Below are 56,469 nucleotides of genomic sequence, written 5' to 3'. Positions count from 1 at the left end.
GTGGCATCGTAGGGAGGTGTTTAGAGAATAAGCGCGAAGGCCGGACTCGAACATCGCAACTATCCTTATGATTTTAAGGCATTAAATTTACAAAAACAGGCATGATACCATCATTCCCGACTGGTGATAATCGAACAAAGAGTATATTAATCTTGTTTACTTACACTAACTTCGACTTTATCTATATCATAAATACTTACATTTCCTCCAGTCGCATTTAACGGATCAAAAAGAGCAAGATTGATTCCTTCACTTACAGAACTACTATAAAGTACTCCATGAAAGCCAGTTTTCTTAATAAATTCGCATATATATTGACTTGGAATATAATCAAGGGCTGCACTTTTAGGTAATACAGGTCTTGTTAGTTCATAACCAAGTCGTTCAAGAAAAGGTATATCTGCAAGCATTTTACCCATTTCACCTGGGTCAGTTAATAAAAACGGTGAAACGGTTTCACGAGGGTTTCTTAGGTCTATTAGAGTCATGTTATCTTTTAGAGTAAACTCTGCGACACAAGCTCTGTCACCTGTATGAGGTCGAATTTCAGACAAAGCTATATCTGGTTTAGATCCAAGATATAAATACGGTATACCTGTAGGATTTGCTCTCCCATGACTAACTAATCTCTTGGGGGGAGCCCCCATTTGGTCTATCGTAAAAGCAGCATCATCTGCATAAATACGGGCTCGATACCAAGTTTTAAAAACATCATCTAAAGCAAGGAAACTTAATAACTCGCCAAGCCTATCTGTATCAAGTGATTTATTGAGAAAATATCTATTTTCATACATGAGCTCCTGACAAAGATGATCCCATAATGCGAGAGATTCACTCTTATAATCATCAGAAAGCACGAAGGTTTTTCTAACAATATTCCCATCATCAAGTATATCACCTAATAACTCTTTGGCATGAGCCTCATCTAAAAGAGGATGTGAAAATAGCTTCCAATCCTCTTTCAAATGTGCGACTAGACTCTTACCATCCGGATGATTTTCGTAGATGTTTATCAATGAACTAAAATGATCAAATAAAGCATGAGGCTCAATAATCTCAATACCTTTGGTACCACAATACGAACAATCGCCAAAATCTGGGGAAAGTGAAGGTATGATATTTTTCTTTAAACCATTATCCCCAAAACAGCTCGCACAGCAGTACTTGATCATATTATTTACCATCCAAGAAATCGGCTAAGGTTTCTATATGGTGAATCATAGACAATTTTTTGACTGTGCCTAAACCGGGGAAGTGACTCGGATTATGTAATCGTCTAAATTCTTTGATAGCCGACGTTTCAAGCAACATGGATTTGCCTGAATTTAAAGCAGCCATTAATTTTTCAAGGGACTGTGCGAACTTACCTGCTGGGTCTGTCGGTGTATCACGTGTTGTCGAAACAAAATGATAGATGTACATTTCATCTTCATGCTTCGTATTAATGTAAGTGAGATGAATAGCAACAGCATATGCAGGGCCACCTGACTCACTAAACTCATCTCCAACAATTAGGAAATCACCAAAACCATTCATACCCTCTTCTTCATAATTAAGATGAAGATCTGAAAAGAATTCAGAATCGGGATGGTCAGCATTTCGTCTTTTTTCAAAACCATCTTTGATTAAAACTCTTTCTGAACCCGCAAAATGTTTTCGATAAGCTTTAGAACAATAGTTAGAAATAAATACATGTTTGTATCCATCCCCAAATCTTTCATGTAAAGCTTTTGGCTCATCAAACCCGGCATGAATAAAGGTGACTTCATGAACGAGATCTGAATGAAGGAAATTATCAACCTTAGCAATAGTCATACTCTTATCAAGAAGTATTCCTACAGAAATATTTTCATACTTACTAAATTCTTTTTTTAATAATTGAGCTATACTTTGTCCATCGGTAGAGTGATCTCCACATGCCGGATTAATGATGACAATAGCCTTACCATCATTTTCTTTTATTGTTTTCAGTGTTCGCTCAAGACCATTAAGAGCCTCTCTCACAGGCTCTATTATTGGAGTAAAACCTGCCTCAGCCATTACATTAGCAGTTTCTCTAATAGCCAACAGTTCAAATTGTTTCCCACGAAAATAAGGATAATACATAGTTTGTCACTCCCATAACAATGCCTCATTAAGAGGAATCTGCATAGTATTAATTAATCGCTCATGATCCTTAGAGCGAAGCTGAATAGAAAGTGCCGCTGGTTGTAAAGACTTTGGTAAGTTGAGAATTAACTCTCTTAAAGAAAGTAAACTTCTGCTTTTCTTTAGAGTTTTTAGCATTAAATTATATACAGAAACAGGTGGTAGGCCACTAAATTTTTCTTTCAAGAAACCATGCATTTGAGTATTCGGTAAGTTGGGGATTTTTATACCTAACTCGGAAGCAATAATTTTCGCCTCATTAACTCTTAATGACTCAAAGATTGTTACAGGGCATATAAAGTCTAAGACTTCTTCAGCTTCTCTTATGGTAGATATTCTATTCCATCGGGTTAAACTCAATACGCCAATCGTAGATTCAGTTGTTTTCAGCACATCATCTATATGCTCTGAACCTGCTATCACATAGATTTTCCCAAATGCTTTACGGTAGTTTGTTATTTGGTTTTGTAGACGGCTTAAGGAGTCCCTTTCGGATTTTATTTCGTAAACCGTTCCTGTCCCGTTCAGTATGATAAGATCAGCTTTGCAAGAGCCGATTCTGAATTCATTAAGCATACAGGCTGTTCTTAATGAATGCTTCCCAAGCAAAAGATTATGTGTGAGTGCAGAACGATAAACATACTCATTCCGCAAGCCTGTTTGTCTAAGTAAGGCAAATGCCTCATTGAATGCTTCACCAACGGTAATCCCAAGAGTATCTGCATGGTCAAAAATCTCGGTCTCTCGGAGAGAACGAGCAAACATAGGAGACTGCCCTTTTTTCGCTATCTCGCTGAAGACGGAAGCGGAAAAAAGTCTACTTAAAGCAGTCAATTGAAAAGAGTTAAGTTCGTTACTTCTCATCATGGTGAATCACATAGTCCATCGTTCAGGATCTTGCTTGGTTACCATCAAAATCCTTAGCACAACCCACATAAAAGTCGTTCTTCAGTGTAGGAAAGCTATGAAAAATCTTTGCCCTAGGTTATCAAACCAGCAGTGCTCTGCAAAGAAATCTGTAAGCAATTGGAATGTTGTCCTTCATTCAAATTCATTATAGGTATCTACAAACTTTGAAGTTGTGAGATATAGCACAAACTATTGAAGTTACGGGAGTTTAAATGAATTTATCACCATATTGGAAACATTAATAAACTATACATTAGAAAGATAATAATCAATTTTGCAATTAATTTAACTATATGATTTAACTAAAAAAACTGTAAAATAACTTTAAAGAAATAAAAAACCAATCCTAAGTAATTTTTCATTTGCAAATTTAGTTTTCATGATGTACTAAACATGATGGAGAATACTTAACTTTGTTACTTGTATGGAGAAGAGGAATAACTATGTCTTATTTAATCAACAACGAAATCTACAAAAAGAAGTCTGATATCATAACTAAAGCCCAAAATATAATTTCGCTCACAAATGACGGTGATGAAATTAATGGTGAAAATTATGATTTTATCTTAGACCTGCTTCAAAACCATGACGAATGGAAACATAAAACTTCAAATGGTTTCCTAGGAATTACAATTGGTAAATCAATACACGGTACAACGTGCTTCTATATTAAAACAAATGATGGGCTTGAAGATATATCTTTTCATTATGCAGTTAAATGCTTAAAGAAGACCAAATAATCTCTTCTATATAGGCTCAAAAATCCAAGCTAAACTTTTATTTTAGGTCGTGCACAATATTATTAATGTAGTTTCCTTCTATCTTAAAAAGTTGATGTCTAATTTTCAAGCATTCATACTGGACAACAGTAATACTTAGGAGCCATAATAATCGGTAACAAGATTACAAAAAAACAATTAAAATCAACAGGATAAAATAGGGAAAAGATGGAAATTCAAGAATTTATTGCAAACTACCGGAACCATCCAGTGCTCTTCATTGGAACTGGGTTTAGCTTGAGATACCTTTCAAACTCCTTTGATTGGAATGGGTTACTTTCACATATTTGTTTTGAACTCACTAGTGATAAAGAAACATACCTTGATATTAAATCAAAATGTCAATTCAATGGTGAATATAAATATGATAAAATCGCCAGCGAAATAGAGAAAATTTTTAATGCTACTTTATCTAAAGATAGAAATGGAAAATTCAAAGAAATAAATGATATTTTTTATCGCGAAATGGATAAAGGAATCAATTTAAGTAGGTTCAAGATATACATTACACACTTATTATCTAATGTGACCATCAGAGAAGATAAGGATGATGAAATAGCTGAACTTATTAAAATGCGAAAAAACATCGGCTCTATCATTACAACTAATTATGATACTTTGATTGAGCATTTTTTTGAATTTGAACCTTTGATCGGTAATAGTATATTGCTAAGTAATCCTTATGGCTCTGTTTATAAAATACATGGTTGTGTATCTGCCCCTTCTGAACTAACGATTACAGAAGAGGACTATAACCATTTTGATAGCAAATATGAATTAATAAGAGCACAGTTGCTTTCATTATTTATACATAACCCAGTTATTTTTATAGGTTACAGTATTAGCGACAGAAACATTCAACAAATTTTAAAAACTATATTTTCTTATGTTCCTACAAATTCTGATTTAGCTAACAAGATTCGTAACAACTTTCTTTTGGTTGAATATGAATCAGGTTCAACTTCAACTACTATATCTGAGCATGACATATATATTGGGTCAGGCACAACCATACGTATAAATAAAATAAAAACAGATAACTACCGATCTATTTTTTCGAACTTATCTAACCTTATTCTCCCAGTTTCAGCGATGGATATAAGAAAAGTTCAAAAGGTTTGGAATGAGATCAAGAGTGGTGGTGACATAGAGGTAAAAATAACTGAAGATTTAGATCAGTTAAAAAATGGGCAAATGGTTCTAGCAGTTGGCTCGCATAAAAGAGTCAAATATGAATTTCAAACGAAACCTGAAATGATGCAGGATTATTTCAAAATTGTAGAAGAAGCGAATAAACAGCTAATTATATTATTAAATAAACAAAAGATACAAAGCTCTCAATTCTTTCCAATCTTTGCATTTAGCGAAATTTGCCCTGAATTAGAAAATATCGATATTTATAAAGAACAACAGAGGAGAAAACTTGCAGATCATTTTGAAAGAACCTCCGCTAACAATTGTAGCAATAATCACAATGCTATTTCAGAAATAATTTCAAATCAGACAATCCCTTTATCAAAGAAAGATGATTGTATTTTTCATAGTTATTATGAAAACCGATTAACGTCTGGTGAAGTAAAATCGTTTCTTTTAGATTGTATAGATAAAAATAGCACATCCTACAGAAGATTACTTTGTCTATATGATTACAAGAACTACCAACATTTATAGTTGTAATAATTTTTCATCAATGGAACTTATATGCAATCAGCTACAACCACGAACAACAAAACTGACTTTCTGAAAATAGTTTTGTTATTATTTTTCCCCAGTTAGCTCTACAATTATACTATTTATGATATACATTACCGCTGCAAAACCTTGCCTGTTTATTGCCTATTCATTGTTCGTATTGTTATGGGGATAGTACTATTCTTATTTTCACTTTCTACTTCATTAAGAATGAATGGAATATTGGAGTACAGACCTAAGTTTAGCACTATCAGAAGCAGTGGTATCCGTGATTTGATTAATAACTTCTCACACAATAGAATAAGTCTACTGTGTTTTATTTTTTCAGAGGGTGTTTTATGGGGCTACTAGATTCCGTTATTAAAGAAATAAAAGAGAATCAACATATTAAACCATTAGTGATTTATTTCTCTATTTTTGTGGGTGGCGGGGCTATTGTTTATCTAGCAATGCAATTTTTCATAGTTCAAGGACTTACCTACACAATTGATAATTTAACCAAGGACCGTGATTTTTATCATCAACAAAATAGGGAGTTGAGGGAACAGTTAGCTAAAGATGCAAGTGAAAATGAACATAAAAATTCAATTCAAATTGATAAAATAATCAGTCTTTATCAGAAACAATTGAATGAATACGAAATTAAAAACAAACAGCTTTCACAAACAGTAGAATCTCAAAAAAATCAGTTGGCAGAATTTTCGTACAATGCCAAGTTGACTTCAAATAATAATCTGGAAAAGAATATTTCCGTCCTAAAAAATGACCTTGCAGCACTCGATAATGATATTAAACAATTATATAGCAAACAATCCTTACTTGGTGCTGATTATGGTTACTCCCAGAAAGAATGTGATAAAGAAAATCCTGTAGGTTATAGCAATACATGTGAACAAGCATCGAAAACAAAGTATCTCTTAGAATCAGTAAATGAACAAATTAAATCTCAATTAGATAAGAGAAAATTTATGCAAGAAGAATTATTGTCCATACAAAAAAACAATATTAATTAATGGTATTTCTGGCGATTGATGATCCAGTCGCCTAAATTCTACACGACATTCTTAGATGATGAAGCTACTTCATCTTGACTTTCAAATAATTTACTATAAGACATATTGTTATTCTATATAATATGAAAAGAGGTTCATATGAATGATGCAATTTTTGATAAAGATTCTTTTAAAAGCAACAGAGGAAAATTCGGCGTAAAGTTATTACCAAAACAGTTAAAAAGGACACATAATGTAAGTGTAAGATTTAATTACGAAGAATTATTAATCTTAGACGATAAAAGATACGGATATAATCGCGCTGAATGGCTCCGTATGGCTTTACATCAAAATCTTCCTTCTGCTATTACTTAAATTAATTTAGAAGCATGGCAATTATTTTCCAATATATCCAAAAAGTTAAACAAGCTGATAAATCATCCCGACACTAAAAATAGTAATAGTGAGTTAACGAAAATAGAGATCTTCGCTATAAAAAAATTAAAGAGCTTCGATCATCTCTTACAGCTTTTGAGCCCTTTTTCAGATAGTTTTTTCTTATGAAGGGAATGCAGAGGATCAAAAGGGGAAAAAGCTTCTTTGGTGTTGTTCAATATGCATTGAAGCCAGGTTCACATCATAAAAGCGATGCAATCGTAAGTAGACGTGAACAGCCTAAGTCGAGTCAGAAACTCACTTAACTTACTGTTTTTATAAACTAAAGTAGACGTTGGTAGACTTAAAAAAGCTTTGTATGGTGCCGAAGGCCGGACTCGAACCGGCACGTATTTCTACGGTTGATTTTGAATCAACTGCGTCTACCGATTTCGCCACTTCGGCACTGAAGGGGATGCGGAAACGTTGTGGATTATACCGGTCGCGCGCCGCCATGCAAGCGACGACGCGCTAAACCCGCGCTAAGTGCCCAAAAAACCAGCGCCCTTTGTCACTCCAGCTCAGACACCGCCAGTCGAATCACCCTCGCCGCCTTCTGCTCCGGCAGCGCCAGCACCTTCGCCCACATCTCCTGCACCATATCGCAGGAGAGCTTCTCTTTGCCCACCGCCTTCTCCGGCATCTGCAGCAGCTGGATATCCTCGCCGTACTTTTCGGCAAGTTGCTTCATAATAGGTCGGACATCCTCGACGGCAGCCTCGCGTTCGGCGGGGGTCACGGTGTGGCGGTTTTTGCCGTAGGCCGCGCGCATCATGTCGGCGTCGGCCTGCATGCGCCGCGTCATCAGGTCTTTATCCAGCATGCGCATCGGGTTCACGCCGCCCTTCACCGTCGGGTAAAGGAAGCGGAAGCAGGCGTCGTCGCTCACCTTCTGGATGGCGGCGGTCTGTTCCATGTTGATGGTCATGTAGTTCACCACGTTGGCGTCCGGGGCGTTTTGCAGGCGCGACATCTGCAGATGCAGGATCTGCGGCTGAATGGTGTCGATAATCTGCTGCTCCGGCTCGCCCGCTTTTTGCAGGGCGGCCATCTGGTCGAGGATGCGCTGATGCAGCGCGGGCTCCTGCTCCTTAATCACCTGCCAGGCGGGCATCGCGTTGAGGGTGGTATCAATCTGGTGTTCGGGGGCACGCTGCTTATCGAAGAATACCCAGAACGCCACGGCGGCGGCCGCGACGACGACAATCACAATACGGGTCCACGTTTTATTCATCTCGCATCCTTATCCTTTCGCTATGCCGGTTTACACCGGCACGCCGCTGTGGAAGCGAAACTCGTGGTCCGGTGTCGAGATAAGTGTGGCTTCAATTTCGCCAAAAAGCTTTATGCGCGGTGAGATATCGTCGTCGCTCACCTGCTGGGCCAGCGTCAGGTAGTCCTGATAGTGGCGCGCTTCCGAGCGCAGCAGCGAGAGATAGAACTTCTGCAGGTCGTCGTCGAGGAACGGGGCCAGCGCGGCGAAGCGTTCGCATGAGCGGGCTTCGATGTAGGCGCCGCAGATGAGCTTGTCGATCAGCGTCAGCGGTTCGTGGGTGCGCACTTCCTTCAGCATCCCTTTGGCGTAGCGGCTGGCGGTAATTTTGACGTACGGAATGTCGCGGGCCAGCATCGCCTCGCGCACCTGCCAGAAGTGGTGCAGCTCCTCTTTAATCAGCAGCACCATGCTGTCGATGAGCGCCTGGCCCCACGGGTCGTCGGTTTTGGGCATCACGCTTTTGCCAATCTGCCTGTGCAGGGCGATGAAGTCCGGCTCCGGGCCGTCGCGGAAGGTGAACTGTTCGTAGGGTTTGAGCCAGTCGAGCAGCGCGTCGGCACCGCTTTCGTCGGCGACGTATTTACGCACCAGCAGCAGCGCGGTCTGGGCGGCCTTGAGCTCGCACACCATGTGGTCGGTGAGCAGCAGCGGCAGGTTCGCCGGGTCGCGGGCTTTATCAATCCATGCTTGCGGGGTCGGGCACTGGAGGAAGTTGAGTACGGGGGCGAGTATCTGCGGGTAATCCATGGTTCTGCCTTGAAAAAGCGGTGGCGCGTGCCACCGCCTGAATCACTTAGTGACGCACGCCGTCGTCGTCTTCGTCGATGTAATCTTCGTCGTCACCTTCTTCGCCGTCTTCACCGTTCGGATCTTCGAAGTAGGTTCCCCAGCCGTCGTATTCCACGTCAAACTTCTCGGCCAGGTTCATCAGTTGTTCGACCTGCGCGTCGATCAGCTCCGCCTTCAGCGCGCCTTCGCTCAGGATGTCGCAGCAGATGACGGTGTCGCCCTCTTCCACTTCCAGCTCTTCCGGCTCGGTCACTTCGTAACCCAGCTTGAAGGCTTCCACGGCCATTTTTTCCAGCGCGTCGAAATCATCCGCAGAGAAATGGTGCTCGATGGTGTACAGCGCGTCCGGATCGCTACCGTCTTCCAGCAGCTCTTCAATAATCAGACGCGTTTCTTCGCGTTGCTCTTCCAGTAATTCCGGGTTTGCCATGGCTCAATCCTCTTTAAAGTGCGGCAGATACTTCTATTTTCACACACGGACGGGTTTGCCTCCACCTTTGTTGGAAAGATTTGTGAAACGGGGTTGCAAATGAATAATTACACATATAAAGTGAATTTTAATTCAATAAGTGGCGTTCGCCATGTGAGGATAAAATGTCTGATCTGTACAAGAAACACTTTCTGAAATTGCTCGACTTTACCCCTGCACAGTTCACTTCTCTGCTGACCCTTGCCGCACAGCTCAAAGCCGATAAAAAAAATGGCAAGGAAGTACAGAAACTTACCGGTAAAAACATCGCGCTCATCTTCGAAAAAGACTCGACCCGTACCCGTTGCTCTTTCGAAGTTGCCGCATTTGACCAGGGCGCACGCGTCACCTATTTAGGGCCGAGCGGCAGCCAGATTGGGCATAAAGAGTCAATTAAGGACACCGCGCGCGTGCTCGGGCGGATGTACGACGGCATTCAGTATCGCGGGCACGGCCAGGAAGTCGTCGAAACGCTGGCGCAGTACGCGGGCGTGCCGGTGTGGAACGGGCTGACCAACGAGTTCCACCCGACGCAGCTGCTGGCGGACCTGCTGACCATGCAGGAGCACCTGCCGGGCAAGGCGTTTAACGAGATGACGCTGGTGTACGCGGGTGACGCGCGCAACAACATGGGCAACTCAATGCTGGAAGCAGCGGCGCTGACCGGGCTGGATCTGCGCCTGGTGGCCCCGAAGGCCTGCTGGCCGGAAGAGAGCCTGGTGGCGGAGTGCAGCGCGCTGGCGGAGAAGCACGGCGGGAAAATCACGCTGACGGAAGACGTGGCGGCGGGCGTGAAGGGCGCAGACTTTATCTATACCGACGTGTGGGTGTCGATGGGCGAAGCCAAAGAGAAGTGGGCGGAGCGTATCGCGCTGCTGCGCGGGTATCAGGTGAATGCGCAGATGATGGCGCTGACCGGCAACCCGGACGTGAAGTTCCTGCACTGTCTGCCGGCGTTCCATGACGACCAGACCACGCTCGGGAAGCAGATGGCGAAGGAGTTCGACCTGCACGGCGGGATGGAGGTGACGGACGAGGTGTTTGAGTCGGCGGCGAGCATCGTGTTCGACCAGGCGGAAAACCGGATGCATACGATTAAGGCGGTGATGGTGGCGACGCTTGGGGAGTGATTGGGTCCTCTGCGTTCTGATGCCCTCACCCCGGCCCTCTCCCACAGGGAGAGGGAGCAAACACTAAAAAACGACAACAGGGTTGTCGTCAGGAAGAAGAATTCATTTTACTGACGCTTTCTCAGATAGACATTAACCATAATAAGAATTTATGTTTTTATTAACCATTATTTATTGAGTAGATAATGGTTAATATCAGGTCATTATCATTTACAAAACACCGTATATTATCGGCGTAATATTTCCTTATTGCTGCATTTCGTTAATAAGGATTATTTATGTCATGGAATAAGCATGAAGCTGTGTCATACGCCCGTAGCCACGCACTAACCCATACTGGACACTATTGCGCTCGCGCAATCGCCGCCGCCATTCGAGCCGGAGGGCTTAAAATCGAAGGGGCAAACGCTAAGGACTTCTGGCGTTCTCTTGAAAAAGCAGGGTTCTCAAAAGTCTATGGCACCCCCATAGAGGGGGATATCGCGGTGATTGATGCCTTGCCCGGCCCGAATCAGTACGGTCATGTCTGTATTTACGATGGCGCTGGAACCTGGTATTCAGATTTTAAACAGAGAACAATGTACCCGGGGCCAACGTATCGCCAACTCCAGCCAGCCGTCACCTTATACAGGCATTATTAATATGAATAAGCTCATCTTAATTTTATTATTCAGCACAGCAGCATTGGGGGCCGAAGATTTTCAGATACCGATGCAGCGCGCCCTTGAATTCAATCGCTGGTACGTCAAACAAGTGAACAATGATCGTTATCCCATCCAACAGGGAAATGAAATCGATAAGTTCGTTACGGCCAGCACCATGAAAAAATTACGTCATGCAGTCGATCCCCGTTATGCCGACGCTGAATTTTACGAGGCTGATTTTTTTATGAAATCGCAATATATCGGCGAGGACTGGGCTGAGAATGTGGCTATTGATTCGTATGATTCAGACCCGGTCTGTGTAAACGTGAATATCACGTTTGGCAAAAAGACCCAGCACACAGTCATTGATTGCATGGTTAAAGAAGATGGGGTCTGGAAAATCCAGTCTGTCGCCGCTCGGGATAATAATTGATGTCCCCCGCTAACAATAATGTAGCCGCCTTTGTTGCCGGGTGGCGCTGCGGCCTGATGCCCTCACCCCGGCCCTCTCCCACAGGGAGAGGGAGAACACCGGCTCCATTTCATTGATTTTTCACCCCGAAAAAGGTACGTTTTCGCCTTAATTCCAGCGTGGACATACCAGCATTATGCCGATTATTCAGTCTGTTGAACGTGCGTTGCAGATCCTCGACCTGTTCAACGAGCAGGCCACCGAGCTTAAGATCACCGACATCAGCAAACTGATGGGGCTGAGCAAGAGTACCCTCCACTCGCTGCTGAAAACCCTGCAGCTTCACGGCTATATCGATCAGAACTCGGAGAACGGCAAATATCGCCTCGGCATGAAGCTGGTCGAGCGCGGCCATTTTGTCGTGGGCTCCATCGATATTCGTCAGAAGGCGAAAGGCTGGCTGACGGAGCTGTCCCAGCGGACCGGGCAGACCACCCATCTGGGGATCCTGGACGGGCGTGAAGGGGTCTATATCGAGAAGATTGAAGGCAAGCTGGCCGCCATCGCCTATTCACGCATCGGCCGCCGCCTGCCGGTTCACGCCACCGCCATCGGCAAGGTGTTGATTGCCTGGCTGGGCGAGGCCGAGCTGAACGCTCTGCTTGAGGGCTATCAGTATACCACCTATACCCCTTCTACCCTTGCCTCTCGCGAAGCGTTAATGACCGCCCTGACGCAGACCCGCGAGCAGGGTTACGCCCTGGATAGCGAAGAGAACGAGCAGGGCGTGCGCTGCGTGGCGGTACCGGTGTGGAACCACGAATCCCGCGTCATCGCCGCCCTGAGCCTGTCGACGCTGACCTCCCGCGTGGACGACGCAGAGCTGGCTAATTTCCGCGAGCAGCTTCAGCAGGCCGGGCTCGAGCTGTCACGCGCGCTGGGCTACCCGGCCTGAGCCGTTAAACCGGCTCGTAGGTTAAGTAGTCAAAGTCTGCGTGGCAGCCGTCACCGCTGATGTCCTCGCAGTGCAGCCCCACAAACGCGCCGGTAAAGAAGCCGCGCCCGCCGATGTAGTCATCCGACAGTTTCCACGCCTCATACGTTACCGGCACGGTGTGCCACGTCTCGCCGTCGAACGAGTAGCTGTAGCGGTAAACCAGCGTATCCACGTCCACACGCAGCCAGACGCTCTCCGCATGTTCCGGCACCGGAATCGGCTGCTCGTGCAGCGGCCACGACGGCACGTTGTGGTCGAGTTGGATCACCTTAATCGTTCTGCCCTGCCCCTCCTCGTAGTCCACAAAGCAGTAACTCCAGTTTTTACTGTTGTAGTAGCAGGTCAGCCCCGCGCTCTGCTGGAAGTGGACCGGCGAGAACTGCATCCGCGTTTCTGAGCGGAAAGCGAAGTGCTGCCAGCGGCGCGCCACGGTCGACTGGGTGAAGGTCGAGTTGAGCGAGTCGTTGCCGTAGAGCCGTAAGTAGCCCGGGCGCGCGGTGAGCGAGCCGAGGGTGTCGTCGAACGGAATGCGCAGGGTCTGCAACTCCGGGTCGAGCGAACTGGCGTCGAAATCGTCCCGCCAGCTGCCCTGAACGGCTGCAGGCTGCTCCGCCACCTGCGGGCCTTTCACGGTCAACTGCGCGTGCTTGCCGCCTTCCACGTACGGCCAGCCGTCGCGCCACTCAATGCGGGCGATGCCGGTCTCGCGCCCCAGCGGGCAGTAGCCGCGCCCGCCGGAGGCCAGCAGCGGCACGCCGGGCAGGCGCAGCGGCCGACTGGTGAGGTAGGCCATGAACCACTCCCCCGTGTGGGTCTGCAGCAGCGAGCCGTGGCCGCTCTTCTGCAGCGGATTCTCCGGCAGGTGCCAGCTGGTCATCATCGTCACCTCCGGGTGCAACTCGTACGGCCCGTCGATGTTTTTGGAACGCAGCACCACGGCGGCGTGCTCGTAGCTGGTGCCCCCTTCGGCCACCATCAGGTAGTACCATCCCGCGTGGCGATAGAGGTGCGCGCCCTCGGTGTAGCAGAGCGGCGTGCCGGTAAACAGGGTTTTACGCTCGGGCGAGAGCGTCCCAGTCTGCGGATCAAACTCCTGCATCACGATGGTGTTGTGCGGGTTGCTGTGGTGGCGCGGCCCCCACGGGCGGTAGATATAGTATTTGCGGCCATCGTCGTCGTGGAACAGGGACGGATCGAACCCGCCGTTGCCCATCGGGATCGGCTCGCTCCACGGCCCCTCAATGGACGGCGCGGTGACGAGGAAGTTGCGGCCGTTTTTCCACGGCGAGTCGACAATCTTCACGTCGGTGTAGAGCAGCCAGAACCTGCCGTCGGCGTAGCTCAGGCACGGCGCCCAGATGCCGCCGGAGTCCGGGTTGCCCTTCATGTCCAGCATCGTCACGCGGTCCAGCGGGGTACTGACCAGCGACCAGTTTTTCAGGTCGCGGGAGTGGTAGATGCGCACGCCCGGGAACCACTCGAAGGTCGAAGTGGCGATGTAGTAGTCCTCGCCCTGACGACACAGGGACGGGTCCGGGTTGAAGCCGGTCAGAATAGGGTTAGTGATTTGCATAGTGCCTCCGGTTAATGGGATGCGGCTGTCGCGGCGTCGGGAACGGCCTCGCCCTGCGCCGCGCGGTGCTTGATCAGCTGCTGGCTGATGGCCTCCACGCGGGCGTCGGTGAGCTTGTAAAACGACAGCATGATGAACATGCCCGCGTAGAGCACCACCGGCACCACGCAGAACAGAATTTTGATGGTGGTCAGCACCTCAACCGGCTGCACGCTGCTGCTGGCGGAGTAGTTGACGTACGCCAGGATCCAGCCCACCACCGCCCCGCCAATCGCCAGGCCAATCTTCAGGCTGAACAGGTAGGTGGAGAACACCAGGCCGTCGAGGCGGCGCCCGCTGCGGCTCTCCTCGTAGTCCACCACGTCAGAGGCCATCAGCCACTGCAGCGGCGTAGTGGTGTTAAAGACGAACAGGAACAGGATGTTGAGGGCGAAAATCAGCGCGATGTGCTCCGCCGGGGTGACGAAAATCAGCAGGCTGATCAGCGAGTAGACGACGATGATCCACTTGAAGGCGGTGACGCGGTCGAAGCGCCCCAGCAGTCGGGAGGAGCAGAGCGAGCCAAACATGGTGGCGAGGCTGCCGTAGAGTAAGAACTGGGTCGCCATCTCCGGGTGATCCATCACGTATTTGACGAAGTAGAGCGTCGCCCCGCCGCGCACCACGTTGGAACAGGTCGCCATCATCTTGAACGCGCACATGATCCGCCACTGGCCGTTGCCGAGCAGCAGCTTCAGATCTTTCGCCACCGACGAGCCCGGCTGCACCTCAAAGGTGTAGCGCTCTTTGGTGGTGAAGAAGCAGACGTAGAGCAGCACCACGCCGGTCAGGCCCAGCACGCACATGGCGCCGAAATAGCCCATCTGCTCATCCCCCTTGCCGATGATGCTCACCAGCGGCAGGGCAATGCCGCTGATGGCGAGCGAGCCCGCCGCCGCCAGGAAGAAGCGCCAGGACTGCAGGGCGTGACGCTCTTTCGGGTCGGCGGTGATGACGCCGGGCATGGCGCAGTAGGGCACGTTAACGAAGGTATAGACCAGGGTCAGGAGAATGTAGGTCACGCAGGCGTAGATGATTTTGCCCTGCGCGGAGAAGTCCGGCGTGTAGAAGGTCAGCACGCAGACGATGCCAAACGGGATGGCGCCCCACAGTAGGAACGGGCGGAACTGGCCGTGCCGCGTGCGGGTGCGGTCTACCAGCAGCCCCATCAGCGGGTCGGTCACGGCGTCGAGCACGCGGGAGATTAAAAACAGCGTCCCCATAATGCCCGCCGACAGGCCGAAGACGTCGGTGTAGAAATAGGCCAGCAGGAACATCGTGGCCTGCCAGACGAAGCCGCAGGCGGTGTCACCCAGCCCGTAGCCAATTTTGTCTTTCATGGTTAATTGCGTCATCAGAATTACACCCTTATGTAGTGTGCTGAATTACAACATCGTGTTAATGGAGTGTAATGAGCTGTTCAATTAACCAGCAATGGTCATATCTTATTTCTGAATTACTTTATTTTGCTTTTGTGACGCCAACGATATATCACAACTTATTGTTTAAATTGATAAAACAAAGACAAGCAAAAGCCGTCCACGGAATATATTCCGTAGACGACAACCGCGTGAAAAATAATTAAAGTCCGAGTGCTTTTTTACCGGCGTTAATTACCTCGATAATTTTATCGGTGTCATAAATACAGCCTTTCCAGGTGCCGCCGCTGACCGACTGTAATGCTGCCCACAGGCGAGTGTCGTCCGGCAAAAAGTCGTGGGCGTGCAGGTCCGGGTGCGTCTGCCGCATTGCCAGCTCGCGCGCGCCCTCCTCCGGCGTCAGCGGGTTGTCCACTGTGCCGATAAAGTTCACGCTACCTGTTAATGTCAGCCGATCGACGGCTATCTCGATGATGTCGTTATCCCGCAGCTTGCCAATCGGCCCGCCCGCCAGCGCCTCCGGCGACACGTGGCCGAAGCAGGCGCCTGTCGACACGCCCGAGAAGCGCGCATCGGTGATTAACGACACCGTCTTGCCCCACGAGATATGCTTCAGCGCGGAGGTGAGCTGATAGGTCTCTTCCATGCCAGTGCCGGACGGCCCGCCGCCGATCACCACCATGATATCGCCCTGCTTGATCTCTTCCCGCTTGATGGCCTTGATTGCCTGCGCTTCCGAGACAAACACCCTCGCCCGGCCGGTGTGGCGGTAAACGCCATCTTCACCGACGACCGACGGGTCGATCGCCGTGGCCTTGATCACCGATCCTTCCGGCGCGATGTTGCCCGTCGGGAAGCAAACCGTTGAGGTCAGCCCTTTCGCTTTTGCCTTCTCCGGCGGCAGGATCACGTCATCCGGATCCACGCCATCCTGCTCGCGCAGGCACTGGCGGAAGCGCGCACGGCGCTCGGAAGCCTGCCACCAGTCGAGGTTCTCGCCCACCGTCTGGCCGGTGACGGTCATGGCGTCCAGATGCAGCAGACCGAGATCGCGCAGATGAAGCATCACCTCCGGCACGCCGCCCGCGAGGAAGGCGCGCACGGTCGGGTGATAGTCCGGGCCGTTGGGCAGCACGCTGACCAAGCGCGGCACCTTACGGTTGACGCGCGTCCAGTGCTCTACGTCCGGGATTGTGCAGCCCGCCGCGTGGGCGATGGCCGGAATGTGCAGCAGTAAATTCGTCGAGCCGCCGAACGCCGCGTGGATCACCATGGCGTTTTCGATGGCTTTGTCAGTCAGGATATCGCGCGTGGTGATGCCGCGGTTATCCAGCTCGCTGACCGCGCGCGCCGACTGGCGGGCGATCTCCAGCCACACCGCCTGTCCGGACGGGGCCAGCGCGGAGTGCGGCAGCGCCAGACCCAGCGCTTCCGCGACCACCTGCGAGGTACCCGCCGTGCCGAGGAACTGACACCCGCCGCCCGGCGAGGCGCAGGCGCGACAGCCCAGCTCGGCGGCCTCCTGCAGGGAGAGTTCATGGTTGGCAAAGCGCGCACCGATGGTCTGCACCTTGCCCGCGTCTTCCCCCACCGTTGGCGGCAGCGTCGCCCCGCCAGGCACCAGAATGGTCGGCAGGTCGTGCATCGAGGCCAGCGCAATCATGGTGGCGGGCAGCCCTTTATCGCAGGTGGCGACGCCAATCACCGCCCGGCGCGTGGGGAGGGAACGAATCAGGCGGCGAAACACGATCGCCGCGTCGTTGCGGTACGGGAGGGAGTCGAACATGCCATGCGTACCCTGAGAGCGCCCGTCGCACGGATCGCTGACAAAGGCCGCAAACGGGATCCCACCGTTGCGGGTGATCTCCTTCGCCGCCGCCTGCATCTGCATCCCGATCTCCCAGTGGCCGGTGTGGTAGCCCAGCGCGACCGGGCGTCCGTCCCCGGCGCGGATGCCGCCCTGGGTGCCGATAATCAGCACCTCTTTGCCGGTCAGCTTGTTGGCGTCCCAGCCCATCCCGGCGTTCTGCGTCATGCCGAACAGGTTGCCGCTGGGGGATTCCATCAGCATCTGCGGGGTCAGCGGCAGCGCGCCCTGCGGCCCCGCCGCGTGGGTGATCACCGCATAAAACGCATCGTCCTGTGGGGTGAAAATCTTCTCGATGGTCATGGTTATCGTCCGGCTCAGCAGAGCTTGAGCTGTTGCAGCAGGGTTTTCAGCTGTGCCTTGCGCGGCGCGTCCAGTGGTGACGCGGGCGGCAGCACGTGCGTGGAGATCGGGCGGCCGCAGAGCACAATCGCCTCTTTAATCACGTTCACGAACGGCGTATCCAGCTGATACATCTGCGGGATTTGCAGCAGGGTCTGATGATACTCAGCCGCTTTCGCCACGTCTTTATCCCGCCAGGCTTTCAGAAGATTCACCGACACCTGCGGAGCAAAGTTGCCGCTCGCCGAGATCGCCCCGTCACCGCCGAGCAGCAGGGTATTAAACAGATGATCGTCGTAGCCGCAGAGCACGGTGAAGTGCGGGTGAGCGGCTTTGACGGTGTGGATCATGCTGCGCAGGTGGGCGACGGAGTCGATGGTGTCTTTGATGCCGACGATGTTGCTGCGCGAGTCGGCCAGGGTTTTCACCAGCGCCGGGGTCAGATCCTGCCCGGTCAGCGCCGGGAAGTTATAGAGCATCACCGGCAGCGTGACGCTGTCGGCCACCTGCTCGAAATAGCGGATCAGGTTCGCTTCCGACACTTTCCAGTAGTAGGGGTTGATCACCACGATGCCGTCCGCCCCCGCCTGCTGCGCGTGCTGGCTGAGCGCAATGGTTTCCCGGGCGTTGGTGCCGCCGGTGCCGATCAGGACCGGTACGCGACGATCGACATGATCGATCGCAAACTGGGCAATGGTTTTACGCTCTTCGGCGCCGAGCTGGGAGAACTCGCCGCCGCTGCCCAGGAAGAACAGGCCGTCAACGCCTGCTTTGATCAGATCGTCGATCAGCGCGGCGGTGCCCTGCTTATCGAGCTGGCCGTCGGCGGTAAAGATGGTGGAGACTGGGGGAATGATTCCCGTGAACAACGCGGACTGCGGCATGAGATCTCCTTTTTGAATCATTTTGTTCTACATTATAGAACAGCGTTCATTAATTTAACGATCATACTATGACGCAGAAAAAGCGCAGGTAAATGAGAGATGAGGAAGGAGTGCGGGAAATTTAAGCTGGATCACATATTGCCCCTCACCCCGGCCCTCTCCCCAAAGGGGCGAGGGGGAAAAGATGGCTCGGTGCAGTCCCCTCTCCCCTTTGGGGAGAGGGTTAGGGTGAGGGGTAAGGGTTACTCTACCAGCATCTTCACCACAACTTTCCTGACCTTAGCAGGTGCCCCCACCGCGCACAGCGGCTTATGCACCTCGCCCGGCCAGAACACCACGAAATCCCCTTCGCTCAGCACCACGGTTTTCTCCTGCCCGCCTTCCGGCAGGAACGCAATGTCTTTCTCCGCCAGCCAGTCGGTGTCGGGCGTGCCGGGCGGCAGGGTGCTGAAGGTCATCCCCTCCTGACCCTTCATCACGATCTGAATATCCAGATAGCGCGCGTGGTACTCGGCGCGGCGCTCGGCGAACGGCTGGGTTGTATCTTCAGAGACCAGATAAAACAGGCTGTTGCCGTTGATGTCGTGTTTCCCGAGCGGCGTGGCGTCGGTGACGTGGGCTTTGACGTGCTCAATGGCCTGACGCAGATCGTCAGGCAGCCAGGACTGCAGATGGTGAATGTTGCCGATAATCATGTTTCAACCCTCAATATAAAACAATGTTTCATTTTTATCTTTTATACGAGAATCCCGGCTGCCATACCAGCCCTTTTTGGACGAGGTTTGCGCGAGCGCATGTTTATCGGGAAAGGTGTTAATTCACTGTTAATCCTGCCCGGGCATTTATGCAGGGGTTATGCATAACCTCGATCGGCGCTTATCCCACGGCTGCTCTAACCTCTTGATCATGCACTCTAATTAACAAAACCTGTTGCCGCCTCACACTTTACTGTTTTGATAATTTGCTCTAAAAAACCATAATTATTTATTGATTTTTCTTAAGTCAAAAATAGTTAATTACGTTAATTGCATAGCCATTCTCACTCATGGCTCTTATCGTTTAAAATCAGTCACATAACAATATATGTCAAAAGATTAAAATCTACAAAATAATAACAAACCCAAATAATGCCACCGGATCCTGCTTAGCTATTCATCCCTCACTAATATGAAATTAATCATTATCTGATGCGAATCATGCAAATGAAAACAAACCGCCTAATATCCATTTTCGCGTGAGCAATATCACAATACGGATTATTTAACTGCCTAGTATGAATTACGAAATCAATTGAGCTTAGCCGCCATGTAATTAAATACGTTACATGGCGCATGCCCTTTTTATTCTGAAAAACAGTTAAAGGAATAATTATGGAAAAGCATTACGTCGGTTCTGAAATTGGTCAATTGCGTAGCGTTATGCTGCACCGCCCTAATTTAAGTCTGAAGCGTCTCACGCCATCAAACTGTCAGGAGCTCCTTTTCGATGACGTGCTCTCGGTTGAGCGGGCGGGTGAGGAGCATGACATCTTCGCAAACACGCTGCGCGAGCAGGGTGTGGAAGTCCTGCTGTTGACCGACCTTCTGACACAAACCCTTGATATTGCTGAGGCGAAAGCCTGGCTGCTGGAGACGCAAATCTCTGACTATCGCCTCGGCCCTACCTTTGCCAGCGACGTCCGCGGCTGGCTGGCGGATATGCCGCACCGCGAGCTGGCGCGCAGATTAAGCGGCGGATTAACCTACGGTGAAATTCCGGCAGCCATTAAAAATATGGTGGTCGATACCCACACGGCGAATGATTTTATTATGAAGCCGCTGCCGAACCATTTATTTACCCGCGATACCTCCTGCTGGATTTATAACGGCGTGTCCATTAACCCGATGGCCAAACCGGCCCGTCAGCGCGAAACGAATAACCTGCGGGCAATATATCGCTGGCACCCGGCGTTTGCCGACGGCGATTTTATTAAGTATTTCGGCGACGAGAATATTAATTACGACCACGCCACCTTAGAAGGCGGCGACGTATTAGTGATTGGCCGCGGTGCGGTGCTGATCGGCATGTCCGAACGCACCACCCCGCAGGGCGTGGAGTTTCTCGCCAACAGCCTGTTCAAACACCGCCAGGCCGAGCGCGTGATCGCCGTTGAGCTGCCAAAACACCGCTCCTGCATGCACCTCGACACCGTCATGACCCACATCGACGTGGACACCTTCTCCGTTTACCCGGAAGTGGTGCGCAAAGACGCCCAGTGCTGGACGCTCACCCCGGACGGACGCGGCGGCCTGCTGCGCACCCAGGAAACCGACCTACTGCACGCCATCGAGAAAGCGCTCGGCATTAGCCAGGTGCGCCTGATCACCACCGGCGGAGACGCATTTGAAGCCGAACGCGAGCAGTGGAACGACGCCAACAACGTGCTAACCATCCGCCCGGGCGTGGTGATTGGCTACGAGCGCAACGTCTGGACCAACGAGAAGTACGACAAGGCGGGTATCACCGTGCTGCCCATCCCGGGCGACGAGCTGGGACGCGGCCGCGGCGGCGCGCGCTGCATGAGCTGCCCGCTGGAACGCGACGGAATTTAAAGGAGCCATCATGGAACGAAAACCCACTCTGGTTGTGGCCCTGGGCGGCAACGCGCTGCTCAAGCGCGGCGAGCCGCTGGAAGCAGAGATCCAGCGCCAGAACATCGAGCAGGCCGCCCGCACCATCGCCGGGCTGACGGCGCAGTGGCGCGTGGTGCTGGTGCACGGCAACGGGCCGCAGGTCGGGCTGCTGGCGCTGCAAAATAGCGCCTACGACAAAGTCACGCCCTACCCGCTGGACGTTCTCGGCGCGGAAAGCCAGGGAATGATCGGCTACATGCTCCAGCAGGCGCTGAAAAACAGCCTGCCGCAGCGCGAGGTTAGCGTTCTGCTCACGCAGGTAGAAGTGGACGCCGCCGACCCGGCCTTCAGCAACCCGACCAAGTACATCGGCCCGGTCTACAGCGAAGCCCAGGCAAAAACGCTGGCCGCGGAGAAAGGCTGGGTGTTTAAGGCCGACGGCAGCTACGTCCGCCGCGTGGTGCCGTCACCGCAGCCGAAGCGCATCGTCGAGAGCGACGCCATCACGGCGCTGATCCAGCGCGACCACCTGGTGATCTGCAACGGTGGCGGCGGCGTGCCGGTGGTGGAACACGCCAACGGCTATCGCGGGATCGAGGCGGTAATCGACAAAGACCTCTCCGCCGCCCTGCTGGCGAGGCAAATCGAGGCCGACGCCCTGCTGATCCTCACCGACGCCGACGCGGTGTACCTCGACTGGGGCAAGCCGACCCAGCGCCCGCTGGCACAGGTGACGCCGGAGCTGCTCAAAGGCATGCAGTTCGACGCCGGATCGATGGGGCCGAAAGTGGCCGCCTGCCGCGAGTTTGTTGAAGCCTGCAACGGCATTGCCGGGATCGGCGCGCTGGCCGACGGCGCGGAGATCCTCGCGGGCGAGAAAGGCACGTTGATTCGTAACTGAACACTCATTTTAAAAAGGATTTAGCCATGACCATCAACCTGAAAAACCGCAACTTCCTGAAACTGTTGGACTACACCCCGGCGGAGATCCAGTACCTGATCGACCTCGCCATTGAGCTGAAGGCCGCTAAAAAAGCCGGGCGCGAGAAGCAAACCCTGGTCGGGAAAAACATCGCCCTGATCTTTGAAAAAACCTCCACCCGCACCCGCTGCGCCTTCGAAGTGGGCGCGTTCGACCAGGGCGCGCAGGTCACCTACCTCGGCCCAAGCGGATCGCAGATCGGCCATAAAGAGTCGATGAAAGACACCGCCCGCGTGCTGGGCCGCATGTACGACGGCATCGAATACCGCGGCTATGGTCAGGCCATCGTCGAAGAGCTGGGCGAGTACGCGGGCGTGCCGGTGTGGAACGGCCTGACCGACGAGTTTCACCCAACGCAAATCCTCGCCGACCTGATGACCATGCTGGAGCACGCGCCGGGCAAAACCCTGCCGGAGCTGAGCTTTGCCTATCTCGGCGACGCGCGCAACAACATGGGCAACTCCCTGATGGTGGGCGCGGCCAAGATGGGGATGGACATCCGCCTCGTCGCGCCGAAATCCTTCTGGCCGGAAGCGGGGCTGGTTGAGCAGTGCCGCGCCATCGCGAAAGAGACGGGCGCGCGCATCACCCTCACCGACGACGTGGAAGAAGGCGTGCGGGGGACCGATTTCCTCTACACCGACGTGTGGGTCTCCATGGGCGAGCCAAAGGAAGCCTGGGCCGAGCGCGTCAGCCTGATGAAGCCGTATCAGATTAACGCGCAGGTGATGAAAGCCACCGGCAACCCGAACGTCAAGTTCATGCACTGCCTGCCCGCGTTCCACAACGAGCACACCAAAGTGGGCCGCGAGATCGAGATGGCGTACGGCCTGAAAGGGCTGGAGGTGACGGAAGAGGTCTTTGAATCACCGAACTCCATCGTCTTCGACGAAGCAGAAAACCGCATGCACACCATTAAAGCGGTCATGGTGGCGACACTCGGCGACTAATCACCGCCCGGCGCGCCGCGGGGTGCGCCGGGTTAAGGAGAACATCATGGGCAAGTTCAAGTTTCCCTCCGCTTACACCATTCTCTTCTTTCTGATCGCCGTCGTCGCAGCGCTGAGCTGGGTTGTCCCGGCCGGTCAGTACCATATGGCAATGAACGAGGCGCTCGGCAAAGAAGTGCCGGTTGCCGGAACCTACGCGCACGTGGCGGCGCATCCGCAGGGGCTGGTTTCGGTGCTGATGGCACCGATTGCCGGGCTGTACGATCCGGAATCCGGCCAGGCCGGGGCGATCGACGTGGCGCTGTTTATTCTGATCATCGGGGGATTTCTCGGGATCGTCACCAAAACCGGGGCAATTGACGCCGGGATCGAGCGCGTCACCACCCGGCTTCGCGGCCGCGAAGAGTGGATGATCCCGATCCTGATGGCGCTGTTTGCCGCAGGAGGCACGATTTACGGTATGGCCGAAGAGTCTCTGCCGTTCTACACCCTGCTGGTGCCGGTAATGCTGGCCGCGCGTTTCGATCCGGTGGTCGCCGCCTCCACCGTGCTGCTTGGCGCGGGGATCGGCACGCTGGGTTCCACCATCAACCCGTTTGCAACGGTCATCGCCGCCAACGCCGCCGGGATCCCCTTCACCAACGGCATCGCCCTGCGCGTGGCGCTGCTGGTCATCGGCTGGATCATCTGCGTTGCGTGGGTAATGCGTTACGCCCGCAAGGTGCGCAAGGATCCGTCGCTGTCGATCGTCGCAGACAAGCAGGAAGAGAACTGCGCCCATTTCCTCGGCAACAAGGGCGAACAGTCGCTGGAATTTACCCCAGTGCGCAAAATCATCCTGGTGATTTTCGCCCTCGCCTTCGCGGTGATGATTTACGGCGTGGCGGTACTGGGCTGGTGGATGGCGGAGATATCGGCGGTGTTTCTCGCCAGCGCGATTATCGTCGGCCTGATCGCCCGCATGAGCGAAGAGGAGCTGACCTCGACGTTTATCAACGGCGCGCGAGATTTGCTGGGCGTCGCGCTGATTATCGGCATCGCGCGCGGTATCGTAGTGATCATGGATAAGGGCATGATTACCCACACCATTTTGCACAGCGCCGAGGGGATGGTTACCGGGTTATCGACGGTGGCGTTCATCAACGTGATGTACTGGCTGGAAGTGGTGCTGTCGTTTCTTGTGCCTTCTTCGTCCGGCCTGGCCGTTCTGACGATGCCGATCATGGCGCCCCTTGCCGATTTCGCTAACGTCAACCGCGACCTGGTGGTTACGGCTTACCAGTCGGCCTCCGGCATCGTTAATCTGGTCACTCCCACCTCTGCCGTCGTGATGGGCGGGCTGGCGATCGCCCGCGTGCCCTACGTGCGCTATCTGAAATGGGTGGCACCGCTGCTGGGGATATTAACGGTAGTGATCATGGTGGCGTTGAGCCTGGGTGCCTTGTTGTGATTTGCCGGATGGCGCTGCGCTTATCCGGCCTACGGATCGGTGCGGTGCCACCGGTTATTTCGGGAACTGATATGGGAACTATGATGGATTACGAAGAGTACTCTCCCAAAGAACAACTACAGCTGACGGTCTGCCAGCGTCTGATAGCAGAAAAGAGCTATCTCTCCCAGGAGGAGATCCGCCGGGATTTGCAGGAGCGTGGTTTTGAGACCATCAGCCAGTCCACCGTTTCACGTCTGCTTAAATTGCTCGGTGTCATAAAAATTCGAAATGCCAAAGGGCTAAAGATTTATTCGCTGAATCCCCAGCTGCGCCCTGCCCCCGACGCCGCGCGTACCGTGTCCGAAATGGTGGTCAGCGTCGAGCATAATAGCGAGTTTATCCTTGTGCATACCGTCGCCGGATATGGCCGCGCGGTGGCGCGTATTCTGGATTATCACCAGCTGCCGGAAATTTTAGGCGTGGTGGCTGGCAGCAGTATCGTCTGGGTCGCTCCCCGGGTCGTGAAGCGCACCGCGCTGGTGCATAAGCAAATTAATTATTTACTCAGAACGAATTAATATTCATAAAGAACCGTTTGCATTGAGTAAAGCGTGCATTAAATCGCTTGATCCGAAAAGCGAGCTGCGTATAATGCCCGACAATTTGCCGGGAGGAAGCATGGTCAAGCGTGTACGACATAACGTCTTACCGCGTCTGAAATCAGACGCTGGCCTGCCGTTTTTCTTCCCGTTGCTAAACCTATTCCCAGAGCCCCTCATTTGAGGGGCTTTTTTTTGCCCGGCGTCAGGAGATAAACATGAATCCGCTTTATCAAAAACACATCATTTCCATAAACGACCTCAGCCGCGAAGAGCTGGAACTGGTTCTGGAAACCGCGGCAAAACTGAAGGCCAATCCGCAACCGGAGCTGCTGAAGCACAAGGTGATTGCGAGCTGCTTCTTTGAAGCCTCGACCCGCACCCGCCTCTCCTTTGAGACCTCCATGCACCGCCTGGGGGCGAGCGTGGTGGGCTTCTCGGACAGCAGCAACACGTCGCTGGGTAAAAAAGGCGAGACCCTGGCGGATACCATTTCAGTGATTAGCACCTACGTCGACGCGATTGTGATGCGTCATCCGCAGGAGGGTGCGGCGCGCCTGGCGACCGAGTTCTCCGGCGGCATTCCGGTACTGAACGCCGGTGACGGTGCCAACCAGCATCCGACGCAGACCCTGCTGGATCTGTTCACCATTCAGGAGACCCAGGGCAAGCTCGAGAACCTGAATATCGCCATGGTCGGCGACCTGAAATATGGCCGCACCGTCCACTCCCTGACGCAGGCGCTGGCGAAATTTAACGGCAACCGCTTCTACTTCATCGCGCCTGACGCGCTGGCGATGCCGCAGTACATTCTCGACATGCTGGATGAGAAAGGCATTGCGTGGAGCCTGCATGCCAGCATCGAAGAGGTGATGAGCCACGTGGATATTCTGTACATGACCCGCGTGCAGAAAGAGCGTCTGGACCCGTCCGAATACGCCAACGTGAAGGCGCAGTTCGTGCTGCGCGCCAGCGACCTGGAAGGCGCACGCAACAACATGAAGGTCCTGCATCCGCTGCCGCGCATCGATGAGATCACCACAGACGTCGATAAAACGCCGCACGCCTGGTACTTCCAGCAGGCCGGAAACGGCATTTTCGCCCGCCAGGCGTTACTGGCACTGGTTCTGAATCGCGAATTAGCTCTGTAAGGGGAGACGACCATGACACACGATAACAAACTCCAGGTTGAAGCCATCAAGCGTGGCACCGTGATTGACCACATCCCTGCGCAGGTGGGCTTTAAGCTGCTGACGCTGTTCAAACTGACCGAAACCGACCAGCGCATCACCATCGGCCTGAACCTGCCGTCGGGCGAAATGGGCCGCAAGGACCTGATTAAAATCGAGAACACCTTCCTGACCGACGAGCAGGTTAACCAGCTGTCGCTGTACGCGCCGGACGCCACCGTCAACCGCATCGACGAGTATGAAGTGGTCGGCAAATCCCGCCCGAGCCTGCCGGATCGCATCGAAAACGTGCTGGTTTGCCCGAACAGCAACTGCATCAGTCATGCTGAGCCGGTTTCCTCCAGCTTTGCAGTGAAAAAACGCGCCGATGACATCGCGCTCAAATGCAAATACTGCGAAAAAGAGTTTTCTCATTATGTGGTGCTGGCCAACTAATTGAGGTTGGTAATGAAATCCCGGCTGTTATAATGGCCGGGAACATTCTTAACGCTGTAATTCTGGAGAAAACATGAGCAAAGTACTCGCGACGGAAAATGCACCAGCCGCTATCGGCCCTTACGTTCAGGGCGTTGATCTGGGCAGCATGATCATCACTTCAGGCCAGATCCCCGTAAACCCAAAAACCGGCGCGGTGCCGGAAGATGTCGCGGCGCAGGCGCGTCAGTCGCTGGAAAACGTGCAGGCTATCGTTGAATCTGCTGGCCTGAAAGTGGGTGATATCGTGAAAACCACCGTGTTCGTGAAGGATCTGAACGATTTCGCGACCGTTAATGCCACCTACGAAGCGTTCTTCACCGAGCATAACGCCACCTTCCCGGCGCGCTCCTGCGTGGAAGTGGCGCGTCTGCCAAAAGACGTGAAAATTGAAATCGAAGCGATTGCCGTTCGTCGTTAATTCGCTTTGTCGATAAAAAAAGGCAGCCCAGGCTGCCTTTTTTGTTGCTTGCTACTGATTCCGCGTTGCTCTCAGTAGCGTCTCCAGCGGATAAACCGCCGCAATCACCACTTCGTCCTGCACTTTCGCCGCGTTATCCAGCTCGCTCTGAATCGAGGCGATCTCTTTGTCATCCAGCGTGCCCTGACGCGCCACCAGATCCGTCAGGCGAAGGCCAATGGAGGCCAGCTTATCCACCTCCTGGATCACCGGCTTCATTGCCTTCAGCTGATAGCTGTTTTCGCTTAAGGCCAGCGCGTCGCTGGTGTTGCTCTGCCAGCGGTTAAAGACGTGACGCAGGGCGTCGGCGCTTTCCGTGTCTTCCGCATCGCTCACCAGACGGTCCGCCCATTTGAGCATCTGGCGCACGGTGGCGCTTTCGGCGTTCAGCGCATCCGCAAAGCGGTTGAGCGGCTCGAACTGATGATAGTTTCCGGCCTGGAACTTCAGGTGCTGACGGGTGTAATACTGCGCCGGTTCAATGGCCTGAGCGAGGATCTGCAGCGGCAGGGTGTCGGCATTACCGGCGAGGCGCGTGAACTGCACCTGCTGCTGGGTATGCTGCTGCAGCCCGACCGACACCGTCGACCAGCTGTCCATCGCCTGCAGGCGGGTGTACATGTTGTCGACATCGTTGACGTCCTGCGCGGACCACAACCGCTCCGCCACCGCAAACGTACGCGGCCACAGGCGGATATCCAGCACTGGCGCCACCACGTTTTCCGCCCACAGCGCCGCTTCGCCGCCGAGCAGGTTGGCCTGGTTCGCCACGTCCGGCACGACGGGCGGAACGCCTTTCGGCACGTCGTCCAGACGCGTGCCGCTAATCGGGTAGCGCGTATTCCCGACAAGGAAATAGCCGGAGAGTTTGTCTTTATCGACGGTGACGACCGGGCGCGTTTCGCCCATCCACGTATCGACGGTAAACGTGACCTGGCTGTCATCGCGCCACTCGATGTTCTGCACCGCACGGCGCGATTTCCCGGCAAAATCAATAAACCCGCGCCAGCCGGCATCCCCTTTCACCAGGGTGAAGCTCCCCTCCACCGGCTTGCCCTTCAGGCGCGGCATGGAGAAGGCCCAGCTCTGGGCGCTGTCGGTGTCGGCTATCACATCCACGCCGTTTAACCCCTGTGGGACGATCTCGTTGCGGTAGTGATAGGCGGTGGACTGGGGCTGGTCGAGATAAAAGCCGGTCGACAGAATGCCCTTGTAGCCGTTCTGCGCCACCTGCCCCAGCGCGTCCTGCCCCTGCCAGGACTGGATCAGAATGCTTTTCGGCAGGTCAGGATGGTAGATCTCATCCCAGCCGACCATCTGGCGGTGATGCTTCTCGAGGATCGTTTCCAGCTTGCGGTTGAAGTAAGCCTGCAGCGCGTGGCTGTCCGCCAGCCTGTTGTCGCGCATAAACTGCTGGATTGCCGGGTTCGCTTTCCACTGGCTGTCGTCCACTTCGTCGCCGCCGATGTGCAGATACGGATCGGGGAAGATCGCCGCCAGTTCGCTGACCATCGCGTCAGCAAAGGCGTAAGTCGCCTCTTTGGTGGGATCGAGAACCGGCTTCAGCACGCCCCAGTGGCGTTCCATGGCGTACGGCCCCGGGGCGCTCATCAGCTCCGGGTAGGCCACGGCAATCGCCGAGGCGTGGCCCGGCATGTCGATCTCCGGCACCACGCGAATGCCGCGCTCGGCGGCGTAACGCACCACCTCACGCATCTGTTCAGGCGTGTAGAACAGCCCGTCGCTGGCAAGCTGCGTCAGCTTAGGGTAGCGCTTCGAGCTGAAGCGCCAGCCCTGGTCGTCGGTTAAGTGCCAGTGCAGCACGTTGAGCTTCGCCGCAGCCATGCCGTCGATCTGGCGTTTGATATCCGGCAGCGGGATAAAGTGACGTGCCGAATCGAGCAGCAGCCCGCGCCACGGGAAACGCGGCGAATCTTCAATGGTAACCCACGGCAGAGAGGTATTTTCCGCCCCGTTCTGCATCAGCTGGAGCAGGGTTTCCATGGCGCGCAAGGCACCGAAACGGGTGTTGGCGGAGATAGTCACGCCGTTGGCATCCACCGTGAGCCTATAGCTTTCATCGCTGTCCGGCAGCGGCTGCGGCTTTACCTTTTTAGCGATGGCGATGCGGATAGTCGGTTTGTCTGGCTTTTCAGCCTGAGGCTGCAGCGTCCAGCCGGTTTGCAGGGCGATGCGCTGGCGCAGGCGGTTGACGGCGTCGCCCAGATCGTCGCCGCTGACGCTGACAGAGATTTTATCGTTAAGCACCAGCGCGCCCTGGGTCGTCGGGCGTTCGACCTTCGCAGGCCAGGGCATTAAGGGGAGATCCCCTGCCGGGGCGGCAAAGGCAGAGGCGCCGAGCATCAGCCCGGCGGTTAAGAGACTGTACCGTAACATGAATGTTCCTTATCTGACGGGCCAAATAAAGGCAAAACATTCTGTTAACATGCGCTCAATTTGTCGTCAAGCGAATGCGCCGACGGAGATCACAGGTTGTTGAATTTGAGAGGAAAGCCAGTCCCCTCACCCCGGCCCTCTCCCCAAAGGGGCGAGGGTGAAAGGCGGCACCGAGCGGTCCCCTCTCCCTTTCAGGGAGAGGGCTAGGGTGAGGGTATGTTTTTACTGCCACCCATACCGACGCGCATAGAACCCTTTCACCATCTGCGTCAGCACCATATACCCCGCGAGGATCGCCACCAGCCACGGGAAGTAGCTCAGCGGCAACGCCTGCAGCTGCAGGTAGCTCGCCAGCGGTGAGAACGGCAGCGCGATGCCGAGCGCCATCACAATCCCCGTCATCACAATCAGCGGCCATGCGGCACGGCTCTGGATGAATGGAATGCGGCGCGTGCGGATCATATGCACAATCAGCGTCTGCGACAGCAGCCCGACCACGAACCAGCCGGACTGGAACAACGTCTGGTGTTCCGGGGTGTTGGCATGGAACACAAACCACATCAGGCAGAAGGTCAGGATGTCGAAGATGGAGCTGATCGGGCCAAAGAACAGCATGAAACGCCCGAGATCTGCCGGGTTCCAGTGCTGCGGCTTCTGGATCTGCTCGTCGTCCACGTTATCAAACGGGATAGCCACCTGAGACACGTCGTACATCAGGTTCTGGATCAGCAGGTGCAGCGGCAGCATCGGCAGGAACGGCAGAAACGCGCTCGCCACCAGCACGCTGAAGACGTTACCGAAGTTGGAGCTGGCGGTCATCTTGATGTACTTGAGCATATTGGCGAAGGTACGGCGCCCTTCGATGACGCCCTCCTCCAGCACCATCAGGCTCTTTTCCAGCAGAATGATATCCGCCGCTTCGCGGGCAATATCGACCGCCCCGTCTACGGAGATACCGATATCCGCCGCACGCAGAGCGGGCGCGTCGTTGATGCCGTCGCCCATAAAGCCCACCACGTGCCCTTCGCGCTTAAGCAGGGTGACGATGCGCTCTTTGTGCATCGGCGTCAGGCGGGCAAACAGCGTGGTACGCTGGGCAAGCTTCGCCAGCTCGTCATCAGAGAGATGTTCAATATCGCTCCCCACTACCACGTCACCCGCGTCCAGCCCCACCTCGTGGCACACTTTGGCCGCCACCAGCTCGCTGTCGCCGGTGAGAATTTTGACGGTAATGCCGCTCGCCTTCAGCGCTTTCAGCGCCGGTGCGGTGGTCTCTTTCGGCGGATCGAGGAAGGCGATGTAACCCTCGAGGATCAGATCGGATTCGTCGATACGCTGATAGTCACCCTCGCGCGCCGGCAGGAACTTGCTCGCCACCGCCACCACGCGCAGCCCCTGACGGTTCAGGTTGTCGGTAACGCGCTTGATGCGGCGCAGCATGGTGTCGTCCAGCGGCACGATGTCGCCGTTATAGCGAACCTGCGTGGACACGTTCAGGATCTCCTGCAACGCGCCTTTGCAGATCAGCTGATGCACATCCGTCTGCTCGCTCACCACCACCGACATCCGGCGGCGCTCGAAGTCGAACGGGATCTCATCCACCTTCTGCCAGCGGCCGGAGAGCGTGCGGGCGGACTCTTCATCTACCCCTTCCAGCACCGCGACGTCGAGCAGGTTTTTCAGCCCGGTCTGGTAATGGCTGTTCAGCCACGCGCTGTGCAGCACGCGCTCGCTGGTTTTGCCGGAGATATCGGTGTGGTTCTCCAGCACGATTTTGTCCTGCGTCAGGGTGCCGGTTTTATCGGTGCAGAGGATGTCCATCGCGCCAAAGTTTTGAATGGCGTCGAGGTGTTTGACGATCACCTTCTGTTTCGACAGTTTTACCGCCCCGCGCGCCAGCGTGGAGGTGACAATCATCGGCAGCATTTCCGGCGTTAAGCCGACGGCCACGGAGAGCGCAAACAGCGCCGCTTCCCACCAGTCGCCTTTGGTGTAGCCGTTGATCAGCAGCACGATCGGCGTCATCACCATCATAAAGCGGATCAGCAGCATGCTGACGCGGCCAATGCCTTTCTGGAAGGCGTTCGGCTCGCTCTCCTGCTCGCTGACGCGCCCGGCAAGCTGACCAAACCAGGTGTTGCCCCCGGTGGCGGTGACAATCGCCTGCGCGGTGCCGCTGACGACCGTGGTACCCATAAAGCACAGGGTGTCGCACTCGAGCGGGTTCATCTGCTGCGGGTCACGGCTGCGCGCCACCTTTTCAACGGGCAGGGATTCCCCGGTCAGGGAAGCCTGCGCGACGAAGAGATCGCGCGCCTGGATGATGCGTAAATCCGCCGGGATCATGTCCCCCGCGGCCAGCTTCACCAGATCGCCCGGCACCAGCTGGTCGATAGGCAATTCCACCCAGGCGTTTTCGCCGAGATCGTTGATCACGCGCGAGACGGTCGCGGTGTTGCTGACCATCGCCTTCAGGGCGTCCGCCGCTTTGGTGGAGCGGGCCTCCTGAATAAAATTCAGCAGCGTGGAGATGCCCACCATCAGGGCAATCACCCCTGCGGCAAACAGATCTTCCGTCGCGTAGGAGATGAGGCCGAGCACGGTCAGCAGCAGGTTGAACGGGTTGCGGTAGCAGAGCCACAGATGCACCCACCACGGAGACGGCTTTTGTGCCGGAATGAGGTTATCGCCGTGCACGGCGCGGATTTTTTCCACTTCTAACGCGTTCAGCCCTTCCGGGTGTCCGCCAAAGGCGCGCCAGACTTCGTTTTCATCCATCGCCGCCGCGTTCAGGCAGCGTTCGGTCAGGGACGCGGGGATCGCCGCCCCCGCCATGTTTTTGGCGTTTGGCAGCGGGTCGCGCTGAACCAGACGGTGTGGCAGGTGGCGGCTCAGCAGGGCCTGCAGCTGCCGGGTGATATTTTTAAACATAGTCATTCCTCCGCATCCGCGAATGCGGACGCAGCATTTCCTTCAGGCGTGGCAAGGCCGTACCTGAGAGGCACTCAATTTTTCAAGCAGGAACGTTTGGGACGTTGCTGCCTCACATCACCGGTGAGTCAGCAACAGGCTGGCTTACCGGAAAGAACGCATTCTCCCGTTCAGGAGAGGTGTGGGATCGGGATCCATGAAGCCTCCGGTAAGTAAAAAGTAGGGTGTCGCCGCGCAGTATAAGGATTTAAGCGTACCCTTTGTGACGATTCGGGCGGTATTATACCCCCCTGCAAATAAACCGAACGTAAACCAGACTTTGCCCATAGCGAAATCGCGCTATAGCATTAGGCTCAATTGACCATTTTGTCGTTGTTACAGGGAATACAGCATGCAGAACCGCCTTACGATTAAAGACATCGCGCGTTTAAGCGGCGTGGGGAAATCAACCGTCTCACGCGTGCTGAACAACGAAAGCGGCGTCAGCGAACGCACCCGCGAGCGCGTTGAGGCGGTCATGAATCAGCACGGCTTTTCCCCTTCCCGCTCCGCGCGCGCCATGCGCGGGCAGAGTGACAAAGTGGTCGCCATCATTGTTTCGCGTCTGGACTCTCTGTCTGAAAACCTCGCCGTGCAGACCATGCTGCCCGCCTTCTATGAGCAGGGATATGACCCGATCATGATGGAGAGCCAGTTCTCGCCACAGCTGGTGGAAGAACATCTGGGCATGCTCCAGCGGCGCAACATTGACGGCGTGGTGCTGTTCGGCTTTACCGGCATCAAAGACGAGATGCTAAAACCCTGGCAGCCGTCGCTGGTGCTGCTGGCGCGCGATGCCCACGGTTTTGCCTCCGTCTGCTATGACGACGAGGGCGCGATTATCACCCTGATGCAGCGCCTGTTTGACGAAGGCCATCGTCATATCAGCTTCCTCGGCGTGCCGCACGCGGACGTCACCACAGGCAAGCGTCGCCATGAGGCCTATCTGGCCTTTTGCAAAAAGCACAACCTCTCCGCCGTGGCCTCTCTGCCGGGGCTGGGCATGAAGCAGGGCTACGAGCAGGTCGCCAGCGTTCTGACGCCGCAGACCACCGCGCTGGTGTGCGCCACGGATACCCTGGCGCTGGGTGCCAGCAAATATCTGCAGGAGCAGCGCATCGATAACCTGCAGGTGGCGAGCGTCGGCAGCACGCCGCTGATGAAGTTCCTGCACCCGGAGATCATCACCGTCGATCCGGGCTACGCCGAGTCCGGCAGACAGGCCGCCGCGCAGCTGATCGAGCAGATCAACGGGCGCGCTGAGCCGCGTCAGATCGTCATTCCCGCTCACCTTTCGTAACCCTCCTAAAACAGATTATTGTGATCTTCGCCTGATTTCGGGAACGTTCCCATTTTCGCCGTCACGCTGAAGGAGTAGGCTTGCGCTCAGGTCATTACACCCCCTCACCATCTGTCATGAGGTTTCATGATGAGTAAAGTCAAACAAGCAGATATCGATCGGCTGATCGTCCTGGTCGGCGGCCGCGAAAACATCGCTACCGTCAGCCATTGCATTACCCGCCTGCGCTTCGTGCTGAACGATCCGGCCAAAGCTAACCCGAAGGCCATTGAAGAACTCTCCATGGTTAAAGGCTGCTTCACCAACGCCGGTCAGTTCCAGGTCGTGATTGGTACCGAAGTGGGCGATTACTATCAGGCTCTGCTGGCAACGACCGGGCACTCCTCCGCCGATAAAGAGCAGGCGAAGAAGGCCGCGCGCCAGAACATGAAGTGGCACGAGCAGCTGATTTCCCACTTCGCGGAGATCTTCTTCCCGCTCCTGCCGGCGCTGATCAGCGGAGGCTTGATCTTAGGCTTCCGTAACGTCATCGGCGACGTGCCGATGAGCGACGGCAAAACCCTGGCGCAGATGTATCCGGCGCTGAAAACCGTGTACGACTTCCTGTGGCTGATTGGCGAGGCGATCTTCTTCTATCTGCCGGTCGGGATCTGCTGGTCCGCGGTGCGCAAGATGGGCGGTACGCCGATCCTCGGTATCGTACTGGGCGTCACGCTGGTCTCTCCGCAGTTAATGAACGCTTACTTACTTGGTCAGCAGGTGCCTGAGGTGTGGAACTTCGGCCTGTTTACTATCGCCAAAGTGGGCTATCAGGCGCAGGTTATTCCGGCCCTGCTGGCGGGGCTGGCGCTGGGCTTTATTGAAACCCGACTGAAGCGCATCGTGCCGGATTACCTCTATCTGGTGGTGGTGCCGGTCTGCTCGCTGATTCTGGCGGTCTTCCTGGCGCACGCCTTTATCGGTCCGTTTGGCCGCATGATTGGCGACGGCGTGGCCTTCGCGGTGCGCCACCTGATGACCGGCAGCTTCGCCCCGATTGGCGCCGCGCTGTTTGGCTTCCTGTACGCTCCGCTGGTGATCACCGGCGTGCACCAGACCACGCTGGCCATTGATATGCAGATGATCCAGAGCCTCGGCGGCACGCCGGTCTGGCCGATTATCGCCCTGTCTAACATTGCTCAGGCGTCCGCGGTGACCGGCATCATCATCGTCAGCCGCAAGCACAACGAACGCGAGATCTCCGTTCCGGCGGCCATCTCCGCCTACCTCGGCGTCACCGAACCGGCGATGTACGGTATCAACCTGAAATACCGCTTCCCGATGCTCTGCGCGATGATCGGTTCCGGTCTGGCGGGCCTGGTGTGCGGACTGAACGGCGTAATGGCAAACGGGATTGGCGTCGGCGGCCTGCCGGGCATCCTCTCCATCCAGCCCGCTTACTGGCAGGTATTCGCCCTGGCAATGGCCATCGCGATTATCGTCCCAATGGCGCTGACTACCGTGGTTTATCAGCGTAAGTTCCGTCAGGGCTCGCTGCAGATTGTTTAATCTCTCTCTTTCGGGGCGCAGTTGCGCCCCTTCGCATTTGCAGGAACACACTATGAATACCCTTCCTCACTGGTGGCAAAACGGCGTTATCTACCAGATTTACCCCAAGAGTTTCCAGGACACCACCGGCAGCGGCACCGGCGATTTACGCGGCGTGACGCAGCGTCTGGACTACCTGAAAACCCTCGGCATCGACGCCATCTGGCTGACGCCGTTTTATATCTCCCCGCAGGTGGATAACGGCTACGACGTGGCGAATTACACCGCCATCGACCCGGCGTACGGCACGCTGGATGACTTTGACGAGCTGGTCACCGAGGCGCACCAGCGCGGCATTCGCATCGTGCTGGATATGGTGTTCAACCACACCTCAACCCAGCACCCCTGGTTCCGGGAATCGCTGAACAAAGAGAGCCCGTACCGCCAGTTCTACATCTGGCGCGACGGCACGCCTGAGCAGTTGCCCAACAACTGGCGCTCCAAGTTTGGCGGCAACGCCTGGCGCTGGCACGCGGAGAGCGAGCAGTATTACCTGCACCTGTTCGCGCCGGAGCAGGCGGACCTCAACTGGGAAAACCCGGCGGTGCGCGGCGAGCTGAAAAAGGTGTGCGAGTTCTGGGCCGACCGCGGCGTCGACGGCTTGCGCCTCGATGTCATTAACCTGATTTCGAAAGATCAGGATTTCCCGAATGACGAGGCGGGCGACGGTCGCCGCTTCTACACTGACGGGCCGCGCATCCATGAATATCTGCAGGAGATGAGCCGCGACGTCTTTACCCCGCGCAACCTGATGACGGTAGGCGAGATGTCCTCAACCTCGCTGGAGAACTGCCAGCAGTACGCGTCGCTCGACGGAAGCGAGCTGTCGATGACCTTTAACTTCCACCACCTGAAGGTGGACTACCCCGGCGGCGAAAAGTGGACGAAGGCGAAGCCGGACTTCGTGGCGCTGAAAACCCTCTTCCGCCACTGGCAGCAGGGGATGCATAACAAAGCCTGGAACGCGCTGTTCTGGTGTAACCACGACCAGCCGCGCATCGTGTCGCGCTTCGGTGACGAAGGAGAATACCGGGTTCACGCCGCGAAGATGCTCGGGATGGTGCTGCACGGCATGCAGGGCACGCCGTATATTTATCAGGGCGAAGAGCTGGGGATGACGAACCCGCACTTCAGCCGCATCACCGATTACCGCGATGTGGAAAGCCTGAACATGTTTGCCGAACTGCGCGCCAACGGCCGCGATCCGGATGAGTTACTGGCGATTCTGGCGAGTAAGTCCCGGGATAATGGCCGCACGCCAATGCAGTGGGACGCGTCGCACAATGCGGGCTTTAGCGAGGGCGAACCGTGGATTGGCGTCTGCGACAACTACGAAACCGTGAACGCCCACGCGGCGCTGGACGATGCGGATTCCGTTTTCTATACCTATCAGTCGCTGACTAGCCTGCGCAAAACCCTGCCGGTGCTGACGTGGGGGGATTATGAGGATCTCCTGCCGGAACACCCTTCCCTGTGGTGCTACCGTCGCCAGTGGCAGGGGCAGACCCTGATTGTTGCGGCAAACCTGAGCAATACGCCTCAGGAATGGCAGACAGACCTTCTCAGCGGTAAGTTGCAGGTGTTGATGAGTAACTACCCGACACCGCAAACGACGTCGCTGCGTCCGTTTGAAGCCGTCTGGTGGTTGCAACAGTAACCGTCCTGCCGGGTGCAGCCCTGCACCCGGCTTACTTTACTGTTTTTGTTGAATAATTAATCAGATTTTTCTCGCTCGCCTTTACAAATGCTGTAGCGCCCGCCGTTTGTACTCTCGCCTTTTTACTTTGTTCTGAATCAAATAAATCGCAAACATGTTTGATGCAAATCACTATATGTAGCACTTAAAATGCACGCCGACCCAATATCTTGTATTTATCGTCTACTATTCCAACAACAAGACGGCGCTTACGCTGGCCGGAATTGTGGATAACACGAGCCGGGAACGCGGGAAGTCTTTGGCCTGGCGAGAAATGCGTCCGGTGAATACTTCTCCACCTCTGTGGATAACCTGTTTTTAAAAATGGAGTGATCATGACACCGCATGTGATGAAACGTGATGGCTGTAAAGTGCCGTTTAAATCAGAGCGCATCCAGGAAGCCATTCTGCGTGCAGCTAAAGCAGCGGGAGTCGATGACGCAGATTACTGCGCCACCGTCGCAGAAGTCGTTAGCAGCCAGATGAATGAACGCAGTCAGGTCGATATCAACGAAATCCAGACCGCGGTTGAGAACCAGCTGATGGCAGGACCTTACAAGCAGCTGGCGCGCGCCTATATTGAGTACCGCCACGATCGTGACGTTCAGCGCGAGAAGCGCGGCCGTCTGAACCAGGAGATCCGTGGCCTGGTCGAGCAGACCAACTCCGCCCTGCTCAATGAAAACGCAAACAAAGACAGTAAAGTGATCCCCACCCAGCGCGACCTGCTGGCCGGTATCGTCGCCAAACACTATGCCCGTCAGCATCTGCTGCCGCGCGACGTGGTGTCTGCGCACGAGCGCGGCGAAATTCACTACCACGATCTCGACTATTCGCCGTTCTTCCCGATGTTCAACTGCATGCTGATCGACCTGAAAGGCATGCTGACCCACGGTTTTAAAATGGGTAACGCCGAGATTGAACCGCCTAAGTCGATCTCCACGGCCACCGCGGTCACGGCGCAGATTATCGCCCAGGTCGCCAGCCACATTTATGGCGGGACCACCATTAACCGCATTGACGAAGTGCTGGCTCCGTTCGTCACGGCGAGCTTCAACAAGCACCGTAAAACGGCTGAAGAGTGGCAGATCCCGGACGCTGACGGCTACGCCCATTCCCGCACCGAGAAAGAGTGCTACGACGCCTTCCAGTCGCTGGAATATGAGGTGAACACGCTGCACACCGCCAACGGCCAGACGCCGTTTGTGACCTTCGGCTTTGGGCTGGGCACCAGCTGGGAATCGCGCCTGATCCAGCAGTCGATCCTGCGCAACCGTATTTCCGGCCTCGGTAAGAACCGCAAAACGGCGGTGTTCCCGAAACTGGTGTTCGCGATTCGCGACGGCCTGAACCACAAGTTTGGCGATCCGAACTACGATATCAAACAGCTGGCGCTGGAGTGCGCGAGCAAGCGCATGTACCCGGACATCCTGAACTACGATCAGGTCGTCAAAGTGACCGGTTCGTTTAAAACGCCAATGGGCTGCCGCAGCTTCCTCGGCGTGTACGAAGATGAAAACGGCGAGCAGATCCACGACGGGCGCAACAACCTGGGCGTCATCAGCCTCAACCTGCCGCGCATCGCGCTGGAGGCCAAAGGTAATGAAGCTGAATTCTGGACACTGCTGGACGAGCGCCTGCAGCTGGCGCGTAAGGCGCTGATGACCCGTATCGCCCGTCTGGAAGGGGTGAAAGCCCGCGTCGCGCCGATCCTCTATATGGAAGGAGCCTGCGGCGTGCGCCTGAAGGCGGACGATGACGTGTCTGAGATCTTCAAAAACGGTCGAGCGTCGATTTCGCTGGGCTATATCGGCATCCACGAAACCATCAACGCGCTGTTTGGCGACACGCACATGTACGACAGTGAGGCCCTGCGCGAAAAAGGCATCGCCATCGTTCAGCGCCTGCGCGACGCGGTTGACCAGTGGAAAGAGGAAACCGGCTACGGGTTTAGCCTCTACAGCACGCCGAGCGAGAACCTGTGCGACCGCTTCTGCCGTCTGGACACCGCCGAATTCGGGATTGTGGAAGGCGTGACCGACAAAGGGTACTACACCAACAGCTTCCACCTCGACGTGGAGAAGAAGGTGAACCCGTACGACAAGATCGACTTCGAAGCGGCCTATCCGCCGATCGCCAGCGGCGGGTTCATCTGCTACGGCGAGTACCCGAACATTCAGCACAACCTGAAGGCGCTGGAGGACGTGTGGGATTACAGCTATCAGCACGTGCCGTATTACGGGACCAACACGCCTATCGACGAGTGCTACGAGTGCGGCTTTACCGGTGAGTTCGAGTGTACGAGTAAAGGCTTTACCTGCCCGAAATGCGGCAACCACGACGCGGCCCGCGTCTCCGTGACCCGTCGCGTGTGCGGCTACCTCGGTAGCCCGGACGCGCGTCCGTTTAACGCGGGCAAGCAGGAAGAGGTGAAGCGCCGCGTGAAGCATTTGGGGAATGGGCAGATCGGGTAAGTTCTGCGCAGGGTACTCCCCCTCACCCTACCCCTCTCCCTCAAGGGAGAGGGAACCGATCGAGCACATTGCTAATCCTGACTCCGGTTTTCTCCCTCTCCCTGTGGGAGAGGGCCGGGGTGAGGGCATCAGGTTAACGCTATGAACTATCACCAGTACTACCCCGTCGACATCGTCAACGGCCCCGGCACCCGCTGCACCCTGTTCGTGTCAGGCTGCGTCCACGAATGCCCTGGCTGCTACAACAAAAGCACCTGGCGCTTAAATTCCGGCATGCCGTTTACCGCTGAAATGGAAGACAAGATCGTCAACGACCTGAACGACACGCGCATTCACCGTCAGGGGATTTCCCTCTCCGGCGGCGATCCGCTGCATCCGCAAAACGTGCCGGATATTTTGAAGCTGGTGAAGCGCATTCGCCGCGAGTGCTCGGGAAAAGATATCTGGGTCTGGACAGGCTACAAGCTGGATGAGCTGAACGCGCAGCAAATGGAAGTCGTGGATCTGATTAACGTCCTGGTCGACGGCAAGTTCGTGCAGGATTTAAAAGACCCGGCGCTCATCTGGCGCGGCAGTAGCAACCAGGTTGTGCATCATTTGCGTTGATCAAAGGCGGATGTTATCCATCCGCCCTTATCTCAAAAACGACTCAAACTCTCCATCGCCACCGCCTTAAATCCGGCAAAATCCTCGCAGCTACAGAGACGTGACATCGCCCGCTCACGCAGGAAGGTGACGAAGATATCGTAAATCGCCATCGCCTCTTCGTACTCGCTTTTGCTGATGGCGAGCAGGAAGATGACGTGCGCGGTTTCGTCGCCCCACTGAACGCCGTGCGGGGCAAGCACGGTGTAGACCACCGTTTTCTGCGCCAGCAGGCCGAGGGAGTGCGGGAGCGCAATGCCGTCGCCGAGCATGGTGCTGACGATTGCTTCACGCTCGACGACGGAATCCAGGAACTCCGCGCCGACAAAACCCTCGCCTTCAAGCTGTTCACACAGCTCGCGGAACAGCGTCTGCTGATCGATCGGCTTGTCGATAATGCGGAAATGGGCCGCGTCGAAGTATTTATCCAGCATCCACGGACGGGTGCGATCCACCAGCACCAGTTTGCCAATCTGCTCCAGCTGATAGTCGGTCGGGAACGGGGCGATCGTCACCACCGGTTTTGACTTTTCGCTGACGCGGGCGGTGGCGATCACAAAGTCTTCGCCAATCGTTTCCGCCAGCTCGTACTCGCGCAGGGTGAGCGTGCGCGTGACCTCAATCTGCGGATATTTACGCTGCAGCACCGCCTCAATCATGCGGACCATGGCATTACCGGCGTCGCATACCAGCAGCACGCGCGGCTGACGCTGGTAGCCAATGTTGTAGTGACGCTCCAGCCCGACGCCAATATGCAGCACCAGGAAACCAATCTCGTTTTCGCTGATCACATACGGCGTGTATTTGCCCCAGCTCGACACCGCCGCGAGGGTCATGTCCCACGCCATCGGGTAGTGCTGCTTGATGTTATCCAGCAGCGGATTGGGGATCATGATTTGATACCGCACGCGGGTGATCATGGTTTTGATATGCGTGAGCAGGTCCGCGTGCAGCTGCGCGTCGCTAAGCAGGTTGTAGTTATAGTGGGTGTTGATGTAGCGCAGGATGTAGTTGACCAGCGCTTCGTCGTCGTCGGCGTTAATTGCGCTCGGGGCAATCTCCTGAATCTGCCGCGCCGCAATGTGCACGCACAGCCAGCTCTCCTCCGACGGCGAAAGCGTTTTGCCTGCCAGTTGCTGGATGGTCACCGCGATATCTTTCGCCGCCTCGCGCACGTTCTCTTCCACGTCTTCGGCGTGGAATTCCGGCAGCGGATAGCCCTCGCTGATGCGCCGCACCGACACCGCGCAGTACAGGCGCAGGAACAGCTCGCCTTCATCGGTCAGGCGAATGTGGTGACGCGTCAGGGCGTCGTGCAGCACCGGCACCATCTGCTCCGCCACGCCCGCATTCAGCGCCACGTCGGTCACCAGCGGGTTCAGGCTGTCCTGCTGCGCCAGCTCCCAGAGCAGATCGGTCAGGCAGGCGCGGGTCGACATCTCGCTGCCAAACAGCTTCATGCCGTGGCGCGGACGGGTTTCCAGCGTCAGGTTGTAACGATGAAACCACTCGCGCACCTCCGCCATGTCGCTTTGCAGCGTGGCGCGGCTGACGAACCACTCGTCCGCCAGATCCTCCAGCTTAAGCGAAAACGCCGAGGTGAGAAAACGCACCACCAGATAATGCACGCGCTCCGGCCCGGTCCGGGGAATACGCAGCGCGCGCGGGTGGGATGCCTGAAGCTGCTGATAGCGCCCGGCATCCTCAATTTTGAGCTGATAGCCGTTGCCCCGGCTCAGGATAAACTGCGCGCCGTGGCTGGCCAGCAGCGCGTTAAGGGCGGTAATGTCCGCACGGACGGTTCGCGTGGAGACCGACAGCCGCTGCGCCAGCTCGTCCTGCGGCAGCGTCTCGTTTTGCAACAGATCGAAAAGTTGCGCTAAACGTTGGTTCGGAAATCGCACGGGTTTGTCCTCTTACGGCTTAAGGTGAAATGACCATCTGGGATGGGCTGCCGACCGGGGTATAGTCTGGCTCAAAGCTTAGCTTGCCGTCCTGACCGACGCGGAAACGGGTAATGTTGTCGCTCCGCTGGTTCATGACGTACAGCCAGCGCCCCTGTTTATCGAGCGTCAGGGTGCGGGGATAATCACCACGCGTCCACACATCGTCCTGATGCGTCAGCGTACCCTCCGCTGTTACGGTAAAGTGCCCGATGCTGTTATGCAAACGGTTAGCCACATACAGCTGTTTGCCATCAGCGCTTAATGCCAGCCCGGCAGCAAAGCTGGTGCCTTTGTAGCCTTCCGGCAGGGCTGAAAGCGTTTTGCCCTCTTTCAAGGTGCCGTTGGCGCTCACGGTATAATGGGTGAGCGTAGACGCCTCTTCGTTAATCAGCCACAGGGCATCGCCTTTTGGCGTAAAGACAAAGTGGCGCGGCCCGGCGCCTTTCGAGGAGGCGCTGATAAACGGTGGATCGTTCGGCGTCAGCTTCCCGGTTCGATCGTCAAAACGGTACTGGTAGAGGCGATCCAGCCCCAGATCGGTGGAAAATACGTATTTTCCGCTTGGATCGGCGGCGATCATATGCGCGTGGGGGCCATTATGATCGCTGATGGCAAAGCTGCCCTCCGCAGCGGCTTCGGGCTTCGCCGCGCCCGGTTCGCCCTTGTCCTGATGTGTGTCCGTGGCGTTACCCAGGCTGCCGTCTGCCTTGATCGGCAAAACGGCAATCGACCCGCTGACGTAGTTGGCCACCAGCAGATGGCGACCGTTCGGCGTCAGCGACAGGTAAACCGGCCCCGCGCCGCCGGAGGCCACCTGATTGAGCTCGCTCAGCGCACCGTTATCGCCGACGCGCAGCGCCTGCACCACGCCCTGCTCCACTTCGCTTGCCAGATACAGCGTTTTGCCGTCCTGTGAAAGGGTCAACTGCGCCGCATTCGGCAGTTTGCTCACCAGCGTTTTATTCGCCAGCGCGCCGGTTTGCGGATCAACGGTAAAGCGGTACAGCCCTTCGCCGTTGGGGTTGTAGGTGCCCACCCAGGCGTATTGCGTCTGGGCGATCGCGGCAGTGGTCAGTAAAGAAAGTGAAGCGACAAGCAGGGTACGGGTGTGCATGGTGGCTCCTTTATATGTGTGAGTTCTACTTCACCAGCTTCTTCGTCATCGCCAGCAGGGTACGCACATCTTCCGGACGCGTATCGCCGCTGGCTTTGTCGATAATTGAGCTGTAGATATGCGGGATGATTTTGCTCACGCCCGCGTCGAGGGCGATCTGCAGGATCTCCTCATAGTTTTCCAGATCGATACCTCCGGTTGGCTCCAGCCAGAAGTCGTGACGGGCGCAGGCTTCCGCCACCGCCTTGTACTCGTCACGGCACTTGAGGCCACCCATCGGGAAGTACTTGATTGAGCTGCCGCCGAAATCTTTCAGCAGGGCAATCGCGGTTTCAACCGGCACGATGCCGTCCGGCGCCGCGCTGCTCAGCGGTCCGGTAGAGATTTTCACCATCCCGACGGTGCCGGTCGGGGAGACCAGACCGTTGACCACGGATTCATTCTGCCCCAGCAGCGCGCGGCTGGTAGCCACGCCGGTAAACACCTGGTTAACATGCTGCGGCTGCACCTGGCGGGAGATTTCACTCACCATTGCCGACTGGTTCGGGTCGCCCGCGCCCAGGCCAACGGAGAGCGCGTTATCGATCAGCGCGGCGTACTCGCGCATATCGGCGACGGCGCTCGCCACGTCCGGGTAATTTTTGGAGAGCACGCCCACCAGCACGTGACCTTCCGCCGCCTCGTAAATGGCGCTGGCGTTAGCTTTGGAGCCTGCCAGCACGTTCAGACAGACGCGGTCACGGTAAAAGTTGGGGGTCAGTTTCATGCTTTTTTCTCCTGTCCTAATACTTCGTTAATGCGGCGGTACACGATGTTCAGCTGCTCAGCATTCACGCTGCGCACGTCCGCCTCGATAATCCCTTCGTTGGCCTTGTAGCCACGGAAGTAAATGGCGTATTCACCCTGTTTCAGCTTCGCCACCAGATCGCCCGTGCCGACGCCCGTTGCGGCTTCGTCGAACTTAATCTCGGTGCGGGCGATGTCGCGTCCGGCGCTATCCCAGACCACGCGCGCGGTCACACCGTTCAGGGTGTTGAGCGCCTCGATAAACGGCGTCATCTTCGCCACCATTTCCGCACCGCTCTCTTTGGTCGCCGTCAGGTAGTGTTCGATGGCGCAGGTCAGGCCAAGAATGCCCTCTTTGCCCACCTTCATGGCACGGCCAATGCCCGCCGTCTGGCGTTTTACCCACTCTACGTACTGGGTTTTGCCGATCACCAGCCCGCTGGTTGGCCCTTCGATCGCCTTCGCGCCGCTGTAGATCACCAGATCCGCGCCCGAGCGGTAGTACACGTGCAGATCTTCTTCCGCCGCGGCATCGACGATCAGCGGGAGATCGTGTTTACGTGCGACCACCGCCGCCTGCTCGACGCTGAGCATGCTTTTCTGCACGCAGTGGTGCGATTTGATATAGAGGATCGCCGCCGTGCGCGGGGTGATCGCCGCCGCCAGCTGATCGGCGGAACATTCGTTGGCGTAGCCCGCCTCCACCAGCTTACCGCCGCCCAACGCCACCATGGTGCCCACCGGCGCGCCAAAGTTCACGTTGTGGCCTTTCGGCAGGACGATTTCGTTGTTCTCAATCGGGGTCACGTGCAGGTTTTCCAGCAGCCAGTCGCTGTTTTTGACCAGCACTGCCGCCACGGACTGGGCAATGCCCGCCGACGCGCAGGAGACGACCGTCGCCCCTTCCACATCCAGCAGCTTCGCGATGTATTCCCCGGTTTTATTGACCAGATCCTTCATCTCGAAATAGTGATTCATGCCGTCCATCGCCGCCTGCACCACTTCCGGGCGCGGCGTGGAGACGCCCAGCGCCGTCATGCGGCCAGAGGTGTTGATAACCTGCTTTAAGCGGTACTTCTCATAAATCGAAGGCATTTTCCGTGCTCCCTTGTTCGGTCATGTAGCCCTTGCCCGCGCGGATCGCGGCAAGCGGCACCAGAATGTGTTCAGCCTGCAGGCTGTCGTTTTCGGCATCCGTCAGCACCGTCGGCTGACGTTTAATCGTGAACAGCGTCAGGTCGGCGTCGAGACCCGGCTGAATGCGGCCTTTGCGCGCCAGGCGCAGGCCGTCGGCGGCGTTCGCGGTCACGCAGTCAATCACCTGCGGCAGCGACATGCCGATGGCGAGGAATTTCGACATCACGCTCGCCAGCGAGCCCACCGGGCCGTTGATGCGGTTGCGGCAGTAGATATCCGAGCTGATGGTGTGCGGCAGAATGCCCATCGCGATGGCGCGTTTCGCCACCTCAAAGCTGAAACTCGCCGTACCGTGGCCGACGTCCAGACGCACGCCGCGCTTCAGGGCGGAGGTGATGGAGGCACGCAGCTCGCCGGAGGGCGTCAGAATGCGGTTGGGTTTGCCGTTATAGCAGTGGGTAATGATGTCGCCGGAACTCAGCAGTTCGGCAATTTCGTCGAGGTTCGGCGGGTTGTTGCCGATGTGCACCATCAGCGGCAGGTCGCCGTTCTCTTTCTGAATGGCTTTGGCGCGCTCCAGCGGCGTAATGCCGTTTTCACCAACCACGCTGCTGCTCATGCGCGCCTTCAGGCCGACGATAAAATCAGGGTGGCGCTTCACCGCCTGCTTCACCGCGTCGGTGTCGATGTTGGCCATATTGGCCAGCTCGTTCTGGGCAATCAGCCCCACGCGGGAGATGTTTAGCAGGGCAAACACCTCGGTGGAGGCCCTGCGGGTGATGTCATAGAAATCGTCCACGTCGTCGGCACCGGTACTGCCCGCGTCCACCACGGTGGTGACGCCGGTGGCAATGCCCACGCTGTCGGGCTCGTCGTGGTAAATCGGGGAGTTCGGGTAGCAGTGAACGTGGGAGTCAATCCAGCCTGCGCTGACGAACACGTCGCCGTTCAGCTCAACCGTTTTATGCGCGGGGGCGTCAATGTCGCCCAGCGCCGCGATCTTCCCGTCCTGAATGGCGATATCGGTCAGGGTATCGTCGGCAAAGCGCGCACGGCGCAGGAGTAAATCAAACATGAGGATCTCCTGATAAGGCGGGCGCCGGAGCGCCCGCGGGTATTAAAGGGCGACCGGGAACAGCCAGCCCAACAGCATTGCACCCAGAATGGCGCCACCGGTGATCGGCTTCTGCCAGATGTAGAACACCAGCGCTCCCAGCAGGGAACCGACGCCGATAGGAATGGAGGCGGTCATGGCGCTCAGGATAATCAACGGCCCGAGGAAGCGGCCGGAGGCGTTGCCCGCGCCCATCATCACATCTGCGCCGTAGGTGGAGTTGCTCTGGTTGATGGTGAACTTACGCGCCAGGATGATGACGTAGCCAATTGCCAGACCAATCACCAGGCCGGTGATCAGCGAAGCAATGAAGTTGGTCACCGGGAACATGATGCCCGCGCCCAGCAGCAGCGCCGGTACCCCGAGGCCCACGCCGGTCTGGATCGCACCGCCGATGTCGAGAATACCGACCAGCGACCCTTCGATAATACGGGCGAACAGGAAGCTCGCGCCGAACGCCGCCACCGCACCGTAAACGCCGGTATCGATGCCCGCCTTCAGCATCGCCACGAAGGCCACTTCGTTAAACGCGCCGATGCCGTAGAGGTAGTACATGTGCGTCCCGGCGAAGACGCCGGAGGAGAGCAGGCCAACAAAGATCGGGAACGACCAGTCGGCATACCAAAAACCTTTATTCTGTTCCATTTAGAGGCTCCTGTTATTTACCGCTGAGCGAGTTGTGGATCATGTCGAGCCAGTTCGGCACGGTCAGATGGAAGGATTCGATCATCTTCATGTCGAAGCCGCGGAAGAAGCCGCTCAGCACGAAGAGCAGGACGATAGCCGCCATCATCACTTTGGTGACGTGGTTCCAGCCGCTCTCTTCCACGCCTTTACCGATCAGGATCCCCAGCACCAGGCCCGGTACGGCGTTGCCCATAATCAGCTGCGCCGCGCCGCCGAAAATAGTGGCCCAGAAGCCCGATTTTTTACCCGCGTCGATGGCTGCCAGCCAGAAGATCACCGGCATCACGGTGTTCACCAGCAGGTTAGCCGCAGGCACCAGCACCTTCACGGCGGTGACCTGGAGCGCTGCCGGAACGGAGGAGGCGGTCAGGTTCAGGAAGGTCACGACGATCATGCCGATTACGCCGCAGGCAATCGCCATTTTGCGCGGATCGTGCAGCGTTTCGCCGACGTTACGGTTTTTGATCATCAGTGCAGCAGCACCCCAGTTCGGGATGATGCGGTGGTCAACGTCCTGTGTGAAGGCACCTGCGGCCACGGAAGAGGCCCAGGCGTTAAAGAAGAAACCTAACCCAAAGGAGAAGTGGGACGCCGGATCTCCTTCACAGGAGTTCAGTTCCCCCAACGTACGAAACGCGCCCATACCCTGCGTGGTAGGCGCATGAAACATGCGTGCAGCCCCGGCTCCGACACCGACGCCAACCAGGCCGCCAATGATGAGCGATTTTATTAATATAATTAAGAACATCAGTCTGCCCTTTTATGAATAATCAGCGTTGCGTGACGAAATCCACCTGGTCAAGATTGATAGCGGTCACGTTGACGGTCACATCCAGCTCCACGCTGTAGGTGCGTCTTTCCCGGCGCAGAAAGAAGAACAGAAACGCTTCTTTACGCACCGCTTCTTGCGCCTGAACGACCTGCACATCCTGTGGCTCAATACGCAGTAAGATATGCGGTGAGGCTTTCATCACCGCGGCCTGAACGTGGTTGAGCGCGTCGGCAAAGGCGCGCGCTTTGGCGTCGCCTTTCCCCTTCACTCTCACCGTGGTTGTGAACTGTTCTTTCATGCTTATGCGCCGTATTTCTTCTGCCACGCCTGTACCAGACGCTCGCCCAGCTCTTCTTTATCCATAAAGCCGAAGCCCAGCACGTTGCAGCCTTCGTTGATGGCGGTCACGCCCTCTTCCACGGAACGCATGCCGTATTTGGCTTTGTAGCCATATTTGGTTTGGGCAGTGATGGCACCCGCGCCGCCGCTGCCGCAGAAGGAGATGCCGAAGGTGGCGTTTTCCGCTTTCATCATGTCGCCGAGCTTCATGTCCGCCGCCATGCCCGGCACAACCACCGCGCGTCCACCTGCTTTTTCCACACCGGCAGCCACTTTCTGACCTTTACCCAGGCGATCGCCAATCACGACTGTAATCTGTTCCATGTGTTGCTCCTTAAAGGTTGTCTTTCGCGACTTCAAAGTGAACGGAGAGCAGCCAGGCTTCTTCATCAGGAAGATTGCCAAACTGCGCGACCACTTCACGGGCGAGCCGCATTGAATCCGGTGAAATTTCGTCAAACAGCTCTGCTTCAACCTCCGGCAGCGGCTCGCCGGTCACGGACCGGTGCGCCATGGCGCGCACGTGGGAGGTGAGCATCTGCTCCTGTACCGCATTGGGGATGATGTTGTTCCGGGCCAGCAGGGCATAAACCTGCTGCAGCATGGTGTTTGCGAGCTGTTCTGTTTGCTCTGCCTGTTCCCCAACGTCGTTCATTACCGCTCCGTTAATCACTGGTCTTACCCCGTTAATGGCTCTGGAATAAAACTAACGTTGGGGGGGAATTGTTTGTAGCGAGTTGTTTTCCACTTCGAAGTGGAAAGGCGAGCCGCGGCAGTGATCTGTGCCACATAAATGCGGTGAATCTGGATAAACCGCTGCATTTACGTGATGAATATCACGCTATTGCGCGGCCAAAACGGGGCAAGCAAAGCGGAAAAGATTACGAGCGGGCTCGTAGAAATGTGACGTGGATAAGGTTTTCTTATGGGGATCCGCTAGAGTGGCAACGGGTGCTTGAGACTGACCGTCTCAGGCATGGGACGGAAAGTGGAAAGCCCCGCCTGATAGAAAATCAGGGCGGGGGCTCGAAACGACACGTCACACCGTGGAGTTCGCTACCTCGCCCGCTTTAAAGCAAGGAGGCATCCATGAAACGCCAAAACCCAGGCATTGGAGTTTTGATGATTATTGCTTTGACAATAATCATCTTAACGCTGGTGACGCGGAAAACACTGTGCGAGATCAGTTTTCGAAACGATTCTTTTGCAGTGACAGCGAGGATGGATTGTCGCTCCGGCCAGTAGGGAGCAAGGATGCGGGGGCGCGTCATGCGCCTCCGCATACGGGCAAAGGACGTACAGCTCAGGCACCCAATTAACGATACTTTTGGTGGTACGTGTTGCGCGTGGTCACAAACTGCTCGGCCGCCGCCTGGGCTTCCTTCACTTTGCCTTCGTTAGCCAGCTTCAGCGCGCCGTCGATCTGGCCGACCAGCACGTCAAAGCCGTGGCGATAGTCTTTCATCTCTGCACTGTCTGCGGCTTTGCTTTCCAGCTTAGGCGGGGTCGCTTTTTGGGCGTCCAGCGCCGCTTCACGCATTTTGGTCAGCGCGTCTTTCATTTCAGCCGCATTGTCCGTTTTCTGCACCACCTTCAGGTTTTGACCGAGGATGCCCATGTCGTCTTCAAGATCGGCAGCAAACGCAGAAGAGCCAAGAACCAGCGTTGAAGCCGCGACGATCGCTAACAGGTGTTTACGCATTGCTCACTTCCTTTTTTATTATTAAAACGCCTTTACGGATATTACTGGCCGGCGATTTTCATTTCCGGCAGAAGTACAGAACCACACTGTATATTGCTACGTGTTTCAATATCGTTACCGACCGTAACGATATTGCGCCACATGTCCTTCAGGTTGCCGGCGATGGTGATTTCGCTTACCGGATACTGAATTTCGCCGTTTTCCACCCAGAAGCCCGCCGCGCCGCGCGAGTAGTCGCCGGTGATGCCGCTTACGCCCTGGCCCATCAGTTCCGTGACGACCAGGCCGGTGCCCATCTCTTTCAGCATCTGCTCAAAGCTCAGGCCCTGTCCGGCAATGCGCCAGTTGTGGATGCCGCCAGCGTGTCCGGTGCTTTTAAGCCCCAGCTTGCGCGCGGAGTAATTAGTCAGCAGCCACTGGGTCAGCACGCCGTCTTTGACGATGTCACGACGTTCGGTACGCACGCCTTCGCTGTCGAACGGCGTGGAGGCCAGCCCTTTCAGCAGGTGCGGATGCTCTTCGATGGTCAACCATTCCGGCAGGATCTGCTTGCCCAGCGAATCGAGCAGGAAGGTCGATTTACGGTAAACCGAGCCGCCCGCGATAGCGCCCACCAGATGGCCAAACAGACCGGTTGCCACTTCGTTAGCAAAAATAACCGGGGCCTTCATGGTGGAGAGTTTACGCGGCGACAGGCGAGACAGCGTGCGTTCGGCACACTCTTTTCCCACCCACTCAGGAGACTGCAAGTCCCCCAGCGCGCGGCCAATGGTGTAGGCGTAGTCACGCTCCATGTCACCGTTCTCTTCGGCGATGACGCAGCTGGAGAGCGAATGACGGGTGGAGCAGTAGCCCTGCAGCATGCCGTGGCTGTTGCCGAAGACTTTGATGCCGTAGTGGCTGTTGAAGCTGCCGCCTTCGGTATTGGTGATGCGTTTATCCGCCTGCAGGGAAGCCTGCTCGGCGCGCGCGGCCAGTTCGATCGCTTCGTCCGGGGTCACTTCCGCCGGGTGGAAAAGATCGAGATCCGGCGCATCAAACGCCAGCAGCTCTTTATCCGCCACGCCTGCGTAAGGATCCGGGGAGGTATAACGGGCGATATCGAGCGCCGCCTGCACCGTACGGGCAATGGCATCCGGACTGAGATCGGTGGATGACGCGCTGCCTTTGCGATTCTGGTGATACACCGTGATCCCCAGCGCGCCGTCGCTGTTGAATTCGACATTCTCCACTTCGCCATAGCGGGTACTCACGCTGATGCCGGTGGTTTTGCTGACCGCCACTTCGGCGCCATCTGATTTTTCTGAAGCAAGCATCAGCGCGGTGGAGACGGCTTCTTCAAGAATCTTACGCTGCGCTTCAACTTGTGAGGTTACTTTCATCGCAAATGCCATACTGTAAGAGAGAGTTATCTGAAGTCTAACAGAGAACCGTTTTTCAGTGCGCGTCTTAACTGGTAACATTAGCCTCTTTTTTTAAGGAGCCTGACATGACTAAGCAGCCCGAAGACTGGCTCGACGACGTTCCCGGTGATGACATCGAAGACGAAGATGATGAAATCATCTGGGTCAGTAAAAGTGAAATTAAACGTGACGCCGAAGAGTTAAAACACCTTGGCGCGGAAATGGTAGAACTGGGTAAAAACGCGCTGGATAAGATCCCGCTCGACCAGGATCTGCGTGATGCCATTGAACTGGCACAGAAAATCAAAAAAGAAGGCCGTCGTCGCCAGCTTCAGCTTATTGGGAAAATGCTGCGTCAGCGCGACGTCGATCCGATCCGCCAGGCGCTGGACAAGCTGAAAAACCGCCACAACCAGCAGGTTGCGCTGTTCCACAAGCTGGAGCAGATCCGCGATCGCCTGATTGAACAGGGTGATGACGCCGTACCGGAAGTGCTGAACCTGTGGCCGGATGCCGACCGCCAGCAGCTGCGTTCCTTGATCCGCAACGCGAAGAAAGAGAAAGAAGGGAATAAGCCGCCGAAGTCTGCGCGCCTGATTTTCCAGTATCTGCGCGAGCTGTCAGAGAACGAAGAGTAATCCCCCTCACCCCGCCCTCTCCCCAGAGAGGCGAGAGAGAAAAGAACGTAGGCCCGGTAAGCGCAAGCGCCACCGGGCTTTTTTTTACGCGTCGGCGGCCGCTTCCGCTTTCTTCGTAAGACCGTCCAGCAGCTTCTGAGGGATCCCACCAAAACCGCCGTTGCTCATCACCAGAATGTGGTCGCCAGGCTGAGCGGCTTTCACCACCATATCCGCGAGCGCATCCACATCCGCGCTCCAGTGCGCAGGCTGAATGCAGGCATCGGCGACTTCCGCCACCTGCCACGGAATATGCTGCGGCTGCAGCAGGAAGACTTCATCGGCACGTCCTAACGACGGCGCGAGGTCATCTTTGCAAATGCCCATCTTCATGGTGTTCGAGCGCGGTTCCAGCACCGCCAGAATGCGCGCGGTACCGCCGACCTTGCCACGCAGGGCAGCAAGCGTGGCCAGAATGGCCGTTGGGTGGTGCGCGAAATCGTCATACACGGTAACGCCGTGGGCTTCACCGCGCAGCTCCAGACGGCGGCGGGCATTGATAAACGAGCCCAGCGCATTGGCTGCATCCGCAGGCAGCACGCCCACGTGACGCGCAGCTGCAATCGCCATCAGGCCGTTGTGCATGTTGTGCTCGCCCACCAGGCCCCACTTCACCTCACCCACTTTTTCACCGTCGAGCAGCACTTCCCACTCGGAGGCATCGGCGTTGAGTTTCTTCGCCTGCCAGTGGCCCTGCTCGCCCACCAGCTCCTGCTCGCTCCAGCATCCCATCGCCATCGTCTGTTTCAGGTTGATGTCGTTCTCCGGCAGGATGATGCGGCCCTGGCCCGGAACAATGCGCACCAGGTGGTGGAACTGTTTCTGGATCGCTTTCAGGTCGTCAAAGATATCCGCGTGGTCGAACTCAAGGTTGTTGAGGATCAGCGTGCGCGGGCAGTAATGCACGAACTTAGAACGCTTGTCGAAGAACGCGCAGTCATACTCGTCGGCTTCGATCACAAAGAACGGGCTATCGCCCAGACGCGCAGAGACGTCGAAATTACCCGGTACGCCGCCGATCACGAAGCCCGGCTTGTAGCCGCAGGCTTCGAGGATCCAGGTAGCCATGCCCGCGGTCGTGGTTTTGCCGTGGGTACCGGCAACGGCAACCACCCAGCGGTCGCGCAGGACGAAGTCATGCAGCCACTGAGGGCCGGACATGAACGGAATATTGCGTTCCAGTACCGCCTCGACGCACGGATTGCCGCGGGTCATGGCGTTGCCAATGATCACCAGGTCCGGCTCGGGATCAAGCTGGCTGGCATCGTAGCCCTGAATTAAAGCGATGCCCTGTTTCTCCAGAAGTGTGCTCATCGGCGGATACACATTGGCGTCCGAACCTGTCACTTCATGGCCCAGCGAGCGCGCCAGCATTGCCAGTCCGCCCATGAAAGTGCCACAAATCCCCAATATATGAATGCGCATACGTCACTATCCTTCTTCAATGTGGCGCACATTTTACTCACATGTTAGCGGGTGTGAAACGCATTTCAGGTAAATCCGTATGTTGCTGGCGCGATTCACCTCTGCGCTAATATTTGAATGTTTGTTAAGATTGTTGGGCTTTAGTCGTTTTAGTGAACATACAATCGCTCTACTCACAAAGATGCAGGGAAAGTGTTATGAAAACGTTAGGTGAATTTATTGTCGAAAAGCAGCACGAGTTCTCTCATGCTACCGGTGAACTCACTGCTTTGCTGTCGGCAATAAAGCTGGGCGCTAAGATCATCCACCGTGATATCAACAAGGCCGGTCTGGTCGATATCCTGGGTGCCAGCGGTGCCGAGAACGTTCAGGGCGAGGTTCAACAGAAGCTCGATCTGTTCGCAAATGAAAAATTGAAAGCTGCACTGCGCGCGCGCGACATCGTTGCGGGTATCGCCTCTGAAGAAGAAGATGAAATTGTTGTTTTCGAAGGGTGTGAACACGCTAAATACGTTGTTCTGATGGATCCGCTCGACGGCTCCTCAAACATCGACGTTAACGTTTCTGTCGGTACCATTTTCTCCATCTACCGCCGCGTCACGCCTGTTGGCACGCCGGTGACCGAAGAAGATTTCCTGCAGCCGGGCATTAATCAGGTTGCTGCCGGTTACGTCGTTTATGGATCCTCCACCATGCTGGTGTATACCACCGGGTGCGGGGTTCACGCCTTTACGTACGATCCGTCACTGGGCGTTTTCTGTCTGAGCCAGGAACGCATGCGCTTCCCGCAGAAGGGCAACACCTACTCCATCAACGAAGGCAACTACATCCGATTCCCGAACGGCGTGAAGAAGTACATTAAATTCTGCCAGGAAGAAGATAAAGCGACCCAGCGCCCGTACACGTCCCGCTATATTGGCTCTCTGGTCGCGGATTTTCACCGTAACCTGCTGAAAGGCGGTATCTACCTCTACCCAAGCACCGCCAGCCACCCGGACGGGAAACTGCGTCTGCTGTACGAATGCAACCCGATGGCGTTCCTTGCTGAACAGGCGGGCGGCAAGGCGAGCGACGGTAAAGAGCGTATTCTGGACATCGTGCCGGAAAGCCTTCACCAGCGCCGTTCATTCTTCGTCGGCAACAACCACATGGTTGAAGACGTTGAACGTTTTATCCGTGAGTACCCGGACGCGTAATCCCTCTCTTCAGGGGAGCCTGTCCGGCTCCCCTTGTCATTTATATATTTTACCGTATAAGTGTTTATAAAAAACATGCTTTAATATTCACCACTGCTCCTGCATTATTTCCATAACAGTTTGACAGATATTTCGTGGAGCAGAATCGCAATGAAAAATTATTCCCGTGCTAATACCGGCATTGATTTAAATCTTATCCCTGTATTTATTGAAATCGTCCGCTGCGGCAGCATGGCAAAGGCCTCTTTGCGTCTGGAGATGTCCCGTCCTGCGGTGAGTCTGGCATTAAAGCGCTTTAATCAACTCTTTGATGAGCCGTTATTTTTCCGTAAAGGTTTATACCTTGAACCGACTGAAAAAGCGTTAGCCTTAACCAGCTCGCTGGAAATATTAATGGGCGAAATTCACGATAATATCGGGGCGCTTAATTCCGGAAGGAATAAAACCCCGGCACAGAACGTACCGGGGCTGGGTAATATTATGCCGCGTTCTGAGTCGTCACTTTGAATGATGACATGGCTTCCATCAGCTGACGCGACTGCTCCTCAAGGGAGCGTGTCGCGGCGGAGGATTGCTGCACCAGCGCCGCATTCTGCTGCGCGGTTTCGTCCATCTGGTTCACCGCAATATTCACCTGCTCAATTCCCCGGCTCTGCTCCTGAGACGCGGTCGCAATCTCTCGCATCAGTTTGGTCATGCGCAGCACTTCGGTGGCGATCTCATCCATCGTTTCGCCAGCCTGCTGGGCCAGCTCGCTCCCCTCGTTAACGTGGGTCTGCGAATCACTGATTAGCGTTCGGATCTCTTTCGCCGCATCGGCGCTGCGGCTGGCAAGGTTTCGCACCTCGCCTGCGACGACGGCAAACCCGCGCCCCTGCTCGCCCGCGCGCGCCGCTTCCACGGAGGCGTTAAGCGCCAGGATATTGGTCTGGAAGGCAATGCCGTCGATCACGCTCAGGATGTCGGCGATGCGCGCCGAGCTGCCGGAGATATCGCGCATTTTTTCAATCACGTAGCAGACCATCTCGCTGCCGTGATCGGCCGTGTCAGACACCGATTTCGCCAGCTGGTGCGCCTGCTCGGCGTTATCGGCGTTGAGTTTCACCGTGGCGGTGATCTGTTCCATACTGGCCGCCGTCTGCTCCAGCGACGTGGCGGTGGATTCCGTACGCTCGGCAAGATCGCGGTTTCCCAGCGTCAGCTCGCGGCTACCGGTGTCAATTTGCGCGCTGGCATCACGTACCCGCAGAACCGAGTTCATCAGCGACTGGCGCATCTCCTCTATCACCGCGTTGAGGCGGTTAAACTCCTGGCTCGCGGGGGCATTCAGCGTATGGGTTAAATCCCCCGCTGCCACGTTCTCCAGTTGAGCAATGGAGGCCGAGAGCGGCTTGAGCAGCATATGGCGCAGCACCAGCCAGGCGAGCACGATAATGCCCGCCGTCAGCAGCGCTGCGACGATAATCAGGATCAGGACGCGGGTTTTACTCGACTGCACGGCGCTCACTTCCGCCTGACCCCGCGCTTCGCTCCATTTCTGAAACGCCTGCATATCGTTATCAAACTGCTTCGCCACCGGAATCAACGTCTTCTCGAGCAGATCGTAATACCCGTCCGCGCTCTGGTCATTCAGCGTTTTCAGCATCG

55 protein-coding genes, 1 tRNA gene and 1 pseudogene (2 of these 57 cut by a window edge) are annotated in these 56,469 nt (G+C 55.4%); 28 read left to right on the top strand and 29 right to left on the bottom strand.

Going from position 1 to position 56,469, the window contains the following annotated elements; all coding sequences use genetic code 11:
• On the top strand, positions 1-31 hold the end of the coding sequence (locus tag GXP72_RS02740; protein WP_208763466.1) for a phosphorothioated DNA-binding restriction endonuclease. The gene continues 839 nt to the left of window position 1, outside the view; 31 of the gene's 870 nt are visible here — the last part of the coding sequence; its start codon lies off the left edge, out of view; the stop codon is at positions 29-31.
• A gap of 115 nt (positions 32-146) precedes the next feature.
• Here the strand turns inward: GXP72_RS02740 and GXP72_RS02735 are convergent, their stop codons facing one another.
• The 3 genes from GXP72_RS02735 to GXP72_RS02725 are packed head-to-tail and all read right to left on the bottom strand — an operon-like array spanning position 147 to position 2,913.
• The gene (locus GXP72_RS02735; protein WP_208763465.1) at positions 147-1,172 is read right to left on the bottom strand and encodes an RES domain-containing protein; all 1,026 of its coding nucleotides are present in this window, start codon (positions 1,170-1,172) and stop codon (positions 147-149) included.
• Between the two features lies 1 nt (position 1,173).
• The gene (locus GXP72_RS02730) at positions 1,174-2,106 is read right to left on the bottom strand and encodes a sce7725 family protein (protein ID WP_208763464.1); all 933 of its coding nucleotides are present in this window, start codon (positions 2,104-2,106) and stop codon (positions 1,174-1,176) included.
• 6 nt (positions 2,107-2,112) lie between these two features.
• On the bottom strand, positions 2,113-2,913 hold the full coding sequence (locus GXP72_RS02725; RefSeq protein WP_244319937.1) for a sce7726 family protein: 801 nt from the start codon (positions 2,911-2,913) through the stop codon (positions 2,113-2,115).
• 587 nt (positions 2,914-3,500) lie between these two features.
• Between GXP72_RS02725 and GXP72_RS02720 the strand changes: the two genes are divergently transcribed.
• The 4 genes from GXP72_RS02720 (at position 3,501) to GXP72_RS22535 (ending at position 6,895) form a co-directional block, all read left to right on the top strand.
• Positions 3,501-3,797 (top strand): DUF3223 domain-containing protein, encoded by a 297-nt coding sequence (locus GXP72_RS02720; protein WP_208763462.1) that lies wholly within the window; start codon positions 3,501-3,503, stop codon positions 3,795-3,797.
• A 207-nt stretch (positions 3,798-4,004) separates the two neighbouring features.
• On the top strand, positions 4,005-5,507 hold the full coding sequence (locus tag GXP72_RS02715; protein ID WP_208763461.1) for an SIR2 family protein: 1,503 nt from the start codon (positions 4,005-4,007) through the stop codon (positions 5,505-5,507).
• Between the two features lie 359 nt (positions 5,508-5,866).
• Positions 5,867-6,541 carry a hypothetical protein gene (locus tag GXP72_RS02710; RefSeq protein ID WP_208763460.1) on the top strand — a complete coding sequence of 225 codons (675 nt, stop codon included), beginning with the start codon at positions 5,867-5,869 and terminating at the stop codon, positions 6,539-6,541.
• A 138-nt stretch (positions 6,542-6,679) separates the two neighbouring features.
• Positions 6,680-6,895 carry a hypothetical protein gene (locus tag GXP72_RS22535; protein ID WP_244319936.1) on the top strand — a complete coding sequence of 72 codons (216 nt, stop codon included), beginning with the start codon at positions 6,680-6,682 and terminating at the stop codon, positions 6,893-6,895.
• A 380-nt stretch (positions 6,896-7,275) separates the two neighbouring features.
• On the opposite strand, the gene GXP72_RS02700 is transcribed toward GXP72_RS22535, so the two are convergent.
• The 4 genes from GXP72_RS02700 to rraB form a co-directional block, all read right to left on the bottom strand.
• A tRNA-Leu gene (locus tag GXP72_RS02700) sits at positions 7,276-7,360 on the bottom strand.
• Positions 7,361-7,466: 106 nt separating this feature from the next.
• Positions 7,467-8,189 carry a topoisomerase II gene (locus GXP72_RS02695; protein WP_208763459.1) on the bottom strand — a complete coding sequence of 241 codons (723 nt, stop codon included), beginning with the start codon at positions 8,187-8,189 and terminating at the stop codon, positions 7,467-7,469.
• A 30-nt stretch (positions 8,190-8,219) separates the two neighbouring features.
• On the bottom strand, positions 8,220-8,978 hold the full coding sequence (gene miaE, locus GXP72_RS02690) for a tRNA isopentenyl-2-thiomethyl-A-37 hydroxylase MiaE (RefSeq protein WP_047742961.1): 759 nt from the start codon (positions 8,976-8,978) through the stop codon (positions 8,220-8,222).
• A 46-nt stretch (positions 8,979-9,024) separates the two neighbouring features.
• Positions 9,025-9,450 carry a ribonuclease E inhibitor RraB gene (gene rraB / locus GXP72_RS02685; RefSeq protein WP_023324077.1) on the bottom strand — a complete coding sequence of 142 codons (426 nt, stop codon included), beginning with the start codon at positions 9,448-9,450 and terminating at the stop codon, positions 9,025-9,027.
• Positions 9,451-9,549: 99 nt separating this feature from the next.
• On the opposite strand from rraB, the gene GXP72_RS22530 reads away from it, so the two are divergent.
• From GXP72_RS22530 to xynR, 5 genes are all read left to right on the top strand, one after another.
• Positions 9,550-9,645 carry a hypothetical protein gene (locus GXP72_RS22530; protein ID WP_213014347.1) on the top strand — a complete coding sequence of 32 codons (96 nt, stop codon included), beginning with the start codon at positions 9,550-9,552 and terminating at the stop codon, positions 9,643-9,645.
• Positions 9,615-10,619, top strand: coding sequence for an ornithine carbamoyltransferase (gene argF, locus GXP72_RS02680; RefSeq protein ID WP_010427327.1), 1,005 nt, complete (start codon positions 9,615-9,617; stop codon positions 10,617-10,619). The genes GXP72_RS22530 and argF (GXP72_RS02680) overlap by 31 nt, the downstream gene beginning before the upstream one ends.
• A 278-nt stretch (positions 10,620-10,897) precedes the next feature.
• Positions 10,898-11,260 (top strand): hypothetical protein, encoded by a 363-nt coding sequence (locus GXP72_RS02675; RefSeq protein WP_045342520.1) that lies wholly within the window; start codon positions 10,898-10,900, stop codon positions 11,258-11,260.
• 1 nt (position 11,261) lies between these two features.
• Entirely contained in the window at positions 11,262-11,696 is a 435-nt protein-coding gene (locus tag GXP72_RS02670) for a DUF3828 domain-containing protein (RefSeq protein ID WP_090419287.1), read from the top strand.
• 175 nt (positions 11,697-11,871) lie between these two features.
• Entirely contained in the window at positions 11,872-12,630 is a 759-nt protein-coding gene (gene xynR, locus GXP72_RS02665; protein ID WP_208763458.1) for a DNA-binding transcriptional repressor XynR, read from the top strand.
• Between the two features lie 4 nt (positions 12,631-12,634).
• Here xynR and GXP72_RS02660 read toward each other — a convergent pair whose 3' ends face one another.
• The 5 genes from GXP72_RS02660 to GXP72_RS02640 form a co-directional block, all read right to left on the bottom strand.
• A complete protein-coding gene (locus GXP72_RS02660) occupies positions 12,635-14,245 on the bottom strand; it encodes a glycoside hydrolase family 43 protein (protein ID WP_208763457.1) in 1,611 nt (536 codons plus the stop codon).
• Between the two features lie 11 nt (positions 14,246-14,256).
• A complete protein-coding gene (locus GXP72_RS02655; protein ID WP_208763456.1) occupies positions 14,257-15,639 on the bottom strand; it encodes an MFS transporter in 1,383 nt (460 codons plus the stop codon).
• 226 nt (positions 15,640-15,865) lie between these two features.
• Positions 15,866-17,833 (bottom strand): xylonate dehydratase YagF, encoded by a 1,968-nt coding sequence (gene yagF, locus GXP72_RS02650; protein ID WP_208763455.1) that lies wholly within the window; start codon positions 17,831-17,833, stop codon positions 15,866-15,868.
• 14 nt (positions 17,834-17,847) lie between these two features.
• On the bottom strand, positions 17,848-18,756 hold the full coding sequence (gene yagE / locus GXP72_RS02645; protein ID WP_032651481.1) for a 2-keto-3-deoxygluconate aldolase: 909 nt from the start codon (positions 18,754-18,756) through the stop codon (positions 17,848-17,850).
• Between the two features lie 242 nt (positions 18,757-18,998).
• Positions 18,999-19,451, bottom strand: a complete 453-nt coding sequence (locus tag GXP72_RS02640; protein WP_048992983.1) for a YhcH/YjgK/YiaL family protein — start codon at positions 19,449-19,451, stop codon at positions 18,999-19,001.
• Positions 19,452-20,126: 675 nt separating this feature from the next.
• Here GXP72_RS02640 and arcA point away from each other — a divergent pair.
• From arcA to GXP72_RS02615, 5 genes are all read left to right on the top strand, one after another.
• Positions 20,127-21,347 (top strand): arginine deiminase, encoded by a 1,221-nt coding sequence (gene arcA / locus GXP72_RS02635; protein WP_208763454.1) that lies wholly within the window; start codon positions 20,127-20,129, stop codon positions 21,345-21,347.
• 10 nt (positions 21,348-21,357) lie between these two features.
• On the top strand, positions 21,358-22,269 hold the full coding sequence (gene arcC, locus GXP72_RS02630; protein WP_148768609.1) for a carbamate kinase: 912 nt from the start codon (positions 21,358-21,360) through the stop codon (positions 22,267-22,269).
• Positions 22,270-22,295: 26 nt separating this feature from the next.
• Entirely contained in the window at positions 22,296-23,300 is a 1,005-nt protein-coding gene (gene argF, locus GXP72_RS02625; protein ID WP_032651476.1) for an ornithine carbamoyltransferase, read from the top strand.
• 46 nt (positions 23,301-23,346) lie between these two features.
• On the top strand, positions 23,347-24,750 hold the full coding sequence (locus GXP72_RS02620) for a YfcC family protein (RefSeq protein ID WP_208763453.1): 1,404 nt from the start codon (positions 23,347-23,349) through the stop codon (positions 24,748-24,750).
• A gap of 80 nt (positions 24,751-24,830) precedes the next feature.
• Entirely contained in the window at positions 24,831-25,310 is a 480-nt protein-coding gene (locus GXP72_RS02615; protein WP_024907261.1) for an ArgR family transcriptional regulator, read from the top strand.
• On the opposite strand, the pseudogene GXP72_RS02610 reads toward GXP72_RS02615, so the two are convergent.
• Positions 25,307-25,431, bottom strand: a pseudogene (locus tag GXP72_RS02610) (hypothetical protein). The gene GXP72_RS02615 and the pseudogene GXP72_RS02610 sit on opposite strands and share 4 nt — an antisense overlap.
• On the opposite strand from GXP72_RS02610, the gene GXP72_RS02605 reads away from it, so the two are divergent.
• The 4 genes from GXP72_RS02605 (at position 25,411) to ridA (ending at position 27,416) form a co-directional block, all read left to right on the top strand.
• Positions 25,411-25,515, top strand: coding sequence for a pyrBI operon leader peptide (locus tag GXP72_RS02605; protein WP_022646880.1), 105 nt, complete (start codon positions 25,411-25,413; stop codon positions 25,513-25,515). The pseudogene GXP72_RS02610 and the gene GXP72_RS02605 sit on opposite strands and share 21 nt — an antisense overlap.
• Positions 25,516-25,549: 34 nt before the next feature.
• Positions 25,550-26,482, top strand: coding sequence for an aspartate carbamoyltransferase (gene pyrB, locus GXP72_RS02600; RefSeq protein ID WP_208763452.1), 933 nt, complete (start codon positions 25,550-25,552; stop codon positions 26,480-26,482).
• Between the two features lie 12 nt (positions 26,483-26,494).
• Entirely contained in the window at positions 26,495-26,956 is a 462-nt protein-coding gene (gene pyrI, locus GXP72_RS02595; protein ID WP_045908062.1) for an aspartate carbamoyltransferase regulatory subunit, read from the top strand.
• Between the two features lie 73 nt (positions 26,957-27,029).
• On the top strand, positions 27,030-27,416 hold the full coding sequence (ridA, locus tag GXP72_RS02590; RefSeq protein WP_008501391.1) for a 2-iminobutanoate/2-iminopropanoate deaminase: 387 nt from the start codon (positions 27,030-27,032) through the stop codon (positions 27,414-27,416).
• Positions 27,417-27,467: 51 nt separating this feature from the next.
• On the opposite strand, the gene GXP72_RS02585 is transcribed toward ridA, so the two are convergent.
• Complete coding sequence (locus tag GXP72_RS02585) at positions 27,468-29,852, bottom strand: family 20 glycosylhydrolase (RefSeq protein WP_208763451.1); 2,385 nt, start codon at positions 29,850-29,852, stop codon at positions 27,468-27,470.
• A gap of 222 nt (positions 29,853-30,074) precedes the next feature.
• On the bottom strand, positions 30,075-32,783 hold the full coding sequence (gene mgtA, locus GXP72_RS02580; protein ID WP_024907265.1) for a magnesium-translocating P-type ATPase: 2,709 nt from the start codon (positions 32,781-32,783) through the stop codon (positions 30,075-30,077).
• A gap of 391 nt (positions 32,784-33,174) precedes the next feature.
• On the opposite strand from mgtA, the gene treR reads away from it, so the two are divergent.
• The 5 genes from treR (at position 33,175) to nrdG (ending at position 40,485) form a co-directional block, all read left to right on the top strand.
• Complete coding sequence (treR, locus tag GXP72_RS02575) at positions 33,175-34,122, top strand: trehalose operon repressor TreR (protein WP_032651468.1); 948 nt, start codon at positions 33,175-33,177, stop codon at positions 34,120-34,122.
• A gap of 129 nt (positions 34,123-34,251) precedes the next feature.
• Positions 34,252-35,670 carry a PTS trehalose transporter subunit IIBC gene (gene treB / locus GXP72_RS02570; RefSeq protein WP_029739268.1) on the top strand — a complete coding sequence of 473 codons (1,419 nt, stop codon included), beginning with the start codon at positions 34,252-34,254 and terminating at the stop codon, positions 35,668-35,670.
• A 52-nt stretch (positions 35,671-35,722) separates the two neighbouring features.
• Complete coding sequence (gene treC, locus GXP72_RS02565) at positions 35,723-37,366, top strand: alpha,alpha-phosphotrehalase (RefSeq protein ID WP_208763450.1); 1,644 nt, start codon at positions 35,723-35,725, stop codon at positions 37,364-37,366.
• 374 nt (positions 37,367-37,740) lie between these two features.
• Positions 37,741-39,879, top strand: a complete 2,139-nt coding sequence (gene nrdD / locus GXP72_RS02560) for an anaerobic ribonucleoside-triphosphate reductase (RefSeq protein ID WP_023334309.1) — start codon at positions 37,741-37,743, stop codon at positions 39,877-39,879.
• Positions 39,880-40,020: 141 nt separating this feature from the next.
• Positions 40,021-40,485: an anaerobic ribonucleoside-triphosphate reductase-activating protein gene (gene nrdG / locus GXP72_RS02555; RefSeq protein WP_032651464.1), complete on the top strand. Its 465-nt coding sequence runs from the start codon at positions 40,021-40,023 to the stop codon at positions 40,483-40,485.
• Positions 40,486-40,517: 32 nt separating this feature from the next.
• Here nrdG and GXP72_RS02550 read toward each other — a convergent pair whose 3' ends face one another.
• The 10 genes from GXP72_RS02550 to GXP72_RS02505 are packed head-to-tail and all read right to left on the bottom strand — an operon-like array spanning position 40,518 to position 49,092.
• Positions 40,518-42,428 (bottom strand): PRD domain-containing protein, encoded by a 1,911-nt coding sequence (locus GXP72_RS02550; RefSeq protein WP_208763449.1) that lies wholly within the window; start codon positions 42,426-42,428, stop codon positions 40,518-40,520.
• 19 nt (positions 42,429-42,447) lie between these two features.
• Complete coding sequence (locus GXP72_RS02545; RefSeq protein ID WP_090419323.1) at positions 42,448-43,584, bottom strand: lactonase family protein; 1,137 nt, start codon at positions 43,582-43,584, stop codon at positions 42,448-42,450.
• Between the two features lie 25 nt (positions 43,585-43,609).
• A complete protein-coding gene (locus tag GXP72_RS02540) occupies positions 43,610-44,350 on the bottom strand; it encodes a KDGP aldolase family protein (protein WP_024907273.1) in 741 nt (246 codons plus the stop codon).
• Positions 44,347-45,465, bottom strand: coding sequence for a DgaE family pyridoxal phosphate-dependent ammonia lyase (locus GXP72_RS02535; RefSeq protein ID WP_208763448.1), 1,119 nt, complete (start codon positions 45,463-45,465; stop codon positions 44,347-44,349). The genes GXP72_RS02540 and GXP72_RS02535 overlap by 4 nt, the downstream gene beginning before the upstream one ends.
• Entirely contained in the window at positions 45,449-46,582 is a 1,134-nt protein-coding gene (locus GXP72_RS02530; RefSeq protein WP_208763447.1) for an amidohydrolase/deacetylase family metallohydrolase, read from the bottom strand. Before GXP72_RS02530 ends, GXP72_RS02535 begins: the two co-directional genes overlap by 17 nt.
• Before the next feature lie 42 nt (positions 46,583-46,624).
• Complete coding sequence (locus GXP72_RS02525) at positions 46,625-47,266, bottom strand: DUF4310 family protein (protein ID WP_024907276.1); 642 nt, start codon at positions 47,264-47,266, stop codon at positions 46,625-46,627.
• A 13-nt stretch (positions 47,267-47,279) separates the two neighbouring features.
• Positions 47,280-48,056 carry a DUF4311 domain-containing protein gene (locus GXP72_RS02520; RefSeq protein ID WP_008501408.1) on the bottom strand — a complete coding sequence of 259 codons (777 nt, stop codon included), beginning with the start codon at positions 48,054-48,056 and terminating at the stop codon, positions 47,280-47,282.
• A gap of 22 nt (positions 48,057-48,078) precedes the next feature.
• Positions 48,079-48,378, bottom strand: a complete 300-nt coding sequence (locus GXP72_RS02515) for a DUF4312 family protein (protein WP_006810338.1) — start codon at positions 48,376-48,378, stop codon at positions 48,079-48,081.
• A 2-nt stretch (positions 48,379-48,380) separates the two neighbouring features.
• The gene (locus GXP72_RS02510; protein WP_010427372.1) at positions 48,381-48,743 is read right to left on the bottom strand and encodes an SFCGS family glycine-rich protein; all 363 of its coding nucleotides are present in this window, start codon (positions 48,741-48,743) and stop codon (positions 48,381-48,383) included.
• 10 nt (positions 48,744-48,753) lie between these two features.
• Entirely contained in the window at positions 48,754-49,092 is a 339-nt protein-coding gene (locus GXP72_RS02505; RefSeq protein WP_025911967.1) for a glycine dehydrogenase, read from the bottom strand.
• Between the two features lie 416 nt (positions 49,093-49,508).
• Here GXP72_RS02505 and GXP72_RS02500 point away from each other — a divergent pair, with 416 nt between their 5' ends.
• The gene (locus GXP72_RS02500) at positions 49,509-49,664 is read left to right on the top strand and encodes a Hok/Gef family protein (protein ID WP_032651446.1); all 156 of its coding nucleotides are present in this window, start codon (positions 49,509-49,511) and stop codon (positions 49,662-49,664) included.
• Positions 49,665-49,734: 70 nt separating this feature from the next.
• Here the strand turns inward: GXP72_RS02500 and cybC are convergent, their stop codons facing one another.
• On the bottom strand, positions 49,735-50,121 hold the full coding sequence (gene cybC, locus GXP72_RS02495) for a cytochrome b562 (RefSeq protein ID WP_023334302.1): 387 nt from the start codon (positions 50,119-50,121) through the stop codon (positions 49,735-49,737).
• Between the two features lie 41 nt (positions 50,122-50,162).
• Positions 50,163-51,515, bottom strand: coding sequence for a metalloprotease PmbA (gene pmbA / locus GXP72_RS02490; RefSeq protein ID WP_061716069.1), 1,353 nt, complete (start codon positions 51,513-51,515; stop codon positions 50,163-50,165).
• Between the two features lie 95 nt (positions 51,516-51,610).
• Here pmbA and yjgA point away from each other — a divergent pair, with 95 nt between their 5' ends.
• On the top strand, positions 51,611-52,162 hold the full coding sequence (yjgA, locus tag GXP72_RS02485) for a ribosome biogenesis factor YjgA (RefSeq protein ID WP_024907281.1): 552 nt from the start codon (positions 51,611-51,613) through the stop codon (positions 52,160-52,162).
• An 84-nt stretch (positions 52,163-52,246) separates the two neighbouring features.
• Here the strand turns inward: yjgA and mpl are convergent, their stop codons facing one another.
• On the bottom strand, positions 52,247-53,626 hold the full coding sequence (gene mpl, locus GXP72_RS02480; protein WP_208763446.1) for a UDP-N-acetylmuramate:L-alanyl-gamma-D-glutamyl-meso-diaminopimelate ligase: 1,380 nt from the start codon (positions 53,624-53,626) through the stop codon (positions 52,247-52,249).
• 197 nt (positions 53,627-53,823) lie between these two features.
• On the opposite strand from mpl, the gene fbp reads away from it, so the two are divergent.
• Entirely contained in the window at positions 53,824-54,822 is a 999-nt protein-coding gene (fbp, locus tag GXP72_RS02475) for a class 1 fructose-bisphosphatase (protein ID WP_024907283.1), read from the top strand.
• Positions 54,823-54,972: 150 nt separating this feature from the next.
• The gene (locus tag GXP72_RS02470; protein ID WP_024907284.1) at positions 54,973-55,329 is read left to right on the top strand and encodes a LysR family transcriptional regulator; all 357 of its coding nucleotides are present in this window, start codon (positions 54,973-54,975) and stop codon (positions 55,327-55,329) included.
• Here the strand turns inward: GXP72_RS02470 and GXP72_RS02465 are convergent.
• Positions 55,301-56,469 carry the 3' portion of a methyl-accepting chemotaxis protein gene (locus GXP72_RS02465; protein ID WP_208763445.1) on the bottom strand. 403 nt of this gene lie beyond the right edge of the window, so only the last 1,169 of its 1,572 coding nucleotides appear in the window; its start codon lies off the right edge, out of view — the gene reads right to left on this strand; it ends in the stop codon at positions 55,301-55,303. The genes GXP72_RS02470 and GXP72_RS02465 overlap by 29 nt on opposite strands.

Source organism: Enterobacter sp. SES19, from assembly GCF_011765665.1.
Taxonomy (GTDB): Bacteria; Pseudomonadota; Gammaproteobacteria; order Enterobacterales; family Enterobacteriaceae; genus Enterobacter; species Enterobacter pseudoroggenkampii.
This window is presented reverse-complemented; position numbering and strand designations above follow the sequence as displayed.

What these genes read in the sequence shown, in the direction of transcription:
- GXP72_RS02735 (WP_208763465.1), bottom strand. Translation starts at nt 1,172, where the DNA reads ATGATCAAGTACTGCTGTGCGAGCTGTTTTGGGGATAATGGTTTAAAG.
- GXP72_RS02730 (WP_208763464.1), bottom strand. Translation starts at nt 2,106, where the DNA reads ATGTATTATCCTTATTTTCGTGGGAAACAATTTGAACTGTTGGCTATT.
- GXP72_RS02725 (WP_244319937.1), bottom strand. Translation starts at nt 2,913, where the DNA reads ATGTTTGCTCGTTCTCTCCGAGAGACCGAGATTTTTGACCATGCAGAT.
- GXP72_RS02720 (WP_208763462.1), top strand. Translation starts at nt 3,501, where the DNA reads ATGTCTTATTTAATCAACAACGAAATCTACAAAAAGAAGTCTGATATC.
- GXP72_RS02715 (WP_208763461.1), top strand. Translation starts at nt 4,005, where the DNA reads ATGGAAATTCAAGAATTTATTGCAAACTACCGGAACCATCCAGTGCTC.
- GXP72_RS02710 (WP_208763460.1), top strand. Translation starts at nt 5,867, where the DNA reads ATGGGGCTACTAGATTCCGTTATTAAAGAAATAAAAGAGAATCAACAT.
- GXP72_RS22535 (WP_244319936.1), top strand. Translation starts at nt 6,680, where the DNA reads ATGAATGATGCAATTTTTGATAAAGATTCTTTTAAAAGCAACAGAGGA.
- GXP72_RS02695 (WP_208763459.1), bottom strand. Translation starts at nt 8,189, where the DNA reads ATGAATAAAACGTGGACCCGTATTGTGATTGTCGTCGTCGCGGCCGCC.
- miaE (WP_047742961.1), bottom strand. Translation starts at nt 8,978, where the DNA reads ATGGATTACCCGCAGATACTCGCCCCCGTACTCAACTTCCTCCAGTGC.
- rraB (WP_023324077.1), bottom strand. Translation starts at nt 9,450, where the DNA reads ATGGCAAACCCGGAATTACTGGAAGAGCAACGCGAAGAAACGCGTCTG.
- GXP72_RS22530 (WP_213014347.1), top strand. Translation starts at nt 9,550, where the DNA reads ATGAATAATTACACATATAAAGTGAATTTTAATTCAATAAGTGGCGTT.
- argF (WP_010427327.1), top strand. Translation starts at nt 9,615, where the DNA reads ATGTCTGATCTGTACAAGAAACACTTTCTGAAATTGCTCGACTTTACC.
- GXP72_RS02675 (WP_045342520.1), top strand. Translation starts at nt 10,898, where the DNA reads ATGTCATGGAATAAGCATGAAGCTGTGTCATACGCCCGTAGCCACGCA.
- GXP72_RS02670 (WP_090419287.1), top strand. Translation starts at nt 11,262, where the DNA reads ATGAATAAGCTCATCTTAATTTTATTATTCAGCACAGCAGCATTGGGG.
- xynR (WP_208763458.1), top strand. Translation starts at nt 11,872, where the DNA reads ATGCCGATTATTCAGTCTGTTGAACGTGCGTTGCAGATCCTCGACCTG.
- GXP72_RS02660 (WP_208763457.1), bottom strand. Translation starts at nt 14,245, where the DNA reads ATGCAAATCACTAACCCTATTCTGACCGGCTTCAACCCGGACCCGTCC.
- GXP72_RS02655 (WP_208763456.1), bottom strand. Translation starts at nt 15,639, where the DNA reads ATGACGCAATTAACCATGAAAGACAAAATTGGCTACGGGCTGGGTGAC.
- yagF (WP_208763455.1), bottom strand. Translation starts at nt 17,833, where the DNA reads ATGACCATCGAGAAGATTTTCACCCCACAGGACGATGCGTTTTATGCG.
- yagE (WP_032651481.1), bottom strand. Translation starts at nt 18,756, where the DNA reads ATGCCGCAGTCCGCGTTGTTCACGGGAATCATTCCCCCAGTCTCCACC.
- GXP72_RS02640 (WP_048992983.1), bottom strand. Translation starts at nt 19,451, where the DNA reads ATGATTATCGGCAACATTCACCATCTGCAGTCCTGGCTGCCTGACGAT.
- arcA (WP_208763454.1), top strand. Translation starts at nt 20,127, where the DNA reads ATGGAAAAGCATTACGTCGGTTCTGAAATTGGTCAATTGCGTAGCGTT.
- arcC (WP_148768609.1), top strand. Translation starts at nt 21,358, where the DNA reads ATGGAACGAAAACCCACTCTGGTTGTGGCCCTGGGCGGCAACGCGCTG.
- argF (WP_032651476.1), top strand. Translation starts at nt 22,296, where the DNA reads ATGACCATCAACCTGAAAAACCGCAACTTCCTGAAACTGTTGGACTAC.
- GXP72_RS02620 (WP_208763453.1), top strand. Translation starts at nt 23,347, where the DNA reads ATGGGCAAGTTCAAGTTTCCCTCCGCTTACACCATTCTCTTCTTTCTG.
- GXP72_RS02615 (WP_024907261.1), top strand. Translation starts at nt 24,831, where the DNA reads ATGATGGATTACGAAGAGTACTCTCCCAAAGAACAACTACAGCTGACG.
- GXP72_RS02605 (WP_022646880.1), top strand. Translation starts at nt 25,411, where the DNA reads ATGGTCAAGCGTGTACGACATAACGTCTTACCGCGTCTGAAATCAGAC.
- pyrB (WP_208763452.1), top strand. Translation starts at nt 25,550, where the DNA reads ATGAATCCGCTTTATCAAAAACACATCATTTCCATAAACGACCTCAGC.
- pyrI (WP_045908062.1), top strand. Translation starts at nt 26,495, where the DNA reads ATGACACACGATAACAAACTCCAGGTTGAAGCCATCAAGCGTGGCACC.
- ridA (WP_008501391.1), top strand. Translation starts at nt 27,030, where the DNA reads ATGAGCAAAGTACTCGCGACGGAAAATGCACCAGCCGCTATCGGCCCT.
- GXP72_RS02585 (WP_208763451.1), bottom strand. Translation starts at nt 29,852, where the DNA reads ATGTTACGGTACAGTCTCTTAACCGCCGGGCTGATGCTCGGCGCCTCT.
- mgtA (WP_024907265.1), bottom strand. Translation starts at nt 32,783, where the DNA reads ATGTTTAAAAATATCACCCGGCAGCTGCAGGCCCTGCTGAGCCGCCAC.
- treR (WP_032651468.1), top strand. Translation starts at nt 33,175, where the DNA reads ATGCAGAACCGCCTTACGATTAAAGACATCGCGCGTTTAAGCGGCGTG.
- treB (WP_029739268.1), top strand. Translation starts at nt 34,252, where the DNA reads ATGAGTAAAGTCAAACAAGCAGATATCGATCGGCTGATCGTCCTGGTC.
- treC (WP_208763450.1), top strand. Translation starts at nt 35,723, where the DNA reads ATGAATACCCTTCCTCACTGGTGGCAAAACGGCGTTATCTACCAGATT.
- nrdD (WP_023334309.1), top strand. Translation starts at nt 37,741, where the DNA reads ATGACACCGCATGTGATGAAACGTGATGGCTGTAAAGTGCCGTTTAAA.
- nrdG (WP_032651464.1), top strand. Translation starts at nt 40,021, where the DNA reads ATGAACTATCACCAGTACTACCCCGTCGACATCGTCAACGGCCCCGGC.
- GXP72_RS02545 (WP_090419323.1), bottom strand. Translation starts at nt 43,584, where the DNA reads ATGCACACCCGTACCCTGCTTGTCGCTTCACTTTCTTTACTGACCACT.
- GXP72_RS02540 (WP_024907273.1), bottom strand. Translation starts at nt 44,350, where the DNA reads ATGAAACTGACCCCCAACTTTTACCGTGACCGCGTCTGTCTGAACGTG.
- GXP72_RS02535 (WP_208763448.1), bottom strand. Translation starts at nt 45,465, where the DNA reads ATGCCTTCGATTTATGAGAAGTACCGCTTAAAGCAGGTTATCAACACC.
- GXP72_RS02530 (WP_208763447.1), bottom strand. Translation starts at nt 46,582, where the DNA reads ATGTTTGATTTACTCCTGCGCCGTGCGCGCTTTGCCGACGATACCCTG.
- GXP72_RS02525 (WP_024907276.1), bottom strand. Translation starts at nt 47,266, where the DNA reads ATGGAACAGAATAAAGGTTTTTGGTATGCCGACTGGTCGTTCCCGATC.
- GXP72_RS02520 (WP_008501408.1), bottom strand. Translation starts at nt 48,056, where the DNA reads ATGTTCTTAATTATATTAATAAAATCGCTCATCATTGGCGGCCTGGTT.
- GXP72_RS02515 (WP_006810338.1), bottom strand. Translation starts at nt 48,378, where the DNA reads ATGAAAGAACAGTTCACAACCACGGTGAGAGTGAAGGGGAAAGGCGAC.
- GXP72_RS02510 (WP_010427372.1), bottom strand. Translation starts at nt 48,743, where the DNA reads ATGGAACAGATTACAGTCGTGATTGGCGATCGCCTGGGTAAAGGTCAG.
- GXP72_RS02500 (WP_032651446.1), top strand. Translation starts at nt 49,509, where the DNA reads ATGAAACGCCAAAACCCAGGCATTGGAGTTTTGATGATTATTGCTTTG.
- cybC (WP_023334302.1), bottom strand. Translation starts at nt 50,121, where the DNA reads ATGCGTAAACACCTGTTAGCGATCGTCGCGGCTTCAACGCTGGTTCTT.
- pmbA (WP_061716069.1), bottom strand. Translation starts at nt 51,515, where the DNA reads ATGGCATTTGCGATGAAAGTAACCTCACAAGTTGAAGCGCAGCGTAAG.
- yjgA (WP_024907281.1), top strand. Translation starts at nt 51,611, where the DNA reads ATGACTAAGCAGCCCGAAGACTGGCTCGACGACGTTCCCGGTGATGAC.
- mpl (WP_208763446.1), bottom strand. Translation starts at nt 53,626, where the DNA reads ATGCGCATTCATATATTGGGGATTTGTGGCACTTTCATGGGCGGACTG.
- fbp (WP_024907283.1), top strand. Translation starts at nt 53,824, where the DNA reads ATGAAAACGTTAGGTGAATTTATTGTCGAAAAGCAGCACGAGTTCTCT.
- GXP72_RS02470 (WP_024907284.1), top strand. Translation starts at nt 54,973, where the DNA reads ATGAAAAATTATTCCCGTGCTAATACCGGCATTGATTTAAATCTTATC.